Source organism: Polynucleobacter duraquae (assembly GCF_000973625.1).
Taxonomy (GTDB): domain Bacteria; phylum Pseudomonadota; class Gammaproteobacteria; order Burkholderiales; family Burkholderiaceae; genus Polynucleobacter; species Polynucleobacter duraquae.
This window is the reverse complement of sequence record NZ_CP007501.1, coordinates 1,549,791-1,604,255: the sequence shown is the minus strand read 5'-3', so window position 1 is coordinate 1,604,255 and position 54,465 is coordinate 1,549,791. Positions and strand designations below refer to the sequence as shown.

The 54,465-nt window shown below is 46.1% G+C and carries 61 protein-coding genes and 1 other RNA gene (2 of these 62 running past the window's edge); 41 read left to right on the top strand and 21 right to left on the bottom strand.

The window, feature by feature from the left end:
• The 14 genes from CL55_RS08310 to ccmI all read left to right on the top strand — a co-directional run.
• Window positions 1-401 carry the 3' portion of a DUF3833 domain-containing protein gene (locus CL55_RS08310; protein WP_046330667.1) on the top strand. 154 nt of this gene lie to the left of the window's left edge, so 401 of the gene's 555 nt are visible here — the last part of the coding sequence; its start codon lies off the left edge, out of view; the stop codon is at window positions 399-401.
• A 47-nt stretch (window positions 402-448) separates the two neighbouring features.
• A complete protein-coding gene (locus CL55_RS08305; RefSeq protein WP_046330666.1) occupies window positions 449-1,975 on the top strand; it encodes a cryptochrome/photolyase family protein in 1,527 nt (508 codons plus the stop codon).
• Window positions 1,976-2,063: 88 nt separating this feature from the next.
• A complete protein-coding gene (locus tag CL55_RS08300) occupies window positions 2,064-2,516 on the top strand; it encodes a DUF2452 domain-containing protein (RefSeq protein ID WP_046330665.1) in 453 nt (150 codons plus the stop codon).
• A 30-nt stretch (window positions 2,517-2,546) separates the two neighbouring features.
• Window positions 2,547-3,527, top strand: a complete 981-nt coding sequence (locus CL55_RS08295; protein WP_046330664.1) for a quinone oxidoreductase family protein — start codon at window positions 2,547-2,549, stop codon at window positions 3,525-3,527.
• A gap of 108 nt (window positions 3,528-3,635) precedes the next feature.
• Window positions 3,636-4,388 carry a transporter substrate-binding domain-containing protein gene (locus CL55_RS08290; RefSeq protein ID WP_052728810.1) on the top strand — a complete coding sequence of 251 codons (753 nt, stop codon included), beginning with the start codon at window positions 3,636-3,638 and terminating at the stop codon, window positions 4,386-4,388.
• A gap of 161 nt (window positions 4,389-4,549) precedes the next feature.
• Complete coding sequence (gene ccmA, locus CL55_RS08285) at window positions 4,550-5,197, top strand: cytochrome c biogenesis heme-transporting ATPase CcmA (protein ID WP_046330663.1); 648 nt, start codon at window positions 4,550-4,552, stop codon at window positions 5,195-5,197.
• Window positions 5,194-5,859: a heme exporter protein CcmB gene (gene ccmB / locus CL55_RS08280; RefSeq protein ID WP_046330662.1), complete on the top strand. Its 666-nt coding sequence runs from the start codon at window positions 5,194-5,196 to the stop codon at window positions 5,857-5,859. Before ccmA ends, ccmB begins: the two co-directional genes overlap by 4 nt.
• Window positions 5,856-6,626, top strand: coding sequence for a heme ABC transporter permease CcmC (gene ccmC / locus CL55_RS08275; protein WP_205621267.1), 771 nt, complete (start codon window positions 5,856-5,858; stop codon window positions 6,624-6,626). Before ccmB ends, ccmC begins: the two co-directional genes overlap by 4 nt.
• Complete coding sequence (gene ccmD, locus CL55_RS08270) at window positions 6,626-6,814, top strand: heme exporter protein CcmD (protein ID WP_046330661.1); 189 nt, start codon at window positions 6,626-6,628, stop codon at window positions 6,812-6,814. The genes ccmC and ccmD overlap by 1 nt, the downstream gene beginning before the upstream one ends.
• A complete protein-coding gene (gene ccmE / locus CL55_RS08265) occupies window positions 6,811-7,245 on the top strand; it encodes a cytochrome c maturation protein CcmE (RefSeq protein WP_046330660.1) in 435 nt (144 codons plus the stop codon). Before ccmD ends, ccmE begins: the two co-directional genes overlap by 4 nt.
• Window positions 7,242-9,161 (top strand): heme lyase CcmF/NrfE family subunit, encoded by a 1,920-nt coding sequence (locus CL55_RS08260; protein WP_046330659.1) that lies wholly within the window; start codon window positions 7,242-7,244, stop codon window positions 9,159-9,161. The genes ccmE and CL55_RS08260 overlap by 4 nt, the downstream gene beginning before the upstream one ends.
• Window positions 9,158-9,682 carry a DsbE family thiol:disulfide interchange protein gene (locus CL55_RS08255; protein WP_046330658.1) on the top strand — a complete coding sequence of 175 codons (525 nt, stop codon included), beginning with the start codon at window positions 9,158-9,160 and terminating at the stop codon, window positions 9,680-9,682. The genes CL55_RS08260 and CL55_RS08255 overlap by 4 nt, the downstream gene beginning before the upstream one ends.
• A complete protein-coding gene (locus tag CL55_RS08250; RefSeq protein ID WP_046330657.1) occupies window positions 9,682-10,170 on the top strand; it encodes a cytochrome c-type biogenesis protein in 489 nt (162 codons plus the stop codon). The genes CL55_RS08255 and CL55_RS08250 overlap by 1 nt, the downstream gene beginning before the upstream one ends.
• Before the next feature lies 1 nt (window position 10,171).
• Window positions 10,172-11,362 carry a c-type cytochrome biogenesis protein CcmI gene (gene ccmI, locus CL55_RS08245; RefSeq protein ID WP_046330656.1) on the top strand — a complete coding sequence of 397 codons (1,191 nt, stop codon included), beginning with the start codon at window positions 10,172-10,174 and terminating at the stop codon, window positions 11,360-11,362.
• Here the strand turns inward: ccmI and CL55_RS08240 are convergent, their stop codons facing one another.
• Window positions 11,363-12,124 carry an SDR family oxidoreductase gene (locus CL55_RS08240; protein WP_046330655.1) on the bottom strand — a complete coding sequence of 254 codons (762 nt, stop codon included), beginning with the start codon at window positions 12,122-12,124 and terminating at the stop codon, window positions 11,363-11,365.
• A gap of 115 nt (window positions 12,125-12,239) precedes the next feature.
• On the opposite strand from CL55_RS08240, the gene CL55_RS08235 reads away from it, so the two are divergent.
• From CL55_RS08235 to CL55_RS08180, 12 genes are all read left to right on the top strand, one after another.
• On the top strand, window positions 12,240-13,541 hold the full coding sequence (locus CL55_RS08235; RefSeq protein ID WP_046330654.1) for a TAXI family TRAP transporter solute-binding subunit: 1,302 nt from the start codon (window positions 12,240-12,242) through the stop codon (window positions 13,539-13,541).
• Window positions 13,542-13,570: 29 nt separating this feature from the next.
• Entirely contained in the window at window positions 13,571-14,326 is a 756-nt protein-coding gene (locus CL55_RS08230) for a 2OG-Fe dioxygenase family protein (RefSeq protein ID WP_046330653.1), read from the top strand.
• Between the two features lie 3 nt (window positions 14,327-14,329).
• Entirely contained in the window at window positions 14,330-15,574 is a 1,245-nt protein-coding gene (locus CL55_RS08225; RefSeq protein WP_046330652.1) for an MFS transporter, read from the top strand.
• Window positions 15,525-18,020 (top strand): heavy metal translocating P-type ATPase, encoded by a 2,496-nt coding sequence (locus tag CL55_RS08220; RefSeq protein WP_237150488.1) that lies wholly within the window; start codon window positions 15,525-15,527, stop codon window positions 18,018-18,020. Before CL55_RS08225 ends, CL55_RS08220 begins: the two co-directional genes overlap by 50 nt.
• A gap of 9 nt (window positions 18,021-18,029) precedes the next feature.
• Window positions 18,030-18,209 (top strand): cbb3-type cytochrome oxidase assembly protein CcoS, encoded by a 180-nt coding sequence (ccoS, locus tag CL55_RS08215; protein WP_046330651.1) that lies wholly within the window; start codon window positions 18,030-18,032, stop codon window positions 18,207-18,209.
• 170 nt (window positions 18,210-18,379) lie between these two features.
• Window positions 18,380-19,822 (top strand): cytochrome-c oxidase, cbb3-type subunit I, encoded by a 1,443-nt coding sequence (ccoN, locus tag CL55_RS08210; RefSeq protein WP_046330650.1) that lies wholly within the window; start codon window positions 18,380-18,382, stop codon window positions 19,820-19,822.
• 11 nt (window positions 19,823-19,833) lie between these two features.
• Window positions 19,834-20,484: a cytochrome-c oxidase, cbb3-type subunit II gene (gene ccoO / locus CL55_RS08205; protein ID WP_046330649.1), complete on the top strand. Its 651-nt coding sequence runs from the start codon at window positions 19,834-19,836 to the stop codon at window positions 20,482-20,484.
• A gap of 5 nt (window positions 20,485-20,489) precedes the next feature.
• Entirely contained in the window at window positions 20,490-20,657 is a 168-nt protein-coding gene (locus CL55_RS08200; protein WP_046330648.1) for a CcoQ/FixQ family Cbb3-type cytochrome c oxidase assembly chaperone, read from the top strand.
• Complete coding sequence (ccoP, locus tag CL55_RS08195) at window positions 20,654-21,577, top strand: cytochrome-c oxidase, cbb3-type subunit III (RefSeq protein ID WP_046330647.1); 924 nt, start codon at window positions 20,654-20,656, stop codon at window positions 21,575-21,577. Before CL55_RS08200 ends, ccoP begins: the two co-directional genes overlap by 4 nt.
• Window positions 21,578-21,580: 3 nt before the next feature.
• Window positions 21,581-23,038 (top strand): cytochrome c oxidase accessory protein CcoG, encoded by a 1,458-nt coding sequence (gene ccoG / locus CL55_RS08190; protein ID WP_046330646.1) that lies wholly within the window; start codon window positions 21,581-21,583, stop codon window positions 23,036-23,038.
• 32 nt (window positions 23,039-23,070) lie between these two features.
• Entirely contained in the window at window positions 23,071-23,274 is a 204-nt protein-coding gene (locus tag CL55_RS08185) for a FixH family protein (RefSeq protein WP_046330645.1), read from the top strand.
• On the top strand, window positions 23,271-23,528 hold the full coding sequence (locus tag CL55_RS08180) for a hypothetical protein (protein ID WP_046330644.1): 258 nt from the start codon (window positions 23,271-23,273) through the stop codon (window positions 23,526-23,528). The genes CL55_RS08185 and CL55_RS08180 overlap by 4 nt, the downstream gene beginning before the upstream one ends.
• Window positions 23,529-23,531: 3 nt before the next feature.
• On the opposite strand, the gene CL55_RS08175 is transcribed toward CL55_RS08180, so the two are convergent.
• On the bottom strand, window positions 23,532-24,290 hold the full coding sequence (locus CL55_RS08175) for a helix-turn-helix domain-containing protein (RefSeq protein WP_046330643.1): 759 nt from the start codon (window positions 24,288-24,290) through the stop codon (window positions 23,532-23,534).
• A 66-nt stretch (window positions 24,291-24,356) separates the two neighbouring features.
• Here CL55_RS08175 and CL55_RS08170 point away from each other — a divergent pair, with 66 nt between their 5' ends.
• Window positions 24,357-25,088, top strand: a complete 732-nt coding sequence (locus CL55_RS08170) for a sulfite exporter TauE/SafE family protein (RefSeq protein ID WP_052728809.1) — start codon at window positions 24,357-24,359, stop codon at window positions 25,086-25,088.
• A gap of 5 nt (window positions 25,089-25,093) precedes the next feature.
• On the opposite strand, the gene CL55_RS08165 is transcribed toward CL55_RS08170, so the two are convergent.
• The gene (locus tag CL55_RS08165) at window positions 25,094-26,722 is read right to left on the bottom strand and encodes a SulP family inorganic anion transporter (protein ID WP_046330642.1); all 1,629 of its coding nucleotides are present in this window, start codon (window positions 26,720-26,722) and stop codon (window positions 25,094-25,096) included.
• Window positions 26,723-26,735: 13 nt separating this feature from the next.
• A complete protein-coding gene (locus CL55_RS08160) occupies window positions 26,736-27,137 on the bottom strand; it encodes a DUF2177 family protein (protein ID WP_046330641.1) in 402 nt (133 codons plus the stop codon).
• 87 nt (window positions 27,138-27,224) lie between these two features.
• Here CL55_RS08160 and CL55_RS08155 point away from each other — a divergent pair, with 87 nt between their 5' ends.
• Window positions 27,225-27,665, top strand: coding sequence for a universal stress protein (locus tag CL55_RS08155; protein ID WP_046330640.1), 441 nt, complete (start codon window positions 27,225-27,227; stop codon window positions 27,663-27,665).
• Window positions 27,666-27,715: 50 nt separating this feature from the next.
• On the opposite strand, the gene CL55_RS08150 is transcribed toward CL55_RS08155, so the two are convergent.
• Window positions 27,716-29,155, bottom strand: a complete 1,440-nt coding sequence (locus CL55_RS08150) for a M23 family metallopeptidase (RefSeq protein ID WP_046330639.1) — start codon at window positions 29,153-29,155, stop codon at window positions 27,716-27,718.
• A gap of 131 nt (window positions 29,156-29,286) precedes the next feature.
• Between CL55_RS08150 and CL55_RS08145 the strand changes: the two genes are divergently transcribed.
• The gene (locus CL55_RS08145) at window positions 29,287-30,420 is read left to right on the top strand and encodes a mandelate racemase/muconate lactonizing enzyme family protein (RefSeq protein WP_046330638.1); all 1,134 of its coding nucleotides are present in this window, start codon (window positions 29,287-29,289) and stop codon (window positions 30,418-30,420) included.
• A 77-nt stretch (window positions 30,421-30,497) separates the two neighbouring features.
• On the opposite strand, the gene CL55_RS08140 is transcribed toward CL55_RS08145, so the two are convergent.
• From CL55_RS08140 to CL55_RS08125, 4 genes are all read right to left on the bottom strand, one after another.
• The gene (locus CL55_RS08140; protein WP_046330637.1) at window positions 30,498-32,510 is read right to left on the bottom strand and encodes a TRAP transporter permease; all 2,013 of its coding nucleotides are present in this window, start codon (window positions 32,508-32,510) and stop codon (window positions 30,498-30,500) included.
• 76 nt (window positions 32,511-32,586) lie between these two features.
• Window positions 32,587-33,537 carry a TAXI family TRAP transporter solute-binding subunit gene (locus tag CL55_RS08135; protein WP_046330636.1) on the bottom strand — a complete coding sequence of 317 codons (951 nt, stop codon included), beginning with the start codon at window positions 33,535-33,537 and terminating at the stop codon, window positions 32,587-32,589.
• A 28-nt stretch (window positions 33,538-33,565) separates the two neighbouring features.
• Window positions 33,566-34,492 (bottom strand): dihydrodipicolinate synthase family protein, encoded by a 927-nt coding sequence (locus CL55_RS08130; protein WP_046330635.1) that lies wholly within the window; start codon window positions 34,490-34,492, stop codon window positions 33,566-33,568.
• A 12-nt stretch (window positions 34,493-34,504) separates the two neighbouring features.
• Window positions 34,505-35,434: a 2-hydroxyacid dehydrogenase gene (locus tag CL55_RS08125; protein ID WP_046330634.1), complete on the bottom strand. Its 930-nt coding sequence runs from the start codon at window positions 35,432-35,434 to the stop codon at window positions 34,505-34,507.
• An 84-nt stretch (window positions 35,435-35,518) separates the two neighbouring features.
• On the opposite strand from CL55_RS08125, the gene CL55_RS08120 reads away from it, so the two are divergent.
• Together CL55_RS08120 and CL55_RS08115 are read left to right on the top strand one after the other, a co-directional pair.
• Window positions 35,519-36,460, top strand: a complete 942-nt coding sequence (locus tag CL55_RS08120; RefSeq protein ID WP_046330633.1) for a 3-hydroxyacyl-CoA dehydrogenase family protein — start codon at window positions 35,519-35,521, stop codon at window positions 36,458-36,460.
• 39 nt (window positions 36,461-36,499) lie between these two features.
• Window positions 36,500-37,180: a cytochrome b/b6 domain-containing protein gene (locus CL55_RS08115; RefSeq protein WP_046330632.1), complete on the top strand. Its 681-nt coding sequence runs from the start codon at window positions 36,500-36,502 to the stop codon at window positions 37,178-37,180.
• Here CL55_RS08115 and CL55_RS08110 read toward each other — a convergent pair whose 3' ends face one another.
• Both CL55_RS08110 and CL55_RS08105 read right to left on the bottom strand, forming a co-directional pair.
• Window positions 37,181-37,633: a c-type cytochrome gene (locus CL55_RS08110; protein ID WP_046330631.1), complete on the bottom strand. Its 453-nt coding sequence runs from the start codon at window positions 37,631-37,633 to the stop codon at window positions 37,181-37,183.
• A 59-nt stretch (window positions 37,634-37,692) separates the two neighbouring features.
• Window positions 37,693-38,355: a site-2 protease family protein gene (locus tag CL55_RS08105; protein WP_046330630.1), complete on the bottom strand. Its 663-nt coding sequence runs from the start codon at window positions 38,353-38,355 to the stop codon at window positions 37,693-37,695.
• Window positions 38,356-38,383: 28 nt separating this feature from the next.
• Between CL55_RS08105 and CL55_RS10675 the strand changes: the two genes are divergently transcribed.
• From CL55_RS10675 to crcB, 4 genes are read left to right on the top strand one after another with little or no spacing between them, the layout of a single operon-like run.
• Window positions 38,384-38,551, top strand: a complete 168-nt coding sequence (locus CL55_RS10675) for a hypothetical protein (RefSeq protein ID WP_156156292.1) — start codon at window positions 38,384-38,386, stop codon at window positions 38,549-38,551.
• A 44-nt stretch (window positions 38,552-38,595) separates the two neighbouring features.
• Window positions 38,596-38,733 carry a hypothetical protein gene (locus CL55_RS10715; protein WP_170217005.1) on the top strand — a complete coding sequence of 46 codons (138 nt, stop codon included), beginning with the start codon at window positions 38,596-38,598 and terminating at the stop codon, window positions 38,731-38,733.
• A gap of 9 nt (window positions 38,734-38,742) precedes the next feature.
• Entirely contained in the window at window positions 38,743-39,522 is a 780-nt protein-coding gene (ygiD, locus tag CL55_RS08100) for a 4,5-DOPA-extradiol-dioxygenase (RefSeq protein WP_046330629.1), read from the top strand.
• A gap of 9 nt (window positions 39,523-39,531) precedes the next feature.
• Complete coding sequence (gene crcB / locus CL55_RS08095; protein ID WP_046330628.1) at window positions 39,532-39,909, top strand: fluoride efflux transporter CrcB; 378 nt, start codon at window positions 39,532-39,534, stop codon at window positions 39,907-39,909.
• Window positions 39,910-39,924: 15 nt separating this feature from the next.
• Here crcB and CL55_RS08090 read toward each other — a convergent pair whose 3' ends face one another.
• Genes CL55_RS08090 through CL55_RS08075 form a run of 4 tightly spaced genes read right to left on the bottom strand, consistent with a single transcriptional unit; the run spans window position 39,925 to window position 42,936 of the window.
• Complete coding sequence (locus CL55_RS08090) at window positions 39,925-40,893, bottom strand: Bug family tripartite tricarboxylate transporter substrate binding protein (RefSeq protein ID WP_046331263.1); 969 nt, start codon at window positions 40,891-40,893, stop codon at window positions 39,925-39,927.
• Window positions 40,894-40,898: 5 nt separating this feature from the next.
• Window positions 40,899-41,420 carry a chromate transporter gene (locus CL55_RS08085; RefSeq protein ID WP_046330627.1) on the bottom strand — a complete coding sequence of 174 codons (522 nt, stop codon included), beginning with the start codon at window positions 41,418-41,420 and terminating at the stop codon, window positions 40,899-40,901.
• A complete protein-coding gene (locus CL55_RS08080; protein WP_082091916.1) occupies window positions 41,417-41,956 on the bottom strand; it encodes a chromate transporter in 540 nt (179 codons plus the stop codon). The genes CL55_RS08085 and CL55_RS08080 overlap by 4 nt, the downstream gene beginning before the upstream one ends.
• A gap of 5 nt (window positions 41,957-41,961) precedes the next feature.
• The gene (locus CL55_RS08075) at window positions 41,962-42,936 is read right to left on the bottom strand and encodes a D-2-hydroxyacid dehydrogenase family protein (protein ID WP_052728807.1); all 975 of its coding nucleotides are present in this window, start codon (window positions 42,934-42,936) and stop codon (window positions 41,962-41,964) included.
• 75 nt (window positions 42,937-43,011) lie between these two features.
• Between CL55_RS08075 and CL55_RS08070 the strand changes: the two genes are divergently transcribed.
• Window positions 43,012-43,314: an antibiotic biosynthesis monooxygenase family protein gene (locus CL55_RS08070; protein ID WP_046330625.1), complete on the top strand. Its 303-nt coding sequence runs from the start codon at window positions 43,012-43,014 to the stop codon at window positions 43,312-43,314.
• 12 nt (window positions 43,315-43,326) lie between these two features.
• Here the strand turns inward: CL55_RS08070 and CL55_RS08065 are convergent, their stop codons facing one another.
• On the bottom strand, window positions 43,327-44,094 hold the full coding sequence (locus tag CL55_RS08065) for a sulfurtransferase (RefSeq protein WP_046330624.1): 768 nt from the start codon (window positions 44,092-44,094) through the stop codon (window positions 43,327-43,329).
• A gap of 90 nt (window positions 44,095-44,184) precedes the next feature.
• Here CL55_RS08065 and CL55_RS08060 point away from each other — a divergent pair, with 90 nt between their 5' ends.
• Genes CL55_RS08060 through CL55_RS08050 form a run of 3 tightly spaced genes read left to right on the top strand, consistent with a single transcriptional unit; the run spans window position 44,185 to window position 46,938 of the window.
• Complete coding sequence (locus tag CL55_RS08060) at window positions 44,185-45,183, top strand: tripartite tricarboxylate transporter substrate binding protein (RefSeq protein ID WP_046331261.1); 999 nt, start codon at window positions 44,185-44,187, stop codon at window positions 45,181-45,183.
• A gap of 9 nt (window positions 45,184-45,192) precedes the next feature.
• Window positions 45,193-45,744: a carboxymuconolactone decarboxylase family protein gene (locus tag CL55_RS08055; RefSeq protein WP_046330623.1), complete on the top strand. Its 552-nt coding sequence runs from the start codon at window positions 45,193-45,195 to the stop codon at window positions 45,742-45,744.
• Window positions 45,745-45,747: 3 nt separating this feature from the next.
• Entirely contained in the window at window positions 45,748-46,938 is a 1,191-nt protein-coding gene (locus tag CL55_RS08050) for a methyltransferase (protein ID WP_046330622.1), read from the top strand.
• Between the two features lie 19 nt (window positions 46,939-46,957).
• Here the strand turns inward: CL55_RS08050 and CL55_RS08045 are convergent, their stop codons facing one another.
• Window positions 46,958-47,380: a VOC family protein gene (locus tag CL55_RS08045; protein ID WP_046330621.1), complete on the bottom strand. Its 423-nt coding sequence runs from the start codon at window positions 47,378-47,380 to the stop codon at window positions 46,958-46,960.
• Between the two features lie 124 nt (window positions 47,381-47,504).
• On the opposite strand from CL55_RS08045, the gene CL55_RS08040 reads away from it, so the two are divergent.
• Window positions 47,505-49,256, top strand: a complete 1,752-nt coding sequence (locus tag CL55_RS08040; protein WP_046330620.1) for an IlvD/Edd family dehydratase — start codon at window positions 47,505-47,507, stop codon at window positions 49,254-49,256.
• 80 nt (window positions 49,257-49,336) lie between these two features.
• On the opposite strand, the gene ssrA is transcribed toward CL55_RS08040, so the two are convergent.
• The 4 genes from ssrA to ompA form a co-directional block, all read right to left on the bottom strand.
• Window positions 49,337-49,695: a transfer-messenger RNA gene (gene ssrA, locus CL55_RS10515) on the bottom strand.
• Between the two features lie 61 nt (window positions 49,696-49,756).
• On the bottom strand, window positions 49,757-50,443 hold the full coding sequence (locus CL55_RS08035) for an HAD family hydrolase (RefSeq protein ID WP_046330619.1): 687 nt from the start codon (window positions 50,441-50,443) through the stop codon (window positions 49,757-49,759).
• Window positions 50,440-51,129 (bottom strand): bifunctional 2-polyprenyl-6-hydroxyphenol methylase/3-demethylubiquinol 3-O-methyltransferase UbiG, encoded by a 690-nt coding sequence (ubiG, locus tag CL55_RS08030; RefSeq protein ID WP_046330618.1) that lies wholly within the window; start codon window positions 51,127-51,129, stop codon window positions 50,440-50,442. Before ubiG ends, CL55_RS08035 begins: the two co-directional genes overlap by 4 nt.
• A 100-nt stretch (window positions 51,130-51,229) precedes the next feature.
• Window positions 51,230-51,817, bottom strand: coding sequence for an outer membrane protein OmpA (gene ompA, locus CL55_RS08025; RefSeq protein WP_046330617.1), 588 nt, complete (start codon window positions 51,815-51,817; stop codon window positions 51,230-51,232).
• A gap of 159 nt (window positions 51,818-51,976) precedes the next feature.
• Between ompA and gyrA the strand changes: the two genes are divergently transcribed.
• Window positions 51,977-54,465, top strand: the 5' portion of a protein-coding gene (gene gyrA / locus CL55_RS08020; RefSeq protein WP_046330616.1) for a DNA gyrase subunit A. The gene runs 214 nt beyond the window's last position; 2,489 of the gene's 2,703 nt are visible here — the first part of the coding sequence; the start codon lies at window positions 51,977-51,979; its stop codon lies off the right edge, out of view.

Here is a 54,465-nt window from a genome sequence, read left to right as displayed (position 1 = left end):
GCATCTTTACCGATCGTAGTGGTGAGGTTAAAAAACGCTTCACCGTGTTATTGGTTGCTAAATGGTCGGTTGTGAATGGTAAAAAGACGGGCATTTTGGATGAGAGCTTTGAGTACTCCGATGGCACAAAGCAAAAGCGTATCTGGACTTTAGTAGAAACCGCTCCTGGAAAATATACTGGCACTGCGGATGACGTCATCGGTGAAGCCATTGGTGAATCTGCTGGTAATGCCTTGAACTGGTCTTATACATTGGCTCTGCCTGTAGATAAGTCCATCTACCATGTGCAATTTGACGATTGGATGTATCTAGTGAGCCCGAAGGTCATGATTAATAAGGCTCAAATGAGTAAATTCGGTATTAATTTGGGTGAAGTGACTCTTAGTTTTTATAAGCGCTAAGCGCTGACTCCTCTCCTAATATTAAGTGTTTCTTTGAAAGATGTGAATTGAAAAAGCTTGTTCTCATTCTGGGTGACCAACTCGATATCGATAGCCCGATATTAAAAAACCTGAATCCCAAGACTGAGCAAGTCGTCATGATTGAGTCTATCGATGAGGCTCAGTATGTTTGGTCACATAAGGCCAAAATCGTTTTATTCTTATCGGCGATGCGGCATTTTGCTGAGCAACTGGAAGAGCGGGGTTTGCCGCTGATCTATATTAAGCAGTCTCCGCAGTCGATTGGCGATACGCTACGAGATTTGATTCCCAAGAAACAATTTACACACTTGGTATGTCTTGAGCCGGGGGAGTATCGACTCAAGTGCGAAATAGAGAATGTGGCATCTGAATTCAGCATCGATTTAGAAATGCAAGAGGATCCCCATTTCTATTGCTCACGCCATGAGTTTGAAAATTGGGTTGCAGGCAAGAAAGAATTGCGTTTGGAGTATTTCTACCGACTGATGCGTAAGACTCACAATATCTTGGTCGATAAAGAGGGTAATCCGGAGGGCGGTCAGTGGAATTTCGATCGAGATAATCGCAAGCCGTTTCCGAAAAAAGGGCCGGGATTAATTCCGCCGCCGGAGTTGTTTGAGCCGGATGACATTACTCAAGAAGTCATTGCGTTGGTTGAGAAAAAATTTCCCAAACATCCTGGATCTCTGGAGCACTTTCAGTGGCCAGTCACACGCGCACAAGCTTTGCAGGCACTGAAAGGATTTGTGGAGCACCGCTTAGTGACCTTTGGCATTCATGAAGATGCAATGTGGACGGATACGCCTTTTGGTTGGCACTCCTTACTCTCCAGCTCGATGAACTTAAAGTTGCTCAATCCCAGAGAGGTGATTGCGGCCGTCCTCAAAGCATGGAAGAAAGATGATTTAGATCTTGCAACGTTAGAAGGATTTATTCGTCAAATCCTAGGTTGGCGAGAATTTGTACGGGGCATGTACTACCTTGATATGCCCCAAATGGCCTTAGATAATTTTTATGACCATCAGAATGCATTGCCCTCCTGGTATTGGACTGGCAACGCCAAGATGAAGTGTATGCAGCAGGCGATAGGCCAAACGCTGGAGTACGGTTACGCCCACCATATTCAACGTCTGATGGTGACTGGCAACTTTGCATTGCTTGCAGAAATCTTGCCAAAAGAGGTTTGTGATTGGTATTTGGCAGTGTATGTTGATGCGATTGAATGGGTGGAGTTACCTAATACAGCGGGCATGGCCTTATTTGCGAGTGGCGGCCGTTTTACCAGCAAACCTTATATTGCGAGTGGCGCCTACATTAAAAGAATGAGTAATTATTGCGGCTCCTGCCAATACAAGCCCGATGTTCGATTTGGGGAAGGCGCCTGCCCAATGACCACCCTCTATTGGAACTTCCTCATCAAGCATCGCACCCAATTTGAGGCAAGCCCCCGTACTCGGCTGATGACTGCCAACTTATCCCGTATTAGCGATACAGATCAGCAGGCAATCGTGCTCCATGCCAAAGGCCTTCTAGCGGATTTGAGCTCCCTATAAGAGGCTTGCCTTATTTGTAGCTCCAAAAAACGCATTTTGTGAATTTGTGTCACACTTTCACTATATAAATCAGCAGGTTAAAAAAGTTATGAGAATTGAAGATACTGATCCAGCGCGACACGCTGGCATTGAATATCCCATGGAAGTGGGTGCACCTGTATTTGCGCCGATTAAGGTCTTGGAAGAAAAAGACAAGGCAGTTAATGTCGCACGCCAGAACGCAAAGCTTGAATACGATCGCATCATGGAGCAGGCCGAAGTATTAATGAAGCAGGCGCGGTCTCTTCAGGCTCGTTTGGATGCTACAGAAATGGTCCATAGTGCCAAATTTAGTTTTAATCCCCTGCATGGAAAAACCTACCACCTCTATTTTGATAGTCGCATTGGCACAAATGTACTAATTCAAAATGGCCCGGATCAGTGGAGCTGCGGTATTCCCGATGCCTGGACCTATTCCATGGCCGTCAAAAAACTGGGGGATAGTACCTGGGCTATCGTTGAGGAAGATGAGGTTGCATCATCTTCGCTTGCAGTAAGATAATTTTTTATATAAAAATAATAAAGGTGACTTGTGACAACTGCTCGAATTGTTAGTCTTTCAGAACTCGGCAACGCCGATGTAATTCAGTTAATCGATAAAGAGCTTCCAGCTCCAGGTAAAGGTGAAGTACAACTTCGTCAAACTGCGATTGGTTTTAACTTTATCGATGTGTACCAGCGCTCTGGTGTTTATCCTTTGGAGCTGCCAACGGGCTTGGGTCATGAGGCGGTCGGTGTAGTCGAGGCAGTAGGCGAGGGCGTTACTCGATTCAAGGTGGGCGATCGTGTGGTGTATATGAATGCCGGTATTGGTGCTTATGCCAGTGCGCGCAACGTCGCAGTGGATAAGTTGGTTTCAGTGCCAGATAATGTCTCTGATGAAGTTGCTGCAGCTGTGTTTTTTAAAGCAATGACTGCCCAATATTTAGTTCAAAAAACTTATAAGGTGAAGTCTGGTGACGTTGTCTTAGTTCACGCTGCCGCTGGTGGTGTTGGTCAAATTCTGTCGGGATGGGCAAAATCCTTAGGTGCGTTTGTAGTGGGCACTGTAGGATCTGAGACCAAGTTTGCTGCAGCAAAAGAAGCGGGCTGTGATGCTGTAGTGGACTACTCAAAACCAAATTGGGTCGAAGAGTTTATGAAGGTAACAGGCGGTCGCAAAGCCAATGTGGTCTATGACTCGGTTGCTAAGACTACTTTCTTGGGCTCACTCGATTGTGCTGCACCATTTGGCACAGTAGCTTTATTTGGTGCTGCCTCGGGACCTGCTCCAGAGATTCAGCCAGATATTCTCAATAAGAAGGGTTGTCTTTTCTTAACAAGACCTTCTGTATTTCCGCACAACGCTACTCCTGAGTTACTTCAGGAAAATGCTCGCGCAGTATTTGATGCAATTGCACAAGGCCGCGTGAAAGTACAGATCGGCGCTAGGTTTAAGCTTGAGGAGGCTGCGCAAGCTCACAAAGCCGCAGAAGGAAGAAAAGTTGTGGGCGCGATTGTCATCACACCTTAATTTTTTGGTTTGCTGACTAATCTAGTTTGCTACAGATCCCCGCTGATTTAGTGGGGATTTTTTATGCCCACTTAACATCAAACAGTTAATAGCAATTTGGAGACTCACTTGAATAAGATTTCGCCTAAAGTGTTAGAGCAGCTCGCACCGAACGGTGTTCTGTCTGCTGCGGTGTATTTAGGTAATTTCTTGTTGGTTACTGGTCGATCACCTTCAGGTGAGCCGACTGGTATCTCACCAGAGATTTGTCGATCTGTTGCAAAGCGTTTAGGCGTGGAGTTAAGTCTCATCGGTTTTAATACGCAGGTTGAGGTAGTTGAGGCTGTTGTCAGTGGAGGATGCGGTATCTCCTTGTTAGGCTCTGATCCTGCCCGCGCTCAAAAGATTACTTTCACACCAGCTTATGTTGAGCTCGAGGCTAGCTACTTGGTTTCCGCCAACTCTCCCATAAATGAGTTATCGCAGGTAGATCAGCCAGGAGTGAGGATTGCATCTTTTTACAAAAGTGCTTATGACCTGTGGTTGCAGCGTAATCTCAAACATGCCAGCTTAGTGCATGCTGACAGTGTGAAAGCCAGTATTGAATTATTCGTTAGTGAGAAATTAGATGCTTTGGCAGGTTTACGAACTGGCCTAGTTGACGCTTCTCAAGAAATTCCTGGATCCAGAATTCTGGATGGTCAATTTACTGGAATACAGCAGGCGATTGCCGTACATAAGTCCCACCTAGAGTCGATTGATTTTTTGGATGCTTGTGTAGAAGAATTCATTAGATCTGGCTTGGTAGCTGATCTGATTAGTCAATATCAGGTGCAAGGTGTATCAGTTGCACCACTCTCTCGAATGCCTTCAAAAGACTGATAATTCTAGTATTCCCGTAATCAATGGTATCGAGCTTATAATTATCTAAGTAATTGAATTAAAACAAGTTTCTTATTTAAAGACCGTTTTTAGCTTGTTTGACAGCCCCAAGTGGGTCTTGGACAATGCCTGAGGTGGTTTGATTCAAGCCATTGCTTCCAATGACAACGACCAACTCCTCCTTTCCAGCATCTACAACCGCAGCCCTTGAGGCCCGGAACATCACTTGCGTGCGCGGTGAAAGAACTCTTTTTTCAGGTCTTGATTTGGAGTTATTTGTTGGGCAGTGCCTCCATATTCGTGGCGAGAATGGCGTTGGTAAAACAAGCTTATTACGCTTGCTCACGGGCTTAGCTTCTCCTGATTGTGGAGAGGTGCTTTGGTATGGTCAACCCATCAAAAAACAAGAATCGGAATATCACAGCAAGCTATTATTTTTGGGTCATCGAGATGCGCTGAAAGAGGACCTCAGTGCTATTGAGAATTTGCGTATGTATGCAGCGATTGATGGCATTACGCTCTCCGAGCAAGATGCGTTCGCTAGCTTATGGCGATTTGGTCTAAAAGGGCGCGAAGACCTGCCTGTCAATTGTTTATCGGCCGGACAGAAAAAACGTGTTTTGATGGCGCGCATGTTAACGCGACGAGCACAACTCTGGATTTTGGATGAACCCTTTAATGCCTTAGACACCCATGCCGTGGGCGAGTTGCAAGCTTTGATCGTCGAGCATCTTCAGGGCAATGGTTTGGTCGTATTGACTAGTCATCAGTCCTTAGCTATTTCTGGTCTGCGAGTGCTAGACCTATGAACGCCTTTATCGCCATTGTCCATCGCGACCTGTTACTAGTGATGCGTCGTAAGAGCGAGGTTCTTACCGCATTATTTTTCTTTGTGATTGTGACGAGCTTATTCCCATTGGGGATTGGTGCTGATACCGCCTTATTGAGAAAGATTGCGCCTGGCGTGATTTGGGTTGCGGCCTTGCTCTCGACTTTGCTTGGTTTACAGCGGATGTTTGCGGCTGATTACGCAGACGGCACCCTAGAGCAACTGGTCTTGTCCCCGAATTCATTTACCGCCTTAGTATTGGGCAAGATCGTAGCCCATTGGCTGGTGTGTGGGTTACCTTTGGTTTTATTGGCTCCGGTGATCGGCATTCAGTTTGACCTAGATGCCCAGTCTTTAAAGGTGCTGATGGCAGCCTTATTGCTTGGCACACCTGTTTTATCATTGCTAGGCTCGGTTGGGGCGGCTCTCACTCTTGGGGTGAGGGGTGGTAGCGTATTGATGAGTCTCTTGATTTTGCCGCTCTATATTCCGGTACTAATTTTTGGTGCAGGTGCCGTATATGCTAGCAGTGTAGGACTGGATATCACGGGGCATTTTTCACTGCTAGGCGCTTTATTGATTTTGGCATTAGCATTTGTACCTTGGGTTAGTGCGAGCGCTGTAAAGATTGCTATCGAATGAGTAATGTAAATAATTTATCTTCTAGTCAAGTGACAAACTGGTTCAAATTCTCGAGTCCGAGTGCCTTTTATCCTTTAGCTGGAAAGATGATTCCTTGGTTCTGGGCGCTCACCATGATTTTTGGAGCTGCCGGCTTGTGGGTGAGTTTCTTTGTGGCGCCAGTTGATGCAGTTCAGGGTCAGGGTTACCGTATTATTTTTGTTCATGTACCCGTCTCCTGGATGTCAATGTTCATCTATGTAGTGATGGCTGTATGGGCTGGACTGGGTCTGATATTTAATACTCGCCTATCGGCCATGATGGCTCAGGCTTTAGCCCCGATCGGCGCCTGGATGGCTTTCTTATCTCTGTGGACTGGTGCATTTTGGGGTAAGCCCATGTGGGGCGCTTGGTGGGTATGGGACGCTCGCTTAACTTCGGAATTAATCCTACTCTTTTTGTATCTCGGTTTTATCGCTTTACAGGCATCTATTGATAATGTCCGCCGTGCCGATAAAGCGGGTGCAATCTTGGCCCTGGTAGGTGTGGTCAATGTACCGATTATTTATTTCTCAGTGAAATGGTGGAATACCTTGCACCAAGGCGCCTCTGTTTCGCTCACTAAGGCACCAGCCATGGCCCAGACCATGCTTTGGGGGATGCTACTGATGGCTTTATGCTTATGGATGTACTCAATTGCAGTAGGGTTAATGCGTGTGCGCGCCATCATTTTGGAGCGTGAGGCTCATACTGATTGGGTTAGGCAATTAAATGAGGTGAAGCGTTAATGTGGAATAGTTCGGCTGAATTCTTTGCCATGGGTGGTTATGCCCTATATGTATGGTGCAGCTTTGGTGCCTGTGCTTTGGTGTTCTTATTAGAGCCCCTGGCTGTTCGCGCGCGGCATCAGGCAATCGTACGCAGACTGCAACGTGAAGTTTTGGCTGAGCAGTTTGATCAAAAGGGTGGCCAGTGAAACCAAGATATAAGCGAGCTGCCATTATTGTTGGTGCACTGATTGTTATTAGCATCGCGGCAGTACTGATTTTGAATGCGCTCAACAGCAATATTGCGCTGTATGTCACCCCGAGTGAGGTGGCTGCGGGTAAGTCACCGGCAGGTCAAGTCTTTCGTATTGGTGGCATGGTCAAGGATGGATCGGTTAAGCGAGATGGTTTAACGGTGCACTTTGTGATTACCGATATGGCGAAAGATATTCCGGTGGCATACACGGGCATTCTTCCGGACTTGTTTAAAGAGGGTAAGGGCGCAGTGATTCAGGGGCGTCTCGATTCAAATGGACAATTTGTTGCGAGTGAAGTGTTGGCTAAGCACGATGAGAACTATATGCCTCCAGAGGCGAAGCATGCATTGGAGCAGGCTCAAAAAAATGGAAATAAACAATGATTCCTGAATTTGGGCATTACGCACTAATACTGGCCTTTTGTATCGCCATCATTCAAGGAACGCTTCCGCTGGTAGGCGCACATCAAAGTCGCCGTGAATGGATTTTGTTAGCGAGGCCGGCCGCACACGCTGTTTTCTTATTGCTAGCTATTGCATTTGTGATTTTGGCCTGGAGCTTTTACTCAAATGATTTTTCTGTTCTTTATGTAGCTGAGCATTCAAATTCACAAATGCCGGTCATGTACCGCTTGGGTGCAGTGTGGGGCGGTCATGAAGGCTCTCTGCTACTCTGGGTTTTCTTGCTCTCCACTTGGACATTTTTAGTGGCTCAGCTTTCGAAGGCGCTAGATGAATTTATGGTGGCGCGTGTAATCGGTGTATTGGGTTTAGTCACCACCGGTCTACTATTGTTCGTGATCGCAACCTCCAATCCTTTTGAGAGGCTGCTACCAGCTGCTCAGGACGGACGATCTCTCAATCCACTCCTGCAAGATCCAGGCTTGGTGTTTCATCCGCCGATGTTGTACATGGGGTATGTTGGCTTCTCCGTAGCATTTGCATTCGCAATTGCATCTTTATTGTCCGGCCGTTTAGATGCTGCTTGGGCGCGCTGGTCGCGTCCGTGGACAACGGCCGCTTGGGTGTTTCTGACTTTAGGTATTGCGCTGGGTTCTTGGTGGGCTTATTACGAACTCGGTTGGGGTGGTTGGTGGTTCTGGGATCCCGTAGAGAATGCATCATTCATCCCTTGGCTGGTTGGTACCGCTTTGCTACATTCGCTTGCGGTTACTGAGAAGCGGGGCGGCTTTAAGAGTTGGACTGTGCTGTTGGCAATTACTGCTTTCTCACTATCGCTTTTAGGAACCTTCTTGGTTCGATCTGGAGTACTGACTTCAGTGCATGCATTTGCAACTGACCCTACACGGGGCGTCTTTATTTTGATTTTCTTGGTACTAGTGGTGGGTTCTTCTTTGACGCTTTACGCTTGGCGTGCTCCCAAAAGTACTCTTGGCGGTAAGTTCAGCTTAACGTCGCGCGAAACATTTATCTTGCTTGGTAACGTTTTCTTAGTGGTGTCCGCCGCATCAGTACTCCTGGGCACTCTCTATCCTTTATTAATTGATGCCTTGCATCTAGGAAAAATCTCAGTAGGGCCTCCATATTTCAATAGTGTTTTCGTTCCCATCATGATCCCATTGTTAGTACTGATGGGAATTGGACCTTGGACAAGCTGGAAGAACTCTAATCTCTTAGATGTGATCAAGCGCTTATGGATTGCAGCTCTAGTCGCAGTGATTGCGGCAGCTTTAATTCCGTTTGCTATGGGCGAATTTACTTGGCTCAGCAGCCTTGGTTTCTTATTAGCCTTCTGGGTGATCTCTTCTGGGGTGCTGCAAATTATTCGCCAAGCAAAGGCTGGCAAGCCGACCCGTTCATTTATTGGTATGCAGGTAGCGCATTTAGGGATAGCAGTCTTTACGATTGGCGTCACTATGGTGGGCACCTATCAAGAGGAAAAAGATGTACGTATGCTCGCCGGTGAAAGCGTTAGTGTCGGTGGTTATGACATTCAGCTTCAGGGTGTGAGCCCTGTTCCTGGACCAAACTACAAAGCGATGCAAGGCACCTTCCTATTAACACGCAATGGGAAGGTGGAAGCAACCATGTACCCAGAAAAGCGCAGTTATTTTTCATCAACAATGCCTATGACCGAGGCGGCGATTGATGCGAGTCTTACCAGAGATATCTATGTTTCATTGGGTGAAGAGTTAGATGACAAAGCATGGGCAGTTCGGGTCTATTACAAGCCTTTTGTTGATTGGATTTGGGGTGGTTGTGTATTGATGGCTTTAGGTGGTTTGCTGGCGATGTCCGATAAGCGCTATCGCATGAAGTTGAAGAAGGCAGCAGCATGAAAGCCAAGTTTTTAATTCCACTGATTTTGTTTGTCATTTTGGTTGGATTTTTAGCAGTAGGCTTAAATCGTGATCCACAAGAAATACCTTCTCCACTGATTGGTAAGCAGGCGCCTGCTTTTGAGTTACCTCAACTGGCAGATCCTGGAAAAACCTTTTCACCAGAGAGTATGAAAGGCAAGCCTTGGATTTTGAATGTCTGGGCCTCTTGGTGTGTTGCTTGCCGTGAGGAGCACCCCGTTCTCGTTGAGCTAGGTAAATTGCAGGTAGCCCCAATTATTGGATTGGATTACAAAGATAAGCGTGACGACGCGATGGCCATGCTGGCTCGTCAAGGTGACCCGTACTTATTGTCAGCTTTTGATGCCAAAGGCCGAGTGGGGATTGACTATGGTGTCTATGGCGTTCCAGAGACCTATGTGATTGACAAGACAGGCGTCATTCGGTTCAAACATATTGGACCGATCACGATGGAATTACTTCGTAACAAGATCATTCCTTTGTTAGATGAGCTTAAATAATGTTGAGAAAGACGCTTTCATCACTCTTACTCACTTTTGTCCTACTGTGTTCTATCAGCACGTCTGCTAAGGATGCAGTGCCTTTGGCTGATGACCCAGTAATAGAGCAGCGTCTGATTGTGATTTCGGAAGAAATGCGCTGCTTGGTTTGTCAGAATGAATCCCTTGCCGGCTCACGCTCTGATTTAGCAAATGACTTGCGCCGAGAAATTCGTATCCTCATTACTGAGGGCAAGACGGATGAGCAGATTCGGAATTTTATGGTGGAGCGTTACGGCGACTTCGTTTTATATCGCCCGCCTGTAAAGCCGATCACCTGGCTCCTATGGATAGGCCCTTTTGTAATTTTGCTTGCAGGAATTATTGGCTTGATGGTGTATCTGCGTCGCAGAAATCAGGCTGTGCCCAGTACCACGCTATCTGAAGCAGATAATCGTCGTATTGATACACTACTTCAGGATGCCAAGTCCAGTTCAATAGAAAAATAATATGACTAGTTTTGTAATATCCGCTCTTTTTTTATTGATCCTAGTCTTGGTGCTGCTCTTGCGCCCACTGTTTTTCCCTGCAAAAGAATCCGCGACCTCGCGTCGTCAGATGAATGCGGCCATCTATCGGGAAGAGCTTGATAAGCTGGAGGCCGATCGTTTGGTAGGTACTGTAGATAGCCATAGCTATGAGCAGACTCATGCAGAAATGCGTCAGCGGCTTTTTCAGGATACGGATGAGGCGGATGATCTTGCGGTGCTGGGCTCGCCTAAGAAAACCATCATTGGGATTTGTCTTTTTGTAGCAATCCTTTCAGCGGGTTTCTATTTCTACCTTGGTGATGCCGCTCAGATTGCCGAGCAGAGCACTGAGAAACCGATGACTCAAGAGTCAGTTGAAAAGATGGTTGAAGAGTTTGCGGCTAAGATGGATAAGGAGCCTGACAATCTCAAGGGTTGGGCTATGCTAGCTCGCTCCTATCGGATTTTGGGTCGTAATACTGAAGCTGCAAATGCCTATGCTCGCGCAGGTTCTTTTGTTGATTCGGACCCGCAATTATTAGCTGACTATGCTGATGTATTGGCAGCTAATGCAAATGGTAATTTTGCTGGTAAGCCACAGCAACTCATTAACAAGGCATTATCCCAGGACCCAAATAATTTATTGGCTCTTTGGCTTTCTGGAACTGCCGCTTTTAATGCGCAGAACTATAAAGCTGCAGTGCAGTCTTGGGAGAAGTTAGCAAAGCAATTACCCCCAGAGACAGATGAGGCGCGTGCAATTGCTTCTTCAATTGCTGAGGCACGGAGCAAGGGTGGCCTTGCGCCAGCTAGTACGCCAGTAATTAGTAATCAAGGTGTGAGTGGCCAGGTAGAAATTGTGCCAGAACTGAAGTCTAAAATTAAAGCAGGCGATGTTTTGATGGTGATCGCTCGTAAACCAGGTGAGCGTATGCCAGTGACCGTTCTCAAAACTGCAGTTACTGCATTCCCAATGAGTTTTGTTTTAAATGATGCTTTGGCAATGAGTCCCAATGCGTTAATTTCTCAAATGCCAGAAGTCTCGGTTGAGGTACGTATTTCAAAAACTGGAATGGCAATGCCAGAACCCGGTGACTTGATATCTACGCCGCAAACGATCAAGGTGGGCACGACCAATGCTCGCCTCGTCATTGAACAGATTAGGCCTTAATTAGCCTCGACCAACAAATGGCATGTTGCTTGCCATGATGGTCATTGACAGGATATTGCTCTCTAAAGGTAGCTGAGCCATATGCAGGACAGCTTGCCCAACATGTTCTACATCCATGAGTGGCTCAACCTTTTTTGAGCCATCTGGCTGCAAAATGCCGGCAGCCATAGGGATGGTCATTTCAGTGCCAGCATTACCTATATCGATCTGACCGCAGGTAATATTAAATGGACGACCATCCAACGCAATCGATTTGGTTAATCCAGTCATGGCATGTTTAGTGGCGGTGTATGGGGCAGACATTGGACGGGGTGCATGCGCAGAGATCGAGCCATTATTAATAATTCGACCACCTTGCGGAGTCTGAGCTTTCATCATGCGGATAGCCTCTTGTGAGCATAGGAAAGCTCCACAGAGATTCGCATTAACAACATTCATCCATTGTTCGTAGCTCAGTTCTTCCATAGGGATTGCGGGCGCTCCCATGCCTGCATTATTAAAGAGCACGTCGATCCGGCCAAACTGTTGTTGGATTTCTGAAAACAGCTTTTTTACTTGCTCTGGTTTGCCGACATCGCAGCTTACTGCGAGGCAGTTTTGATTGCTCCCACCAATATTTTGAATGGCTAAATTGAGCTTCTCCAGATTTCTACCAGTGAGAACGACTCTAAATCCACCCTGCAACAGTGCTTTTGCTGCAGCTTTTCCGATACCTGTTCCAGCTCCTGTGACCAGGGCTACTTTGTTGGCAGCTGAATTCATTATTGTCCTAATGGCTCTTTAAAACCCCTATCTTATCCCGAAATAATTCGAATCAATTCATTACCCTCTAGATCCTTGGGCTCGGGGCATAATGGCAAAAACAAGCAGAATTCTTATGAACTTCATACGCAAAAATATTTATAACCCTGTGGCAGTATCCATCGCCTTTTTGATTTTGGTTGCCATGCTGTTTGCCACGCTCTGGGTATTGGTGCCGCCTCCGCCCAGATCAATTGAGCTGGCAACGGGTTTCCCAACCGGTCTTTATCAGCAGTTTGGTGAAAAGCTCCAAAGTGAGCTTGCTGAGCAAGGCGTATCTATGAAATTACGTACGACCGGCGGAACGGGTGACAACTTAGCCTTACTAAGTGACCAGTACTCTGGAGTAGATTTTGCAATGGTGCAGGGTGGCGTAGCGGACTTATCCAAGTACCCTGATTTTATTTCTATCGCCGGTGTGTTTTATGAGCCGGTATGGGTTTGGTACAGAGAGTCTAGCTTTCCAACTGAATCGGGGCGATTGGGTTTATTGAGTCAGTTAAAAGGTAAGCGAGTATCTATCGGAAATGAAGGTAGCGGCACCTTGTCCCTGACTTCTCAATTGCTTGCAGCAAGCGGACTGAGTCTGAGCGATATTCGTGCTGAAAAATTAAAGCCACTGGATGCATTAGAGAAGTTCAAAAAGGGTGAGTTAGATGCTGTATTTTTGGTAAGTGCTGCGGAGGCTCCTTTAGTCAAAAAATTTTATGAAACTCCCGGCATTCGCTTAATGAACTTTGAGCAGGCTGAAGCTTATGTGCACTTGTTTCCTTTCCTCTCAAAAGTAACAGTACCGCGTGGTGTCGTGAGCATCGCCTATGATCTGCCGCGTCAAGATATTCAGGTGCTTGCTGCAACTGCAACCTTAGTAGGTAAGAGTGATATTAGTCCTGCATTGGTAACACTGTTACTTGGGGCTACCTACGATGTATTAAAAACTTATTCCTATTTACAAAAGCCGGGAGAGTTTCCATCTGGTTCTGGTCTTGATTTTCCTTTGCATGTTGATGCTGAAATCTACTTAAAGGATGGACCGTCTTTCTTGCATCGCCATTTACCTTTCTGGACGGCGGTGTGGATTGGACGCTTTGCAAAAATTGTAATTCCACTTCTAGTGATTTTGATTCCCTTATTTACTTACATCCCCGCAGCTAAGAATTTACTCTTGCGCCTCAAGCTATCTCAAGTGTATGAGGAGCTTAAGGTGATTGAAAGACATGCCTCTAATCCTGATTTAAAAGAAAAGAACTTGAAGGATTTGGAGAATATTGAGCGAAGGGTAGGTAACATTAAAGTATCCATGTTGGATGCAAAAGAGTTGTATGACTTAAAAGGTCATGTGGGGGACGTTCGCAACCGTTTGAACCTGTATTCCTAAATTGATTGGTATGCGCCTAAAATATACCTATGACTCTTTCCAGCCTTTTACCCCCATTAACGCCCGCTAGGGAGTTGGTTCAATCTTTACAAGATGATGGCTTTGCAGTTGTCTCTGCTCAGGATGTAGCGCAGATTGCACATGTGGATCTTAATCAGCTACTCAATCTCACTCAATTCTGGGAAGGCTTGCCTAGAGACCCGTATCTTAAGGATGGTGGGCGGTATCGTTTTCGCCGTCATTCAAGCTTTGAGGTTAAGGGACAATCTTTGGCTAAGGTGCCGCATCGTGCACACTGGCAGTCTGTCGATTACAACGCGCTGCATGGCGGTATAGAACGTTGGTTTGAACCTTCGCAAGCTGAGCTCACTAGTAACCCTACCTGGCATGCTCTTTTGTTGGGACTGACTCATATTCTGGATGGCGTTAAGCAAGTTAATACATGGTTTATTGAGGCCCACCAATTTCGGATTGATACGACAGATGGCATTGGGCGACCAACGCCTGAGGGGGCGCATCGTGACGGCGTTGATTTTGTAGCTGTCTTTTTAATCAATCGAGTCGATGTCAAGGGTGGCGAGACCCGAATTTTTAGTGCCACCGGTTCTACTGGTTTGCGATTTACTCTCACTGAGCCTTGGTCTTTATTGCTGATGAATGATGAAAAAATGATTCATGAATCGACTCCGATTCAGCCCTTGGGACAGTACGGCTATAGGGATACTTTGGTACTCACGTTCCGCTCAAACGGCTTCCAGGATTCTCCAAATAGCAGTCAGCAGTAATTTATGCGTTTGAAACCCTCTGGTTACACACCCTTGATGCTGATGGCACAAACTTGTGCGCTATTAGGTTTTGCCTGTTACGCAGTGGTGTTAACAACATTACAAGATGAATGGCATCTCAGTAATTTACAGTCTGGACTGATTGCTAGCGCCTTTTTCTTTGGTTACATGCTGATGGTCCCATTGGCAACCGCTCTCACCGATCGCATTGATGCAAAAAAAGTCTATCTCGTAGGTGGTCTTTCAGCGACCTGTGGATTGCTCGGCATGGGCCTCTTTGCCTATAACTTCTGGACTGCCTTGATATTTATGGCACTCAATGGAGTTGGTTTAGCGGGCACTTATATGCCTGGCTTAAAAATTCTGTCAGATCGTATTAAAACCGGTGAGCTGACCCGTCACATCGCCTTCTACACCGCATTCTTTGGTATTGGTACTGGCTTCTCTTATCTTTGTTCTGGTTGGATCTTAGATAGCTTAGGCTGGCGCTACGTTTTTGGAATCATTGCCTTAGGCCCATTTACTGCACTGTTGATTGTGCTCTTATTCATACCAGCACTTACCCATGAAAAGTGGCATGGTCCAATACGCATTCGCTTACACGATATTTTTCCAGTTGATAAGTGGCGCCTAGTCTTGCAAGACAAAACAGCCTCTGGATTTATTTTTGGTTATACCGTCCACTCAATCGAGTTATTTGCTTCCCGCAGTTGGATCGTAGCCTTTTTTGGTTTCTGTGCCATCGTGACAGGTGACCCCTTTTTATTAACCGCAACTACTCTTGCGGGTCTGATTAATTTCTTTGGCGTTCCTGCATCCATTATCGGAAACGAGATTGCCTTAAGAATAGGGCGTCAAAAATGGATTTTCTTTGTCATGCTATCTAGTGCGGCATTTGGTGTGGCACTCGCTTTATCAACAGGACAATCTTGGTGGTTGATTATTGCCTTGGCAGTAGGGCATGCAATTTTCATCATGGCCGATTCTTCCACCTTAACTGCGGGCTTAGTCATTAGCGCTAAAGACAATATTAAAGGTGCTGCAATGGGACTCCATTCCCTGATGGGCTTTGGAGGCGGGTTGTTAGGCCCAGCTATTTTTGGTTTTGTGCTGGATTTAACTGGCTCACGTGCCTCGCAAATATCCTGGGTCTGGGCATATGCTGCAGTGGTAGTTTGGGGTGTTCTGTTTATATTTTATGAGCGTCGTAACGGCTGGTTTAGTGGGTCCATTACCAGCAAATCATGATTCATTTATGAGCTCTAGCTTGCCAAGCAATAGCTGTTATCACTGTGGCAGCTTTATTCTTCCGAATGACTCTTACGAGCTTGAGCTCGATAGTGTTAATAGAAAATTCTGTTGTGCCGGTTGTATGGCAATTGCACAAACAATTCATGGAGAAGGCTTAGAGGTATTCTATATACGCCGTGCACAGTCAAGCGATAAGCCTGCAGCTTACCTTGCTTCAAGTGAAATTCCTCCCAGCTTAACCCCCTATGATGATCCTTCTTTGCTCAGTAGATACACTCGGCCGAGTAGTGATGCAGCTGATTTGGAGACTACGCTTCGACTGGAGAAGATCCGCTGTGCCGCTTGTGTTTGGTTATGTGAGCAACACCTACGACGTATCCCTGGCGTTAAAGATGTGCAGATTAATTATGTCAGTCAAAAGGCTAAGGTGGAGTTTTCCCCTGAAAAAACTAGTCTTGCTCGTTTACTCTTTGAGATAGAGCGCATTGGTTACGAGGCATGGCCTTTTGAGCCCTCACTCTCTATTGAGAAGTCCAAAAAAGAACGTCGTCAATTGCTTACTAGACTAGGGGTTGCATTGCTCGGCATGATGCAAGTCATGATGTATGCCTGGCCAATGTATGTGGGTGACAGCGATATTACGGTGGAGTATGACCTGCTATTGGGCTGGACCAGTTGGGCTCTCACGGTTCCAGTAATGACGTATTCAGCAGGCCCCATTTTCCGAGCAGCTTGGCGGAGCATTACTTCATTTCAGCAAACGCATATGTTGGGTATGGATGTGCCGATTGCTCTAGCTCTAGCCCTAGCATTTAGTGCTGGCACCGTAAATCTTGTGACAGGCTCAGGTCAGGGCTATTTTGATTCCATCACCATGTTTGTTGCCTTTATTTTGGCGGCACGCTATGTAGAGCTATTAGCTCGACAAGATGCACAGGGTGGAGCAGAGGCGCTGGCAAAGCAATTACCGGCTACGTGTGAGAGAGTGCCGAACTATCCCCAGTCTGAGCAAGTGGAAATTGTGCCGGTAGTGAACTGCAATCCTGGTGAAGTTCTGCGCGTTCCTCCGGGGGATGTCATTCCGGCTGACGGCATTTTGATTGAGTATGAGAGCACTTTAGATGAGTCACTACTGACCGGCGAATCTAAGCCGATTGATAAGAAGATGGGTGATCGAGTATATGCAGGTACGCACAATATTCTCAATCCGATATTGATGAGAATCGATGCTGTAGGTCAATCTACTCGTATTGCAGGTATCGCTTCATTACTAGATCAAGCATTGCAAGCCAAACCTGTCATGGTCAGTCTCGCAGAAAAGTGGGCTGGATATTTTGTAGGCTTTCTGTTGATGGTTGCTTTCTTATCTTCAGCAATTTGGTATTACGTTGACCCCAGTAGGGCTTGGACTGTTTTAGTCTCGGTGCTGGTTGCCAGCTGTCCTTGCGCCCTATCTCTTGCCGTACCAACGGCGATGGCTGCAGCTCAGGGGGCTGTGACAAAGCTAGGTTTGTTGATTGTGCGTGGTCATGTGCTAGAGGGTTTAGTCAAGGCGACAGACTTGGTGCTGGATAAGACAGGCACTCTCACTATGGGTCAACCAGAATTAAAAGAAGTCTTAGTTGCTCGTCCAGAATTTTCTCGAGCAGATGTATTAAGAATTGCTGCGTCCATGGAGATGGGTCAAAAACATCCTCTTGCGCTATCACTGTTGCGTGCTGCAGAAGCGGATAATCTTTCGCTAAGCACCTTGCCTGAGGCAGTTATTAATCAATTGGGCAAAGGCCTGAGCTCGGGTGTTTATCGACTGGGAAGTGCTGCTTGGGTTGGTGCTCAGCAGATTGCACAAGAGGGTCAGTATGGACAAGTGCATCTAGGGGATAACAAAGGCTTGATTGCGAGCTTTCTATTTTTAGATACTCCAAGAGTGGGACTAGAGAGGCTCTTAACTGCTGCAAAGTCTCGCAAGATTACTGTCCATTTAGTTTCTGGAGATGATCCTGCAACAGTTGCGTGGTGGGCAAATCATGTTGGGATCGATCACTTCAAAGGCGCCTGTTCGCCAGAGGATAAATATCACTACATTGAGCGCTTGCAAAAAGAGGGCCACTTTGTTTGGGCTATTGGCGATGGCATTAACGATGCACCTCTACTAGCAAGAGCAGATGTCTCCATAGCCGTTGGGGCGGGCGCACCGCTTGCTACCGCGGGTGCAGATGCGATTTTGACGGCGAGTTCCTTGGCCCCGCTAGCTAAGTCTCTATTGTTGGCAGATAAAACTCAAATGATTATTAAAGAAAACTTGATTTGGGCTCTGGTTTACAACCTCTTGGCCATTCCGGCTGCCATGATGGGGTGGGTGGATCCTTGGGTTGCTGGTATTGGTATGTCCCTTTCCTCGCTGGCGGTTACATTAAACGCCTGGCGCCTCAGAAAGGCCTAGACTAGAGGAATGGAAAGTCTATTTCTTTTAATTCCTATTTCACTGATCTTAATTGGTCTTTTGGCCTGGATTTTCTTTTGGTCTGTGAAAGCCGGTCAATTTGATGATCTAGAGGGTCCAGGGGAGGCTATTTTGATGGATGACGACACGCCTCAATCTAAAAGTATGAATGATGCTTATAAAAAATAACTCTATTTTTTTAAGTAGTTAGGTAATTTAAGCAAGTTAATCCAGTTGCAAAAAGTGTAAATGCACGCATCCTTTTTGATATAGATCAAAACGACCCATGAAGCTTACTTTGATAATAAGTTCAGTCTATTTGGATTATGTCGCTGTTAGGTCACAAAAAAGGAGAAACCATGGGACTTACCGTGGGGAGCAATCAAGATACCTTCAATTACAAGGTTGTCAGTCAATTTGCCATCGTTACAGTGCTTTGGGGAATTGTGGGTATGCTCGTGGGAGTGGTTCTTGCAGCACAGCTGATTTGGCCTGACATCACCTTTAATATTCCTTGGTTAAGTTATGGTCGCTTACGTCCCTTGCATACCAATGCGGTCATTTTTGCATTCGGTGGATCGGCCTTATTTGCGACATCCTATTACATCGTGCAGCGCACATGCCAGGCAAGACTTTTTTGTGACAAGCTAGCCGCTTTTACTTTCTGGGGTTGGCAGTTGGTGATTGTGTTGGCTGCAATTACTTTGCCTCTGGGTATATCAAGCTCCAAGGAATACGCAGAACTAGAGTGGCCCATTGATATCCTAATCACGGTGGTTTGGGTTGCCTATGCGGTCGTGTTTTTTGGCACCATCATGAAACGTAAAACAAAGCATATTTATGTTTCTAATTGGTTCTTTGGTGCGTATATCCTGACGATTGCCATTCTGCATATTTTTAACAATTTAGAAATGCCAGCAAGTATGTGGAAATCCTATTCCGCCTATGCTGGTGTGCAAGATGCGATGGTGCAGTGGTGGTATGGTCACAATGCAGTTGGCTTCTTCTTAACCACCAGTTTCTTAGGCATGATGTATTACTTCATTCCCAAGCAAGCAGAACGTCCAATTTATTCATATCGCTTGTCTATCGTCCACTTTTGGGCATTGAACTTCACCTACATGTGGGCGGGCCCTCATCATTTACAACACACGTCTTTACCTGACTGGACTCAGTCGCTTGGAACTGTGTTCTCAATTATCTTGTTAGCTCCATCATGGGGCGGCATGATCAACGGTATCATGACTTTGTCTGGTGCTTGGTTTAAATTGCGCACCGATCCTATCTTGAAATTCTTGGTAGTGGCATTGTCTTTCTACGGCATGTCTACATTCGAGGGTTCAATGATGTCTATCAAGACTGTAAATAGCCTGTCACATTACACCGACTGGACTATTGGCCACGTTCATTCAGGGGCCCTTGGGTGGGTTGCCATGATTACGATTGGCTCTCTGTACTACCTCATCCCTCGTTTAGTTGGGCAGAAAGATATGTACAGTACTCGCTTGATTGAGGTGCATTTTTGGATCGCTACGTTCGGCGTGGTGCTTTACATTGCTGCAATGTGGATTGCTGGAGTAATGCAGGGCTTGATGTGGAGAGCATTTGAACCAGACGGTACATTGACTTATAGCTTTGTTGAGTCTGTAAAAGCAACCTATCCTTTCTATGTGATTCGTTTATTAGGAGGCCTCTGTTACTTGAGCGGCATGTTCTTGATGGCATATAACGTTTACAAGACAGTGATTGGTAAAACATTTGTCAATGCCCCGATTCCGCAAACATCTGCAGCTGCTCACTAAGGGGAAGAAAAATGTCTAGCGAAAATAAATTCTTTTCCCATGGAACGCTTGAGAAAAATGTTGGCTGGTTAATTGTTGCCACCATTATTGTGGTGTCGATTGCTGGTTTAGTTCAAATCGTCCCTCTATTTTTTCAGCACACTACAACTGAACCGAGCCCCGGTGTAGTGCCATATACCGCATTGCGTTTAGCTGGCCGCGATATCTACCAGCGCGAAGGTTGCGTTGGCTGTCACTCGCAGCAGATTCGTACCTTGCGTTCTGAGGTTGAGCGTTACGGTCCATACTCTTTGGCTGGCGAGTCAGTATTTGATCGTCCTTTCCTCTGGGGTAGTAAGCGTACTGGCCCTGATTTAGCTCGGGTTGGTGCTCGTTACTCGGATGATTGGCATCGTATCCACTTGCGTAACCCGCGTGATGTAGTGCCTGAGTCCAATATGCCTGGCTACCCTTGGCTGCAGAAGAGCGCTGCCAACGCTTCCTCGATTCAGTCTCATATGATGGCAATGCGTCGTTTGGGAGTTCCTTACACTGATGAAATGATTGCTGAGGCACCTAAGGAGTTGGAAGGCAAGACTGAAGAGGATGCCTTGATTGCCTATCTGCAGGGTTTAGGTGTCAATCGTCGCTACATCATGGTTGATGAAGTTGTTGTGAAATAAATCAAATGGAACAGATCACAGCCTATCTCTCCGCTTTTTCGACCGTCATTGGACTCGCCTTTTTTGTAGGGATTGTTTGGTGGGCTTGGTCTCCAGGTAGAAAGTCTGCCAATGAAGAATCAGCCGAACTGCCATTTGATCTTCCGGATGAATTTAGTAAGGACAAATCATGAGTGACTTTTTTAATAGCGGTTGGAGCAATTACATCGCCTTAGTGTCATTAGTCGGTATTGTTTGGTGTATCTGGCTTCTGGCCTCACAACGTAAGGCCAAGGTAATCCATACAGCAGATGGTGCAGTAGCAGATACAGGTCATGTTTGGGATGGCGATTTGCGCGAACTCAATAATCCATTACCGCGCTGGTGGGCCTGGATGTTCTTGTTATCTTGCATCTTTGCTTTGGCCTACTTAGTTTTATTTCCGGGTTTGGGTTCATTTCCGGGGGTGGCTGGCTATACCACTGACGGCGCTCTGATGAGCTCAATGACAGAAGCTAATGATGAGTTAAAGCCCGTCTACGCTAAGTATGTGAAGATGGACATTGAGGAAGTTGCTGCAGATCCTAAGGCGCGTGAAATGGGTCAACGCTTGTTCTTAAACTCCTGTGCACAGTGCCATGGTTCAGATGCGGGTGGTGCAAAAGGCTTTCCAAATTTAACCGATGGCGACTGGCTCTATGGCGGATCTCCTGAAAATATTAAGACAACCCTCATTAATGGTCGCAATGGAGTGATGCCTGCATATGGACATCTCGAAACTGCTCAGATTGTAGATTTGGCTAACTATGTTCGTAGTTTGTCTGGCTTGCCTGCTGATGATGCAAAAGTCGCTCGTGGCGCAGAATTATTTAAATCGAATTGCGTGGCTTGTCATGGTGTAGACGGTAAAGGCAACATTGCCATGGGCGCACCCAATCTGACTGATAAGACTTGGCTATATGGTGGATCAGAGGCAACTGTTGTGGAGACTCTCACTAAAGGCAGGATAGCCATGATGCCGTCTCAAGATAAGGTATTGAGCCCTGAAAAGATTCATCTTTTGACGGCTTATGTTTGGGGTTTGTCTAACAACAAGACGGCTGCAGCCAAGTAATCAGTGTCAAATCATTCACCCATAGGGAAGCCTATTCCTATAGATGTCATTGAGGAATCTCTTTATGAGATCCGGCGAAAGATTTACCCACGATCTGTTAGCGGCTTATTTGCTCGTTGGCGCCTCATCTTGGTATTTGCAACGCAATTATTATTTTATGGCCTGCCTTGGATTAGTTGGAATGATCGTCAAGCGGTACTCTTTGATTTAATTCAGCGTAAGTTTTATATCTTCGGCCTCGTACTATGGCCGCAGGATGTAATCTATCTCACACTCCTATTAATTCTCTCTGCTTTAGCCCTCTTTTTATTTACCGCTATAGCGGGTCGATTATTTTGTGGCTACGCTTGCCCCCAAACGGTCTATACCGAAATTTTTATGTGGATCGAGCGTAAGGTTGAGGGCGATCGTTTTGCGCGGATTCGCTTAGATGGTGAGGAGTGGCCTTGGGGTATTCATAAATGGCGCCTCAAAATTACGAAGCATTTTCTGTGGCTCTTAATTGCTTTTTGGACCGGTTTTACTTTCATTGGCTATTTCACCCCAATTGAAACGCTCGGTGCTGCAATCTTGCATCTATCTTTAGGGCCGTGGCAAACCTTTTGGTTGTGTTTCTATAGCTTTGCAACCTGGGGCAATGCAGGTTTCATGCGCGAGCAAGTCTGTAAATATATGTGCCCTTATGCACGCTTCCAAAGTGTGATGGTTGATAAAGATACTTTCTTGGTTACCTACGATAAGGTCCGTGGCGAGCCACGCGGGAGTCGTAACAAGTCAGCCGATCATACAACTCTCGGTCTTGGCGATTGCGTAGATTGCAGTATTTGTGTGCAAGTTTGTCCAACCGGCATTGATATTCGTGATGGTCTGCAATATATGTGTATTGGATGTGGTGCCTGTATTGATGCTTGCGATCAAGTGATGGAAAAGGTCGACTATCCAAAAGGCTTGATTCGCTATACAACCGAGCGAGCCATTGAAGAAAAAGAAACTAATCAAAGTGCCATACGCCATATCTTACGTCCACGGGTTTTAATCTACATTGCCTTTATCACTGTTCTTACCAGTGCTTTCTTAATCTCATTAGTTACTCGTAACCCTTTAAGAGTGGATGTGATGCGTGATCGAGGCGCATTGGCTCGCGAAGTAGATGGCGTACGTATTGAAAATATTTATCGCATTCAGATCATGAATGCATCAGAAAATAATATGAATGTACAGCTCAAGGCGAGTGGCTTATCTGATTTAAGAATACTGAATTCTCAAGGAGAATTGGTGACGGAGATTGCAGTGGGTCCAGCTAGCAATCTATTGATTCCCGTAAAATTAAGTACTACTGTAGGTGCCCATGAGCCTGGTAATTACCCAATTCACTTTGATGTGATTGGTAAGGAGGTATCTGGTAGCGAGTTAATTATTAGGACTCGTGATGAAAAATCGAGTTTTATTATTCCCCGCTAAGCTATACAGCGAAAGATAGAGAGAGGATAAATATGTCAGAACATGAATCTAATAAGCCTTGGTTTAAACAGCTCTGGCCTTGGCTACTGATTAGTGGCCCAGCACTTGCTGCTATTGGTTGTGTGATTACTATTTATTTGGCAGTTAATCTTTATTCAGATAAGCCAGTGCGAGATGGCGTAGTGAAGCGTGGACTCAAAGTAGAGCAGCTTAAAGTAGAGCAGGATCGCAAATGAAGTACCGCTTATTCATCTGGATTATGTGGCCTTCATTCTTGGTCTCCATCTTGGCTGAAGGTCTACTCTTTAGTATTGTGCATCCTGCCGAGCTATTATTTTTTGGTCATCACCCTAATATCTCTGACGAAGGTATTTACACCATTGGATTTTTTGTTATCTGGATTTTTTGCTCATTTTCGAGCGCGCTTACAGCCTATATTCTTCCGGGGATTAATGCTGACGCTAAGAACTCAGATAAAAGCTTAATTTAGGCTTTAGCTAACACAGGGTTTGATCTGAACTGTGCGTTCAGGGTTTTGGATACCGGCCAATTGATATAGTCCGTCCACGTCAATCAGCTTAATATGACGCTGTTTAATTTGAATGAGTCCTGATTCAGCAAAGCGTGAGAGCATCCGACTCACAGTTTCAATCTGAATACCGAGATAGCTACCAATTTCTACTCGGCTCATACGCAAATCAAATTCATTATTGAGATATCCTCGTGCAGCTAGGCGCTGAGAAAGATTCAATAGGAAGCTTGCTAAACGCTCCTCTGCACGCAAACTACCGAGTGAGAGTAGGTGACGTTGATCTTGTGTGAGTTCACGACTCAGAATGCGGTGAAATTGCTTTTGCAACTCTGGAATTTGGCGTGCTAAGTCCTCAAATGCCTCGTAGCGAATAATGCAAACTTCGCTCTCTTCTAGAGCAATTGCCTCAGATTGATAGCTACCGTCTCCGATACCATCAAGCCCTAAGATCTCACCAGGTAAATGAAAGCCGATGACTTGTTGGCGTCCATCCTCTAAACCATACTCAGTCTTGAGGGTGCCAAAACGAATGCTGTAGACCGCAGAAAGTGGGTCACCGTGGCGGTAGAGGCTTTCACCTTTTTGTAAGTGAACCCGCTCTTTTACGAGAGTGTCAATCTTGGCAATGTCAGATGGGCTAATGCCCACGGGCAAGCAAAACTGGCCAAGTACACAGACTGAGCATTTGCCACTAGGGACATCTGAGTTGGTGTAATTCATATTAGATCAAGTTATCAGATCAGTTTATTCTACTCGGATAATGTGCCATTTTAATATTTCCCTGCAATGCTGACCGCCAGTCTCGTGTTGGCTGTCTTCTTGGGCGCTCTAGTCAGTGGGTGGCATTGCGCTTTGATGTGTGGCGGTATTGCTGCTGCAGTTGAGCGTCAAGGTAACTCTAGTGGAGTGACTTATGCTCCATTGCAAAGTAAGTCTGAGCTGTTTTATCTTCAGCTCATCATGCACGCTGGGCGTTTGATGACCTATGTTTTGCTCGGCGCCTTGGCTGCTTGGGCTGGTGCAGCTCTTTGGCAGCAAAATATAGTGCCTATTCAGCGCCCTTTGTTTGCCATGACATCACTCCTTTTATTGCTAATGAGTTTACGTCTTTTGCGCCCCAGATCTAATGCTTCTCCATTGCTTGGGAAGTGGCTAGGGGCACGCATGGCTACTTATTGGGCTCAATATTTAGGAAGTTTCACAGGCCCTTCATCCCGCTGGTTTAGTGGAATGGTATGGGGTCTTGTTCCTTGTGGTTTGGTCTACAGTGTTTTACCGCTCGCCTTTTTATCGGGGGATGTCTTAACAGGTGCAGCGCTAATGCTGGCGTTTGGTTTAGGCACCTTACCTAATCTATTACTGATTTCAAAGTTTTCAGCAGCTTTGGCGCAACTGAGTCAATATGCTGTCGTGAGATACATTGCTTCAGGCCTTTTGTTATCAGCTGCACTATTTGGTCTTTATCGCGCTTGGTATTTGCCAGAAGCTTTGCTTAAAGGCGGTTTCTGTATCAGCTAATGAGATTAACTGATTGCCCGAGCAATGCCTTGCTGCAGATCTGGGTGAATGCAATCGATAGGCAGGCGCTCCAATAGACCTCCTCTTGAGGCCATCTCGTAGGGTTGATGAGCTAGTCCACAAATCATGAGCTTAATATTCCGATTTTTGCAAACCGCTTCGAGTTCAAGTACAGCATCCATTCCGGAGACGTCGATGTAGATCACATTCTTAAGATCAAGTATCAATACTTTTGAGGGTAGTTCATTTTCAATATTTTCCAGAATTTTGACTGCACCGAAAAAGATGGCACCATAAATTCTGAAAGCAGAAATAGTCCCCTGATACTGCTTGAGCTCTGGAAAATCAATCAGATTGACTGGCTCATAGCGTGACAAACTTGAGATACGGTAGATGAAAGTAATAAATGCCAGCAATAAGCCCACTTGTATTGCGACAGTGAGGTCTAACACGATCGTCAGAAAAAATACACTCAACATAGTTAAGCGATAAGGTAGGCGAAATTGCTTGAGGTCTGCAAACTTTTTCCATTCACCCATATTCCAAGCAACAAACATCAGGATCGCAGCTAGGCTAGCTAGAGGAATATTTTTCGCTAGCGGAGCTCCAAATAGAATAATCACCAGCAAGGTTGCCGAGTGAACGACCCCGGCAATTGGGGTGCTTCCTCCGCTTTGTATATTGGTCACCGTTCTAGCAATGGTTCCTGTGGCTGGCATGCCACCAAAGAACGGGGTAACTACATTGGCAACACCCTGAGCCATCAGCTCTTGATTGGACTCATGACGATCATGAATCAGTCCATCAGCAATTCGGGCGCATAGTAGTGACTCAATCGCCCCAAGTAGGGCGAGAGTAATGGCAGGTGCAATGACAAATTGAGCGGTACTCCAGCTAATGGGGATCCATTCAAAGCTGGGTAGACCTGAAGGGATGCCGCCAAAACGACTGCCGATGGTATCTACTGGAAGATTAAATGCACTCGTCACGATCGTGGCCATAGCCATGGCGATGACTGTTCCCGGAAGGTAGCTAAGATAACCAAGCTGTTTTTGAAAGATCCGCCAAGTAATTAGCAGGGTGAGCGTTCCGATCGATAAAATGAGGGCGATAGGGTTAACAGTGTCGGCAGCAGCATATAGAGTTTGAACTGCTTGAAAAAACTCAGCAGGCATTTTGGTAATTTGAAGACCAAAAAATTCTTTTACTTGAGACATTCCAATCAGCACGGCGATACCGTTGGTAAAACCAATAATGACTGCTATTGGTATAAAACGAATTAATGTCCCCAGCCGAAAGAGCCCCATTAGAAATAAAAATACTCCAGACATGACAGTTGCTAGAAGTAAATTAGCAAGGCCATAGTTCTCAACAATGCCGTAAACGATGACGATGAATGCACCAGCTGGCCCACCAATTTGCACACGACTGCCGCCCAAGATAGAAATTAAGCCACCAGCAATGATGGCGGTAAAAATACCTGCTTCTGGTTTAAGTCCACTAGCAATCGCAAATGCCATAGCTAAAGGTAGTGCGACTACCCCAACCGTAATGCCTGCCAATATATCTTTACTGAAAAGAGTGCCGTTATAGCTCTTAAGAGAGTCGAGTAGTTTGGGGTGGAAAAAATGCATGTGCGAAAAACTGTTAAGCGATCCGATTGCCAACCCAGTAGGCGATGGTCGCGGATAGTGCGGTAACAGCAGATCCCCAGACAATGTCTACAAATGCCAAGCGCATGGGAAAGTCGCGAATCACTGCAAGATTGGTTAGGTCGTAAGTCATATAACAAAAGAACCCAAACAGGGCACCATACTGCGCTGCGTAAATCCAGGACTGTTTTGAAATTGCTGGGAAAATGACGAAGATAGATGCCCCAAGCGCATATAAGAGATAAAAAGCTAGCCCTGCCCACAATTTTGGCTCACTAGCCATGAGTGAACCCATTTCATCGCGATAGAGATTCCTGGCAATACCCAGAAGCCAAATTAAATCAATGATGATTAGTGTGATGAGAAACGAAAAATACACTGCAAAGTACTTGAGCAATTTAGTGTCCTTTTTCTAGTTTTCTAGTTGAATAATAAAGATTATGATGGAATGTAAGGTATTAGGGTTAATTTAACAGGAGTCAATATGTTCAAACATTTATTAGTACCAGTTGATGGTTCAGACGTGAGCAAAAAGTCTTTAAAAAAGGTAGCTGAGCTTGCAAAGGCTGATAAAGCAGTTGTGACATTAGTTTATGTTTCGGATCCTATGCCCCCGATGGTGTATTCCGATAGTTCTATGGGCTATGGAATTTCTCAAAAGGACCACAAGAAGGTCTGCGAAGCTTATGCAACTGATGTCTTGAAAAAGGCTGCTCTTGTATTGGGTGCTAGCGTAAAAGCAAATACGCTTCATATTCCTAATAGCAATTTATCAGAGGGTATTTTAGATGGTGCTAAGAAATCGAAAGCTGATGTGATTGTGATGGCCTCGCATAAGCGTACTGGTATTAAGAGCATCTTATTGGGTAGTGAAACACACGAGGTGATCGTGCATTCTAAGATACCGGTATTAGTATTGGGTTAATGCTTAGCGCATCAAAAATAAAGGGGTCCAATGAGACCCCTTTTCAATTGCTAATTAATTAGCGGCGTACCCAGCAAGAGAATTTCTCGAGTAAGTAATCCACTATCACTATCACGCATATTCCATAAATCTAGCTGAGTTTTTACTGCATAGGGATCAACATAGACCCCATCTTTTCTTAATTCAAAATGGAGGTGAGGACCGGTGGAGCGTCCAGTAGATCCGACATAGCCAATCTCTAGGCCACGCCGAACTTCATTACCCACTTCTAGTTCGGTGTTGTAGCCGCTCAAGTGGGCATAGTAGGTGCGATAGTTTCCAGGATGCTCAAGAATGATCAGGTTACCAAAGGCGCCGCTATAGCCCAAATGTACTACCTTGCCTGTAGCTACGCTAAAGATGGGCGTCCCAGTGGGTGCCGAATAATCAATTCCCATGTGGGTGCGATATCTCTGCTTGGGAGCAGCGACAACAGCGCTACCGTTCTTTGGTGGCGCAGCTCTTTTGCTTGATGCTCTTACACTGCCAACTCCGCGCGAGATGCGTCGATAGCTCAGGGGATTCGTCCAGAAAGTACGCTCAATCGATTCTCCGCTAGAGGTATAAAAGCCTCCAGGGATATCATTTCTTTCAACCCAAAAAGCGCTGGCAAATACTTCACTAGAGGACGGCTCAATGATTTCTACCGCCCAAATTTGAGCCCAACGTTCCTTGTCGCCAAAATCCACAATTAGACGAACAATACTATTGGTATTTTCAAGTGAATTATTTTCCTCGGGATAAATTTGCTTAATGATGGAGTTCAGTTCCCAAACTAATTCAACGGGTAATTTATCGCCCACTTTTTTGGGATCATATAAAACAGCACTCAGAGGTAATTGGATTTCCGTAAAGCGCTTGGATTCATCTCTAAGGTAGTCCTGCTGAATTAAGAAGTTACCCGCTACTGATGGCGTAAAAGTCCAAATCTCAGTCTTGGCATCCTGTATCGGGCCATTCATGACACTCAAGGATTCGAAGCGGTTGCGGCTACCTAGAGCTAATGCATAAGGGATGCAATCACCCCGCATTCGATCAAAGAACCCTTTAGTTTGAGATTTGAAGAAATCATTGAATTCTCGGTTTTCTAAACCTAGATTAGCTGGAAGATTCTCCTCGTTAAAGCTACGACGTAGACAGCCACGCTGGACGCGATAGTCTAGATTTGCACCACTTTCATTGCTCTGCGTGCTCTCAATCCGTTTAAATAACTCAGGATTTAAGTCCATGCTTTTGGTGGAGCGATTGAGTGAATTTTCTTTCAGCTGAATACCAGCCTGCTTATTGCTAGGACTCACCGCTTTCTGTTTTATCTGAGGGGTTTTGCTGGCCTTGGTAGTTTGACTGGCTTGCTGTGCTTGTGCGCTTGAGGCAAGCACTACTAGACAGAGTCCGGCAACCTTGAAGACTTTTCTCAATAAGTAAGGTAAATGGCCGGCTATTTTTTTCACGACTCGATTATCCAATATTGTTACCAAGCCCACTATTTTTTATGTTGTAGTGCAGCAATTTTCTATTGAAGTTGGTCAAGGAAAGTGGCAAAAGTTGTAGATACAATAAATTTTTAGTTAAAGGAATTTTCATGCCGATTATTGAGTCTGTGTCAGTTGCTGCTGTAGCGGTGCCTCTAGATAAGGTCACCTCCTTTTCCACTCGAACGGTTTCAGAGCGGCACTATTGCCTGGTTAAAGTTCGAGGTAAGGATGGCAATGAGGGTATTGGATTTTGCTATGTCGGCAGTGCGGGTGGAGATATTGCCAAGATTGCCGTTGAGCAATTGCTAGCCCCAAAACTGATTGGTCAAAATAGTCATCGCAGCGAAGGTCTGTGGATGGATATGTACAACGAGTCTATTTTGCAAGGGCGCGCCGGTGCAGTGATGCGCGGTATCTCAATCCTCGATACTGCCCTTTGGGACTTAAATGCCCGTGCTGCTAAATTGCCTCTCCACCAATACTTAGGATCAGTCGTAGATGATCGCGTTCCAGCTTATGCCAGCGGTGGCTACTACCTTGATGGTAAAACACCCGCCATGTTGGGTAAGGAAATGGAGTCCTACGTAAAGCAGGGCTTTAAGGCCGTCAAAATGAAAGTGGGGCGACTATCCCCAAGAGAAGAAGAGGCGAGGGTTAAGGCTGCTCGTAAGGCTGTAGGTGACGATGTTTTGCTGACCCTAGATGCTAACAATGCCTGGCGCGATCTGCCGACTGCCCTTGAGTATGTTCGTCGCTTTGAGGCTTACAACCCCTATTGGATCGAAGAGCCATTTTCTCCGGATGCTATCGATCTGCATGCGGCCCTAGCTCGTCAGACCAAGATCAACGTTGCTACAGGTGAGATGGAGGCTGGACGCTGGCGTTTTAGGGAGTTAATTGAAGCTGGTGGTGTCGCTATTTTGCAGTCTGATGCAGCAGTCTGTGGCGGTATCACGGAGTGGCGTCGTATATCTGCTTATGCGGATTTAAAGGGTGTGATTGTTTGCCCACATTGGATGCATGATCTGCATGCCCCCTTAGTGGCAGCAACGCCAAATGCGCGTTTTGTGGAATTCTTCTTGGATGATCAGGTCTTAAACTTCCGTCGATTAATTAATAAGCAGCTCACCTTCAAGAATGGCGATTTAATCTTGCATAAGACACCAGGCTTAGGATTTGAGTTTGATGAAACTGCAATCAAAAAATATGCTGGTAAGACCGCTTGGACGAAGATTGTTTAATGTATTTACATTCTCGGTAATAAAAAATCCCGCTTACGAGGCGGGATTTTTTGTGATCTGAAACTACACAAATATGTTTAGGTAGATTTGGGATTGAGTTTGTAGTGAGTAATGAGTTGGGTAATGAGTACCAAAGCAAACCCAATAAAACCAATGAGATCGGCCTCGGTGGAGGGGTAGGCTAAAGCCACTCCGGAGATCACCATGATGACGCGCTCAAATACTTTGGTTTTTTCAATAAACCAACCCTGCAAGCCGCCGGCCAAACAAATGATGCCAACTACAGCTGTAAATGAAATCCATGCAATTTGCGTCCAGTCGGCCTGCTCTAAAGCGCTGGTAGATCCCATCAGGAGTAAGCTCACACCTGATTTATCGAGGACAAACATAAATGGCACCAAAATGGCTGGGGCAACGTACTTCCAGGTTTGTAAAGTAGTTCTATAAGGATTGCCTTTACAAATTGCGGCTGCAGCAAATGGAGATAAAGCGGTTGGGGGCGACACCTCTGAAAGTACAGCGTAATAGAAGATGAACATGTGCGCGGCAAATGCAGGCACACCTAAGTTAATCAGTGCCGGCGCAGCGATCACAGCGCAAATAATATAAGAGGCAGTTACTGGTACCGCGAGGCCGACGATCCAAACAATTAATGCTGTAAAGATGGCCGTTAGCAGCAATGAGCCTCCCGCATATTGAATCACGATGGAGCTAAATTTGAGACCAAGGCCAGTGAGGGTAACAGTGCCAACGATGAGACCTGCACCCGCGCACGTTGCTGCAATCGCTAATACGCCCGTAGAACCAGAAGAGAGTGCCTTCGATAAACTAGATTTATAAAGACCGGAGAGTATGGGTTGTTTACCTTTAAACCAGGCCCATGGAATGATTGCGGTATCTTCACGCAACATACTAGACAGTGCAGACACAACGGTAGCCCAAAAGACTGACATCACTGGCGAGAAACCAAACATCATAAACACTACGATAGAAATCAAAGAGAAAAAATGAAACCAATATTTTTTAGTTAAACTCCAAGCGCTTTCTGCGGATGGAAAGTGAATATTTTTCATGCCGTACTTACGCACATCGATTTCAACCATGACAAACAAGCCAAGGTAGAACAGAATCGTGGGGATAGTTGCCATGAGCAACACATCTAAGTAGGAGATTTTGAGGAAGTCGGCAATCAGAAAGGCGGCCGCTCCTAATACTGGTGGTGAGATGATCGCGCCAAGTCCACCTGCGGCCAAAAGACCACCCGCAGCATTTTTTTCGTAACCGACTTTTTCAAGCATAGGCGCAGCTACAGAGCCGACCGTAACGGTAGTCGCCACACCGGATCCTGATGGGCCACCCATCAGGAAGGAGGACAAGACAATGGTTCTGCCTACACCAGATGATTTGCCACCCATTGCGGCAAAAGAGAAGTCAATGAAGAATTTTCCTGCGCCAGTAAATTGTAAAAAGGCACCAAAGATAGTGAAAAGAATAATCAGGGTTGCGGAAACGTCGACTGCAGTGCCATAGATACCTTCTAGACTCATGAACATATAACCGACAAGCCGATCTAAGTCATAGCCTTTGTGAGTCCATGGGGCGGGCAGGTAGTTGCCAAAGAAGGCATACAGCAAGAAAAGTACTGTAACGGTGACGAGCACCATGCCATTGGTTCTTCTCACGCCCTCTAGGATAAGTAGGATCAGAGCAATACCAACCATGACGTCAGTAGAATTTGGAGCAGTATTTCTGTCCATGAGTTCATCGCCGCCGGCCAGAATGTAATAGGCGATGGCAACTGAGCCTATGGCAAATAAAACATCCCAAAACATCAACTTATTTTTAAAGCGAGCGGCAATAGGAAAGCTTAAGAACACTAAAAACAAGACTAGGGCAACGTGGACAACTCTGAGCTGATGTGTTGGAACGATCGAGTAGGCAGCATATAAATGAAACAAAGACATACCTATTGCCACCAGCGTAATGAATATGGCCAGCAGACCTTTGTAGTCATTAGAATCACCCTCTTCTTGCTTAATGAAGGCATCTAATTTTTCTTGGGTTTCGTTATCAATTACATTTTGATTCATGTCTTAATCAGTCTATTTTGATATTTATGTACATCATTAAAGCAGAAGGGGTGAGATTAACTCACCCCGATATGGCTTAGTTTACTTTGATACCTTTTTCTTTAAAGTACTTTAAAGCGCCTGGATGATAAGTAATCGGCGAGGCATTTGCTTTTTGGTTCTCTAGCTTGATATTTCTGTACTCAGCATGTGAGCGGACCAGTTCAAGCTGATTATCAAAAATTGCTTTAACAATTTTGTATGCCTCTGCTTCAGACATAGAAGCATTCACAACTAAAAGATTGGCAACTGCTGCAACATTGTTATCTTTTTCCATCCCGCTATAAGTCTGCTTTGTGATTACGGATGGGAAGTACAAATTGCCATATTTTTTATTCATAGCGGGAACTTCAGCAGAAGTGTCTACCATGACAATTTTCATGCTAGGACTGTTTGCCAAATCAGTAACGGCTGCAGTTGGTAATCCGCCTACCCAAAAGAAGGCATCAATCTTGCGGTCTTTTACTGCATTGACAGACTCGGCAACGCTCAAGCGCTCACGCTTGACGTCTTTGTCTTTATCCAGCCCTGCAGCCTCTAACAGGCGAAAAGCCATCACTTCAGTAGCGCTTCCTGGTGAGCCTGTGCTAACGCGCTTACCTTTGAGATCTTTCATGGTCTTAATGCCAGTAGATTCGACGGTAGCAACGTGCATGAGGTTTGGATAGAGTATGAGTAAGTTGCGTAAATCGATTGGCTTGTCCTTGAATTTATCCTCACCATCTTTAGCATCTTTAGCAGCATCAGCCATTGAGAAACCAACATAAGGTTTACCGGTACCAACGAGTTTTAAGTTATCAACCGAGCCACCTGTCACTTCAGCAGTGGCTGACATTCCTGGTACGTGCTTGGATAAGACTGAGGCTAAGCCTCCACCCATTGGATAGTAAACGCCACCAGTGCCGCCGGTTGCGATGGAAATATTTTGTGCTTGTGCAGCACCGAACAACATAGTGATAGATACGGCAATTACTTTGATTAGCTTCATTTTTGTCTCCTGTTTTGCATCTATTAAATTAAAGGCCTGGCATGCTGAAATTCATTTTTTGTAGCTCACTCAATAACTTTGCTTGTTGATCTGCGTTCAGTTGCATGAGTGGTGGACGTACGCGTAACCATTCAGCATCTTTACTGTAGTGTGCAACGGCAGTTTTCATGCCAGCAATCATTTGATAATGAGCAAATACTGAACGTACTTGATCTAGGACATCTTGACGTTGATCTGCATCAGATTCTCTCCAATGCGCGGCTAATTCAGCGATAGCCCTAGGGTTTACGTTAGCCGTTGCGGAGATACAGCCGACCCCACCTGCCCGCAGGGCACGCATGAGAAATACTTCGCTGCCAGCGTATACGCGAAAACCCGATGGTGCCAAGAGCTTAATGACGGATTCTGTATACGCCCAGTCTCCAGAGCTGTCTTTCATGCCAACAACTGTCTTTGGGTACTCCTTATGAAGGCGCTCCAATAAAGAAAGACTCAGATTAATCTTCGTGACGGGTGGAATGTTGTAGATATAAATCTGCAATCCTGTATCACCCACTTTTTGGATTACCTCTGAGAAGTAGGCGAAGAGGCCATCATCAGTAATATCTTTGTAGTAGAACGGTGGCAACATCAACACGCCAGCACACTTGTGTTGCACTGCATGTTTAGTCATATGCACGGTGGCATCAATGGAGGTGGCTCCAGTTCCAGGCATCATGTGCGCTGGGTTCAAGCCGCCTTCAATCAACGCAATTAAGGTGTTCATCTTTTGCGGGTCTGACATCGAATTGGCTTCTGAGTTCGTGCCGAAGATCGCTTGACCGACGCCGTTAGCTTCAAGCCATTGACATTGCTTCAGTAATTTTTGTGCATCTGGACTGCCATCCGCTTTGAATGGAGTCAATACTGGCGAGAGTACTGCAGGCAGCGTTGAAGGGTGTAGGGAAATGGTCATACTTACTCCGGTTTAATTTTGAACTTCGGTGAGAAGTGGCTGTTGATTATAAAAAGCTTCTAAATTATTTATTGCTAAATTTGTCATTAATTGTCGCGTTTCGGAGGTAGCACTGCCAATATGCGGTGTAAGTAGGACATTATCGATATTTAAGAAGCCCCCATTCGGATTGGGCTCATTTTCAAATACATCTAATGCCGCACCGGCAATCCTTTTTTGCTGCAGTGCAACTAAAAGTGCAGCCTCATCGACCACACTTCCCCGGGCAATATTAATCAGGTAGCCCTGAGGTCCTAAAGCATCTAAGACTATAGCGTTGATCATTTTGTCTGTTTCTGGGCTGGCAGGGCAGGTCAGAAATAAGACGTCAGATACCTGTGCCAGAGCAGTGATATCTGGATAGAAATCATAGGGCAAGTCTTTTTGAGTGGGGCCGGTATAGGCTAGCTTGACTTTAAAGGGCTCAAGCCGTTTTGCCAGATCCTGTCCAATTCGCCCCATCCCGGCGATACCAACGCGTTTACCGGCCAAGGTGGTAGTCACTGTAAAAAGACCATTTTTCCAGGCTGCGCTTTGCACAAAAGTATGTGCTTGTGGAATACGGCGCAATAAGCCAAACAACATACCAATGGCCAATTCGCAGACAGCATCATTTAATACCCCTGGGGTATTGCTGGCAGCAATAGCGTGAGTCTTGAGGTAAGCAAGAGGGAGGTTGTCATAGCCAACACCGCAGGTGGCCACCATACGTACTTGAGGCAGCTGCTCTAGTAGCGCAACAGGTAATTTGGTATTGGAGCGAATCAAGATGCTCGTAAACGAGCCTGCCGGTATTGGAGAATTTGGGTCAAGAAGGCGGACAGGTGTGATGCGCTGGTCAATGACTGCTTGCATTACCTCTGGAAATTGCCCGACCTGCAGTACTGAATTGACTGGGATCATGTCTCACTTACTTTTTTATTGGAATAATGACAGCATTGTAAAAGGATTCGTAGTCCTTATCTTGCCACCCAAGGAGAAATTGAGATGTTATTTACCCCATCAGAAACTAAAGTCGTCATCGTTGGGGGCGGCACTATGGGTGCTGATGTAGCAGCGGTTTGTGCACGTGGAGGGTGTGCGGTTCAGGTACTGGAGCCTACAACTGAGCGCCGCGCACTTTTACCGGATTACTTTGCCAACACCATGATCGATCTTGGTTATGAGCACCGCCTACATTTGCTCTCTACTGCAGGCTCTTTAGAGGAAGTGGATTGGTCAGAAGTCGATTTAGTAATCGAGTGTGTTCCTGAGCGTTTAGATATTAAACAAGAGCTATTTGCCAAGTTAGAGAAGTATGCAAAGCCTGAGGCAGTTTTAGCCAGTAATAGCACTAGCTTTCCAATTAGTGATATTTCAGCTGGGTTGAAAACAGCGGCTCGGATGATTGGCTTACATTTCTTCATGCCGGCACACTTAGTGCCTTGTGTAGAGGTGGTCTACGGTACAAAGACTTCGCCGATGGTGGGCGAAAGCCTTTCTCGTCTGATGACGGCTTGCGGCATGGTTCCCGTTACCGTGAAAAAAGATTTACCAGGCTTCTTGGCAAATCGCTTGCAGCATGCCTTGTCCCGCGAAGCCTTCGCGATGGTCGATGCTGGGATTGCTAGCTTAGAAGATATTGATAGGGCTGTACGTTTTGGCTTTGGTTTTCGTTACATTGCTGCAGGACCTGCAATGCAGAGAGACCATGCTGGATTGGATGTACATGGTGCTGGTGGCGCAACGATTTATCCAACTCTCAATAACTCCCCGGATATTGCCAAATGCTTAAGTGATCGCATCGCTAGTGGCAAGCTGGGTATGAAAACTGGCGAGGGCTTTTATGCTTGGACTGCAGAGACTATGAAGGCGGAGCGAGAGCGCTACCAAGAAGCCTTGCGCGAAGGTTTAAAGATTATTCAAAAAGACCTTCCTGAGATCAAATAAATTAGGCGACATAGCCATGCATTGATTTATTCTTGGTAAATGAAAAAAATCATTCGTATCTGGGACTTGCCAATACGTCTGTTCCATTGGTTTTTAGTCCTTGGGATCATACTGAGCTTTGTGACTGTAAAGATTGGCGGTAATGCCATGGAGTGGCATGGGCGAGTTGGTTACTGTGTCCTGACTTTAATTATTTTCAGGATCTGCTGGGGTTTAATGGGTTCATACCATGCGCGTTTCATTCATTTTGTGCCTAGCCCCAGAGGGCTGCTCAGATTTCTATCCGGTAAATCAAGGGCAGGTCTTGGCCATAACCCCTTAGGCGCTTTATCTGTCATCGCTTTAATTACTTCAGTGGGCCTGCAAGCCGTCACTGGACTTTTTGCAAATGACGATGTTGCCTTTGAGGGACCGTTTTCAAAATATGTTTCTAATGAGGCGGTTCAGCTATTGACGTCTATTCATTATTTTAATGAGAACATTCTCATTATTTTGATTGTGCTTCATCTGTGCGCGATTCTGTATTACCAAAAATTTAAAGGTGAGAATTTAATTAAGCCGATGTTGGTGGGCGATAAAGAAATTGACCCAAGCAAAACAGAAATCAATCTCTCTGCAGACTTGGGTCAGGCTTCCAAGGATGGAAGTTTGCAAAGAGGCTTTGCACTATTACTACTGAGCCTCATTGCGGTAACGCTAGGTTACTTCATTACTAGCTGATTACTTTTTCTTAAAGTCATCATGGCAACCTTTGCAAGTAGCGCCTGCTGCACCAAAAGCCTTTTTGATTGCTTCTTGATCGCCTGACTGAGCAGCAGTATTCAAGCTAGCAACAGCCAACTGCATTTTTTCTCCAGCCGCTTTAAATTTAGCGTTATCTGACCATACGCCTGGAAGTGCATTGCCACCTTCTGTGCCAGGCCCAAATGCCTGCCATGGCAAAGTCGAGATCATGGCAACAACGGCCGCATTCTTTGCTACTTCATCTTTATTAAATGGCGCCTCGCCTTTAACAACGGCAGCAATTTTCCCAAAGGAATTGGCCATCACAGTAAAAGCACTTTGACGATATTTAATAGCGTCTTCTGGTTTTTTAAATTGTGCATAAGCAAGGCCTGTTCCGGCGACTAGTGTGGGCGCGATAGCAGCCAAAATTAAATGTTTCAGTTTCATAGTTAAGCTCCAGTGAGATCAGTGAGTTACCGCTGATGAGTTTGAATTTTGAGAATACTTCAGAAAAGCATTTGTAGGGGAAGTGTGACAAAGTAAACAACGCCCTTAAAAAAGGCCGTCAAGGGCTCCATCCAAAAGCTACCAATGAGCCCTGTAAAAACGAGTGCCAGAACGATAAAGAATCCATAGGGCTCTAGTTTCCCGAAGGCGATGGATTGCCGAGCCGGCAATAAGCTCGCCAGAATGCGACCCCCATCTAAGGGTGGCAGGGGGAATAGATTAAACACCAAGAGCACTAAATTCCAAGTAATGCCAGCTTGCGACATTGCCAACAAGAACCGTTCGTCAACTCCAAACCCAATCAGGGTAATCAAGAAAATAGCCCAAATCAGAGCTTGCGCGAAATTTGAGCCTGGTCCTGCTAAGGCGACCCAAATCGAGTCAATTCGAGGGTTGCGTAAGCGCCCAAAGTTGACCGGCACCGGCTTGGCATAGCCGATCAAGAATGGTGAGCTGGCCAAAATCAGCATGAGGGGGATTAGGATAGTTCCCACCGGATCTATATGTTTAATGGGGTTGAGACTGACTCTGCCGAGCATGTAGGCTGTATTGTCACCAAAATAACGGGCTGCATAGCCATGGGCAGCCTCATGAATGGTGATGGCAAAAATCAAAGGAATCGCATTAATGGCGATAGCTTGGATAGAATAGTCAGTAATCATGGCAATATGATATCCATAGGAGCAAAAAGTGACTGACGATAAAAAACCTGAATCAAAAATCCCCGCTAAGCCCGTAGCAGCTAAGCCAGTAGCACGTCCACCAGCCCCAAAAGGCCCATCCGGGCCTGGCGGCAGACCTCAGGCAGGCTTTGGGGGTGGAAAAGCCATAATGCGCAAGGCTGGCCGCGGCCGATAGTGGATAATTGCACTATCAAATAATGTATTTAACTGGGGTTTAGCATGAACGAATGGCATAAAGAGTCAAAAGAAGAAGTGAACAAGAAAATCATCACCTTGATCGTGATGTTGGCAGCTGCTACTAGCTTGGCTATTTTGTTTGCATTGGTTGCGGCTCACACTGGTTACGTATTTGGCTAATCTGCTGTAATGACTAGCCATCGCCAACCTGCAGTATTTGCTGGTCATGGCAGTCCGATGTACGCCATTGAGCCCAATCGCTATACAGCTGCTTGGGCCAATCTTGGCAAATCACTCAAACGCCCAGATGCCATCTTAGTTATCTCGGCCCATTGGGTAACCCGCGGAGTGTGGGTTACAGCAATGCCCAAACCTAAAACTATTCATGACTTTGGCGGATTTCCGCAAGCCCTGTTTGATATTCAATATCCAGCGCTCGGTAGTCCTGCACTGGCAGATCGGGTCAAAGAATTATTGGATGTTCCCGTGGTGCTTGAGGAGAATGAGTGGGGTATTGATCATGGTGCATGGTCTGTTCTGACATACCTCTATCCAAATGCAGATATACCGGTAGTGCAACTGAGCCTAGATGGTTCCATGACTGCGAGTGAGCATTACGAGCTTGCTAAAAAATTACGTCCTTTGCGTGACGAGAATATCTTGATCCTGGCTAGCGGTAATGTTGTGCATAACTTGCGCACGATTCATTGGGAGGAGGGTGCAACACCTTATTCATGGGCTAACGAGTTCAATGAGTTTTTTGTTTCTGAGATGCAGGCAAATCATCATGACAATTTAATTCATTGGGAGCAGTGCGGTGATGCCGCGCATTTATCTATTCCGACCCCTGAGCACTATTGGCCAGCTTTATATGCGCTTGCCCTGCAAGAGCAAGGTGAAACCTCTAAGGTGTTAGTGGATGGAGTAGAAATGAGCTCCATTAGCATGCTTGCTTTTTCAATCCAATAAATACCGAATATGTGGCTATCTTTTCTTGCAATTTTTTGTGGCGCAGGTCTGGGCGCTTTGCTTAGGGCAGGCTTTAATCTCGTCACAGTCAGTGTTGCCTCAACTCTTCCATTGGGAACGTTTATTTCTAATATGGTTGGCGGATATTTCATCGGAATTGCCGTAGCCTTTTTTGGTAATAATCAAAGCCTCTCCCCTGAATGGAAGCTATTCGTCATTACGGGTTTTTTAGGTGGCCTCACTACCTTCTCCAGCTTCTCTGCTGAAGTGGTCGGTTTTATGCAGCGTGGCGAAGTGAGTTGGGCACTGGGCACTGCGCTCTTACATTTAGCTGGCTCACTCTGCTTAACCTTTTTAGGTATTCTGACTTACCAAGCGTTGAAGTAAGTTTGCGCATCTAGATTACTCGGGCTTGATATTTCCGGCTCTAACCACAGCACTCCATTTTGCAGCCTCTGATTTGATGAGGGCTGCAAAATCAGCAGGACTGCCACCACCAATTTCATTTCCTTGGGAGAGCATTAACTCACGCAGTTGTGGATCTTTAAGCGCCTCATTAGATGCTTTATTTAATGTGTCGATAATGGCCTTAGGTGTGCCAGAAGGCGCAATAAATCCTTGCCAATTGAGTACCTCCACCTTAGGGTAGCTCAGCTCTGCAAAGCTGGGTACATTTGGAAATAGTGGAGATCTCTTTTTACTCGTGATAGCAATAGGGCGCAGTTTATCTGCTCTGATGTTGGGAACTGCAGAGTACATCTGATCAAACATCATATCGACGTTACCTGCCATCAAATCTGTTAAAGCAGCAGAGCCACTCTTGTAGGGCACATGAATCATTTGAATGCCAGCATTTTGCATAAACAGCTCAGCTGAGAGTTGATGGCTGCCGCCAATGCCTCCAGAAGAAAACGTCAGGGTCCCTGGTTTTGCCTTAGCTGCTGTAACAATATCTTGAATGGTTTTGTATGGAGAATTTGGGTTCACTACCAGAATTAGTGGACCCTTTTCTATCAGCATGATGGGGGTAAGATCCATCTCTGGGTCATACCGTAAATTCCCAAAAAGCGTTTTGTTTACCGCCATTGGCGCAAAGTTTCCCATACCAATGGTGTAGCCATCTGGGGCAGATCTTGCAATAAACTCAGTGCCGATATTTCCGCCGGCACCGGGTTTGTTGTCAATGACGAAGGGTTGTTTCAGAATCAAGCTCATTTTTTGCGCTAGCTGCCTACTGCGAGAGTCTGCGCTCCCACCTGCACCGTAAGGCACAACGATGGTAATGGGTTTAGTGGGGTAATTGGTTTGCGCTTGTGGCGTAGCAACAATAAGTAATGTCGCGCCAAATATAAATGTCTTAAGCAGTCTCATCATTTTCAAATTACTCCAATCATTCCTAGGGCTGCCCCTAGCGCAATTAAATATAAAGGATGCCAGCGAGTCAAAACAGTGACTCCGATTGTGACTATCGTAAGTACATATGCAGCATAGCTATGATTGATCTGTAAGGCAATCTGCCATGCGGAGGAAAGAACCAATCCAATCGCAAGTGCCGCAGCTGCATACTGAATCGATTTCTTTTTTTGCACATCTTTCATGCCTAGTATGAGGCGCTGCAAGTGATAAACCAAGATGGATGACGGCCAGGCAATTGCGAAGGTTGCAATCAAAGCCCCAAGCACCCCATAGACATGCCAGCCAATGAGCGTTACCGTCATGAAGTTAGGGCCCGGCGCTGCTTGAGCGATTGCAAAATAATCAGCAAAAGTTTGCAGGTCAATCCATTGCTCTTGGTAAACCGATAGCTTAAGTAAGCTTGGGAGTAAGGCATTTACTCCGCCAAAGGCAATGAGCGAGAAGGCAGAGAGTTTTAAAAATAGACTCAATAAAACACTCATAGTTTGCGAGCCTTTTTTTGTGCCAAGACCCAGGCTAGCGGAGATGCTATTAGGACCACCCAGCCAAGACCTAGCTGGTAGTAGCTGGCTGCAATTACGGTGACAAGTACAACCAGCAGCATTAGTGGAAAGCGTAACTCGTCACGCAACATCTTGATGCCAGTAGAGGCAATTAAGCCAACCCCAACAGCAGAGATACCCCGCAGTATTCCTTGGACAGACTCTAGGTCGCTGTAATGTGTATAGAGGATTGCTAATAGCATCACGATGCAGATCGGCCCCAGCGTTAAGCCTAGGACTGCCGCTAGTGCGCCTCTGGCGCCAGCAAACCGAGAACCTATGCAAACCGCAAGATTCACAATATTGGGGCCTGGAACAATTTGGCAGATACCCAAAATTGCGCTAAATTCTTCCGAACTCAACACCTTGTCCTGCTCAACCAAAGTGCGGCGCGCCCATGGTAGTACACCACCAAAACCAGACATGCCGATCTTACTAAAGCTGATAAATAATTCTGTTGGAGTCAGTGTTTTCAAAAGCGTTAAGGCTGATATGGATGGGGTGCTGGCTTTTGATCCAGCCAGGCCTCCAGAGTTTCAGTAATCCCCTGAGAGAACATTTTAAAGACAGGCTCCGCGATAAAACCTAGGTGGGGAGTGGCTAATAAATTTGGGGTGCTGCGCAAGGGATCATTGGATGGCAATGGTTCAATATCAAATACGTCAACAGCAGCTTGTCCGGGACAGCCTTTTTTGAGGGCAACGCATAAATCAGACATATTGATTAATGCAGAGCGCGAGGTGTTGACCAGAATGGAATCAGGGCGCATTAATGCGAGTTGATCGGCACTGATGAGGCCTTTGGTTCCAGGGCCCGCTACTAAGTGCATAGTGACTATTTTTGATGTGCTTAGTAGCTCATCAAGGCTAACGGAAGTTGCGCCTTCGGTTGCGGCACGTTCCTGCGTCATATTAGGACTCCAAGTGACTATCTCCATGCCGAATGCCTTACCAACACGAGCGACGGCACTGCCGATAGCACCAAGACCAATCACTCCCAAACGCTCACCTGAGAGCATGGGTAGAACCGAGAGTTCATCACGCCAGCCCCCAGAGATCACTAAATGATTTTGGCGAACCAATTGTTTTGAAGCTCCTAAAATTAATGCCCAGGTTAACTCGGTAGTAGTTTCTTTCGAAGGGCCTCCTAGCGTGCAGGCAATCGGAATATGACGAGCAAGGAGGGCAGCGCTATCTAACGTGCCATTTCGCTTTCCTGTGAACATCAATAATTTGAGCTTTGGCAGCCTTGCAATCATGGCTTCATTAAAGGGGGATCGGTCGCGTACGATGGCAATCACATCAGCGTCTTTGACTGCCTCATACAAGGCCTCATCCAGCAACGGCTCATGATGAATGGTGAGGTTTGAATTTTGCTCTATCCGGTCCCATTGAGAGAAGCGACGCAGAGCGCGCTCGTAATCTCCCAGGATGACAATATTAGGTAAATTGGCCATGACTCTCTTTGCTGATTTGTTATTCTGCTTGAGTTTACTATCGATCACTGAGTAATTTTGACAAAGGAAATCCCCATGATTTTGGAGCATTGCGATATCGAAATTGACCCAACCAAGGGTGCTGAATTTGAAGAGGCTATTTTGCGTGGCGTCAATACGGTGATAGCTAAAGCTAAAGGCTTTCAGGGCTTTAAGGTAAACCGCAGTATCGAAAGTCCTGCCCGTTATTTATTATTGATTTACTGGGATACCCTTGAGAACCATACAGTCGACTTTAGGGGGTCAGATGCCTTTGCTGATTGGCGAGCCATTGTTGGACCATTCTTCGTAAAACCCCCTTTTGTTGAGCATATGACTTTAGTGGGTAAATCGAGCTAGTACCTTCAGTAATTACGCGCTTTGTTTTTTTCGGATTGAGCGCTCAAGTGGGATGGTGTCTAGATTAGGTTCTAGCGCTTCCCGCTCATCAAATACAAAACAGCTGCCGGTGTAATGTGCGGAGCCAACTTCTTCAAAGTACTTGAGAATGCCGCCTTCAAGCTGATAACTATGTTGCATGCCAATTTCGCGCATGTAGAGCCCGGATTTTTCACAACGAATTCCGCCGGTACAAAAGCTCACCAAAGTTTTATCAGCTAGCTCGTCTTTATGTGCAGTAATGGCTTCGGGAAATTCTGTAAATTTCTCGATATTGAAATGCAGTGCATTGTCAAAAGTTCCATACTCAACTTCAAAAGCATTGCGTGTGTCTACCATGACGACCGGGCGTCCTAAATCATCTGTTCCACGATCAAGCCACTCTTGTAATTTTTTTGGTGTGATGAAGTTGGCGCGACCCTCTTCCGGACGAATCGCCGGGTGATTCATCCGAATAATTTCATTCTTAATTTTGACCAGCATCTTCTTAAAGGGCTGAGTTTCAGACCAGCTATCTTTGGTTTGCAGGGGTGCAAAGCGCGGATCCTGGCGCAAGTAATTTATAAAGCTGCGTAATTTAGGTTCGCTACCAGCTAGGAACATATTGATACCTTCGCCAGTCAGGAGAATGGTGCCCTTTAACTCGCCAGAATTGCACTCATCTAAGATCTCGGTGCGTAGCTCAGCTAAATTATCCAAACTGACAAATAAGTAGGCGGCTATGTTCAAAATTGGTTTCATAGGTAATCTCATCTTGCTCCGGCATCTATTATCAAACAAGCGGCAAGGATGGGTGGTAATCTTGCAGTCTTAATCGAGGGAGATGATGTCATGACGATTTACTTGAAAATAACTAAAAAAGCGCTTTTATTTAGCCTATTTGCGATGTTTGCTGGTTCTTTTGCCAGCGCTCAAACGGCCGGTGTGGGTACTTGGCCTACCCAAAAACCGATTCGCCTGATTGCTGTTTTCCCGCCAGGTGGCTCTGTGGATCAAGTGGCTCGCACCTTAGCTCCGGCTTTGCAGGCGGAATTAAAGCAAAACGTGATTGTTGAAAATATTGGCGGAGCATCTGGTGTGATCGGAACTGCCGCTATGACAAGGTCAGATCCTGATGGTTATACCTTTGCTGTGGTATTTGACACGCACGGTGTAAATCCGATCCTCAAAGATAAGCTCCCGTATGACACGATTAAAGATATAGCGCCTGTGACCTTAATTGGCACTTCACCGATGGTATTGGTCGCCAGTAAGAATTCTGGCATCACAAGCTTTAAGCAGTTGGTGGACCAGTCTAAGGCTGGCAAACCATTTAGCTATGGATCCATTGGCGTTGGTAGCCTTGGTCACTTAGCTATGGCACGTTTGGCTAAGCAAGCAGGATTTGATTGGAATCACGTGCCTTACCGTGGTGGAGGCCCATTGATGCAAGATGTACTGGGTGGTCAGGTTCCACTGGCTGTTGGCTCAGAATTCTTGGTCAAGCCCCATGTTGATAGTGGCGGTGTCATCCCCTTGGTAATCACTACTGCTAAAAGATCGCCTGAGTTGCCCAATGTGCCAACGATTGCTGAAAGTGGTTTCCCTGGATTTAATGCGCCAGCATGGTGGGCAGTATTGGCCCCAGGCAAAACCCCACCAGCAATTGTGAATGCCATGAATGATGCTGTCACTAAAGCATTAAAAACACCGGCTGTGTCTGAGAAACTGAAGTCTCAAGGGATTCAGATTGTCGCCGGCAACCCAGAAACTTTGCGTGACTTTATCGGTAAGCAAATTGCGATCTGGGGTAAGTTCGTGATTGAAAACAATATCAAAGAAGCGCAATAAGGAATTGATATGAGTGAGCGTTTAATTCCTTATCAGCCGATGGACTTAGCTGAGCCTGCTGAGTTGGTAGCAGCGATTCGTAAAAGACGTGGTGGCCAGTTTATTAATTTGGATCGCATGCTTTTACACAGTACCCCCATTGCCGAGGGCTGGAATCATTTTGTGGGCGAGATTCGCAATAACCTCTCCTTGGATCCAAAGCTGCGCGAGCTTGCAATGTGTGGGGTGGCTGTTCTAAATGGCGCCGAATATGAATTTTTTCACCACGCCCCGCCGTTTATCAAAGCAGGTGGTACTGAAGAGCAAGTTCAAGCACTACGTTTGATTGGTCAACCAAGCTTTCCTAGTACCTTATTCTCTGCTGTTGAAAATGATGCTGCAGAACTCACGTTTCAGATGACTCGCAATATTCAGGTTGATAGCGCCCTGATGAAGCGTTTGCAGGCTACTTTGGGAAATACCCATACTGTTGAACTTGTCACTGTAGTGGCAGCTTACAACATGGTCTCTCGGTTTTTGATCGCCTTGGATGTTAATCCTGAGGAGCATCCTCCTGAGTAATTTATGAATCAGGATAGATCCATTCACTGGGAAGAGAGTGGTCAGAACTGTTCAGCAGTTTGGCATTCTGAAAATGGCATCGCAGCACATAAAAAGGTGGTGACTGCCGACGATACATTAACGGCAGATGATGCCTATCATTTGGCATGTGCAGGTACTGCAATCCTCTGGAAAGGGGATTTTCAAAATGCCCGGCAACTATTGCAGGCCTTGGTTCGACGCATAGATAAGCCATCAAAAAAATCAAAGCGTGCCGGCAAGAGGGTGGATAAGTCTACTGATGCTGCCCCCAAGAAGACGGCAAAAGATATTTTTAATCAACATCGCCTGATTCAATCTCAGCGTGCCCGAGTATTGGGTATGTTGTTAATTCAATGCAATTTGGATCACTCGATTTCTTTGCGCCGAGCACCAGATATTTCCCAAGCATGTGCCGAAGCATATGGTGCCGTTGAGCACTCTTATGTAGTTTCTTTGCGTGAACTTTTGGGCGTGATTAGCGCTCATGAGTGGCGCAAGAATGGACTGCCTATTCTGGCTGATGAAAATGGTGAGCCAGTATTTGTCCATCCCCATTACGGCGTTTTCTCGCCTGTTCGCGGCGAGTACATTGAGTTAGTTTGTGCTGCCCCTTTGCCCAAATCCCTTGATGGCGCATCTACAGCTTTTGATATTGGCGTTGGTACTGGCGTACTGGCTATTATTTTGGCAATGCGGGATGTACAAAAAATTGTTGCCACTGATCAAGATGATCGAGCGCTTACGTGTGCCAAAGAAAATATTGCACTACTAGGTTTGGGTTCACAAATAGAGATTGTGAAAGCCAATTTATTTCCAGCAGGAAAGGCTTCATTAATTATCTGCAACCCACCATGGGTGCCTGCAAGACCTAGCTCTACCCTTGAGCATGCGGTATACGACCCTGATAGTCAGATGCTGAAAGGATATTTGGGTGGATTAAAGGATCATTTACTGCCCCAAGGCGAGGGCTGGTTGATTCTGTCTGATTTGGCCGAACATCTTGAGCTCAGAACTCGAGAAGAACTGCTCTCTTGGATTGAAGATGCTGGACTAGTTGTTCTTGGCCGTATTGATACCAAACCAAAACATTCAAAGGCGTTTGATGAGTCGGACTCTCTTCATTTTGCAAGAGCAGCTGAAACCACTTCACTCTGGCGCTTGGGTATCAAGTAAGTATTGCAAGTGCTTCACTTTACTTGGCGAATAGCTGACTGGGATCTTCGAATGCCTTGAACTCCAAGGCATTGCCAGCAGGATCGAGAAAGAACATCGTGGCTTGCTCACCTACTTTTCCTTTAAAGCGAATCTGTGGCTCGATAATGAATTTCATACCAGTGCTTCTTAATTTATCCGCTAACGCATGCCAATCTGGCATCGTCAACACTACCCCAAAGTGTTTTACGGGAACTTGATGTCCGTCAACCTCATTTGAGGCTGCATGACTGCATTCTTCAGGTGCAAGGTGGGCAACCAATTGGTGTCCAAAGAAGTCAAAATCAATCCATTCATCAGAGCTGCGACCTTCCGCGCAACCTAAGGTGCTACCGTAAAAAGTTCGAGCTGCCTCTAAATTGTCTACTGGAAAGGCAAGGTGAAATGGTTGAATATTAGACATGGCGACCCTTGATGAAATCTTGCTGGTTATAGATACGATAATTTGCAAAGTTTAGTATATTTAGCGAAGAACTACATTGAAATTCAACGGAGACTAAGATCTTGAGCATTCTATTGGGCAAGCTATGAGCAGCAGTTCGGACAAGACCAAAAAACTGGCACCAGAGGGCGGGCTTCGCAAAGGCTTAACCAGTTATGGTGATAAAGGCTTCTCCTTGTTTTTGCGTAAAGCATTTATCAAGGGTGCTGGCTATACCAACAGCGCTCTGGATCGCCCCGTTATTGGCATTATCAATACTGGTAGTGCTTATAACCCCTGTCACGGCAACATGCCGCAATTGATTGAGGCTGTAAAACGCGGCGTGATGTTGGCTGGTGGCTTGCCGATGGATTTTCCAACAATCTCAATCCATGAAAGCTTTGCCGCTCCTACCAGCATGTATTTGCGTAACCTGATGTCAATGGATACGGAGGAGATGTTGCGTGCTCAGCCGATGGATGCGGTAGTGATGATTGGTGGTTGCGATAAAACTGTACCCGCGCAAATGATGGGCGCTGCTTCTGCCGGTCTTCCAGCGATTCAGTTGATTACTGGCTCCATGCTGACTGGCTCCCATCGTAGTGAGCGTGTGGGTGCATGCACTGACTGTCGCCGCTATTGGGGAAAATTCCGTGCTGGCGAAATTGACGAAGCGGAAAAAGATGAAGTGAATGACCAATTGGTAGCTAGTGTAGGCACCTGCTCAGTCATGGGCACTGCTAGTACGATGGCATGTATCTCTGAAGCCCTCGGCATGACTGTGCCTGGCGGAGCAACACCGCCTGCTGTCACTGCCGACCGTATTCGGATTGCAGAAGAAACTGGTACTCGCGCTGTGCAAATGGCAAAAGACGGCTTAATGATTGATAAGGTATTAACAGCAGATGCTTTTGAGAACGCGATGCGTGTTTTATTGGCGATTGGCGGATCGACTAACGGCATCGTGCATTTAGCTGCTATCGCTGGTCGTATGGGGCTAGAGATTGACTTGGATGCACTCGATAAGATGGGTGATGAGACGCCAGTGTTGGTGGATTTGAAGCCCTCTGGTGATCACTACATGGAAAACTTCCATGATGCTGGTGGTATGACTACGCTGCTACGTGAACTGAAGCCTTTGTTAAAACTAGACGCAATGACAGTAACGGGTCGCACCTTAGGTGAAGAGATTGATGCAGCTCCGCCAAGCTTTAAGCAAGATGTAGTGCGCAAGTTCGATAACCCGATTTATCCACGTGGCAGCATTGCAGTTTTGCATGGCAATTTAGCACCCGGTGGCGCCATCATTAAACAATCCGCTGCCAATGAAAAGCTCATGGAGCATGAGGGGCGCGCTGTTGTTTTTGAAAACAGTGAAGATCTAGCCAATCGTATTGATAGTCCAGACTTAGATGTAATGGCGGATGATATTTTGGTGCTGAAGAATATTGGCCCTAAAGGCGCACCTGGTATGCCTGAAGCGGGGTATATTCCGATTCCGATGAAGCTTGCACGTGCTGGTGTAAAAGATATTGTGCGAATTTCTGATGGGCGCATGAGTGGTACTGCGTTCGGAACCATCGTGTTGCACGTGACTCCAGAGGCTGCAGTAGGTGGGCCACTCGCATTTGTAAATAATGGAGACCGCATTCGCTTGAGCGTGAAGAATCGTGAGATTAGTTTGTTGGTCTCAGATGAAGAGTTAGCTAAGCGTGCAAAAGACAATCCAGTAATAGAGCCCACTGCAGAGCGGGGCTATCTCAAACTATTCTTAGATACAGTTACGCAAGCAGACAAGGGCGTTGATTTTGATTTCTTGAGAGCAGTGAAGATGGTGGGTAAGACGCCAAAACGTTGAGCCAATCAATACTATAAAAAATAGAAGTAAAGAAAAACGCCACCCTGTTGGGTGGCGTTTGACTATTACAGACTTCAAAATGGTGGAGTCGGCGGGAATCGAACCCGCGTCCGCAAATCCTCTACAACAAGTTCTACATACTTAGTCATATCATTTAATTTAGCTAGCTAGTCACAGACTGACATGTTCCACGCTGGCGATTCACTAAGTTTTCGAATCATTCCCCGTGACATGAAATGATCTTATCTCTTGTAAATGACCCTGATCTAGCTTGCGCTAGCTGACCCAAGAGAGAATCAGTTCAGGGGCAACCGCAATTAAGCGGCTAGTGCGAAACGTTCGTCGTTTGCAGTTATTACATTCCCATTGATTTACGAGATAACGGGTCCTCGGTATGCCCTTGATGCTTTGTAATCCACGTCGAAACCATGTCGACCCCGGAGTTCATGCATTGGAAATTCTATTTTAAGGCGCTTACCCCTAAATTGCTTGTTATCTTTTTATCTCCCTACTGTGGGGAAGATGATTGCTAACAATTCTTTTGGGTGGTGCACAAGATAATCCGCTCCCCAAGCCTCTGGAGGCTCCTCACAGCCACAATAGCCATAGGCTGCTGCGATTGTCTGCATGCCCGCTGCTTTACCAGCCACGATGTCTCTGATGTCATCACCTACATATACTGATTTGGTCGGGTCAACGTTGGCAAGTCTTGCTGCGTGCAAAATGGGCTCAGGATGGGGTTTTGAATGGGGGGTGGTGTCACCAGAAACTGTTGATACTGCCCTTTGACGCAAGCCCATTAATTCAGTTAAGGGATTGGTGAAGCGCTCGCTTTTATTCGTGACAATCCCCCAAGGTAGCTTTGCACCATCTAATTGATCTAGCAGATGATCAACCCCATCAAAAATCACGCTGTTTACTAACAGCGCCTTTTCATAGTTTGAGAAGAATTCATCTCGAAGTGGAATGAAATCAGGGTGATCGGTGTCGATCCCAAATGCCCCTTTAATCAATCCACGAGCCCCTGCTGAAGCGCGGGGACGTAATACCTCATATTGCATGGGTGGAAGATTGCGAGCAATGAGGAGTTGGTTGGCGGCTGCAACAAGGTCTGGAGCTGTGTCAGCAAGAGTGCCATCTAGGTCAAAAAATATGCCATTGTAAGGACTTACTAACCCGCCACTCATTTGCGCACAACAATCATGTAGTTCACATCCACATCTTCCCCTAATTTGTAGACTTGCGTGATGGGGTTGTAAGTCATCCCCTTCATGCCGAGCATTTCTAATCCAGCGTGACGGGTAAATGCGACTAATTCGGAGGGTTTAATGAATTTGGCGTATTCATGGGTACCCTTGGGGAGCAGTCGCAAGATGTATTCAGCGCCAATAATGGCAAATAAGTAGGACTTGGGATTGCGGTTCAGGGTGCTAAAAAAGAGGGTGCCGCCTGGCTTGCAGAGGTTTGCACAAGCTTGAACCACAGAGGCTGGATCCGGAACATGCTCGAGCATCTCCATGCAGGTTATGACGTCATACTGCCCGGGCTCTTCATCGGCTAGTGCTTCAGCTGAAATTGAGCGGTATTTGAGGGTTGCACCCACTTCAAGTGCATGTAACTCGGCGACTTTCAGGGCCTTTTCGGATAGGTCGATACCGCAGGTATCGGCACCTGACTGCGCAATCGACTCTGCCAGAATTCCGCCGCCACAACCAACATCTAAAACTTTCTTGCCTTGGAGATCAACATAAGACTTTATCCAATTAAGGCGCAAGGGGTTAATGGCATGCAAGGGCTTGAATTCACTCTGGGGATCCCACCAGCGATGGGCTAGAGCGCTAAATTTAGCGATTTCAGATTGATCGACGTTCATAAGAGTAAAGACGCATTAAGCGCGTTGAAATAGGTGAATCACGAATATAGCGGAAATAAAAAAGCCCGGCAGAACCGGGCTTTTTTACAAGTAAAAAGAATTACTTAACTGCAGCTGTACCAACAACTTCGATGTCGGTGCGGCGGTTCTTAGCGCGACCTTCGGCAGTTGCATTGCTTGCAACTGGATTGCTCTTGCCTTTAGATTCTGTGTAAATACGGCTACCGTCAACACCTTTGCTTACTAGGTAAGCTTTAACTGACTGAGCGCGACGCTGGCCGAGAGCCATGTTGTAGGCATCAGTACCAACGCTATCAGTGTTACCAACAGCAATAATTACTTCTAATTTGATTTTGCTTAAGTCTTTAGCGATTTTGTCTAAAGTTGCTTGACCTTCTGCCTTCAATGTTGCTTTATCGAAGTCATAGAGTGTGTCAGCTTGCAAAGTGATTTTGCTTTGTGTAACGCTTGATTTAGCAGCAGCAGCAGCTTTAGGAGCCAAGAAACCATCGCAACCCTTTGCAGCAGTCGCAGGTGTCCAGCTAGCATCACGCCAGCATAATGTGCCGTCGCCGTTTTTCCAAGAAATGCCGGTGGCGTTGGCCCAGTTGTCAACGTTTTGGGCGGAAGTAGCAGTCGCAGCAACAGTGATAACGCCAGCAAATACTAGTTTTAGGGTTTTGTTCATTTTTAGTCCTCAAAAATCTCTTTTTTAATTAAAGTCAAACTTAAATGTAATTCGCCCTACTTTGAAGCAAAAACCGCAAAGCGACACATCTCAATTTCGTACAAACTGTCAGAATATTAGCATAGGGGCTATCAGTCATCAAAATGATATTATTTCTAAATGGAACAAGCCGCTAAAGAAACACTACCAATATCCCTAGAAGACGAAATGCGGCGGTCCTATTTGGACTACGCAATGAGCGTCATTGTCGGCAGAGCCCTGCCAGACGTACGTGACGGCCTCAAACCGGTTCATCGCCGGGTCTTATTCGCGATGTATGAATTAAACAACGATTGGAACCGCGCTTACAAAAAATCTGCCCGTATAGTTGGCGATGTGATCGGTAAATACCATCCACATGGCGATTCTGCGGTGTATGACACCATTGTTCGCATGGCCCAGGACTTCTCTCTGCGCTATATGCTGGTTGACGGGCAGGGCAACTTTGGCTCCGTAGACGGTGACAACGCTGCTGCAATGCGCTATACCGAGATCCGCCTTCGTAAGATTGCCCATGAGTTATTGGCTGATTTAGACAAGGAAACCGTAGATTTTGGGCCAAATTACGACGGTAGCGAGAAAGAGCCCCTGATTCTTCCTGCAAAAGTGCCTAATTTGCTGATTAACGGTAGCTCAGGCATTGCCGTGGGTATGGCGACCAATATCCCTCCCCATAACCTGGATGAGGTGGTTACGGCCTGTTTACACGTCTTGCACAACCCAGAATGCACGATCGACGAGTTAATTGAGATCATCCCAGCGCCGGATTTTCCGACCGCCGGCATTATTTATGGTGTTCAAGGGGTTCGTGAGGGCTATCGCACCGGCCGCGGCCGCGTAGTGATGCGTGCAAAGACCCATTTTGAAGACCTTGACAAGGGTGCTCGTCAGGCGATCATAGTTGATGAGTTGCCTTATCAGGTAAACAAAAAGAACTTGCTCGAGCGGATTGCCGAGTTAGTCAATGAGAAAAAAGTAGAAGGCATCTCTGATCTGCGTGATGAGTCTGATAAGTCAGGTATGCGCGTAGTCATCGAGCTCAAGCGCGGTGAAGTACCTGAAGTGGTTCTTAATAATTTATATAAGAGCACTCAACTGCAAGATAACTTCGGTATGAACATGGTGGCCCTAGTAGACAACCAGCCACGTCTGTTGAATCTGAAGCAAATGCTGGAGTACTTCTTGCAACACCGTCGCGAAGTGGTGACACGTCGTACGATTTTTGAATTACGCAAAGCACGCGAGCGTGGCCATGTCTTAGAAGGTTTGGCAGTTGCGTTGGCAAATATTGATGAATTTATTGCCATTATTAAAGCTGCAGCAAACCCCGTAGTTGCTAAGCAAGAATTGATGAGTAAGGCTTGGGACTCTTCCATGGTGCGCGAGATGTTGGCTCGTGCCGAGACTGATACTCCAGGCGGTCGCAATGCTTACCGTCCCGAAGGTTTGTTGCCAGAGTACGGTATGCAAACTACTGGTCTCTATCGTTTGTCTGATAGTCAAGCACAAGAAATTTTGCAGATGCGTTTGCAGCGCTTGACTGGTCTTGAGCAAGACAAGATCGTCAATGAGTACAAAGATGTAATGGCAGAGATTTCGGATTTGCTCGACTTACTCGCCAAGCCAGAGCGTGTCACTCAAGTCATTGAGTCTGAATTGAAAGAAGTTCAAGCGGAATTTGGTATTGCTGGTGGTGACTCTGGACGTCGTTCATTTATTGAAATGAATGCAACCGAGTTGTTTACAGAAGATCTGATCACTCCACAAGATATGGTGGTTACGCTCTCGAACACGGGCTACATGAAGAGTCAGCCTCTAAGTGAATACCGTGCCCAAAAACGAGGTGGTCGTGGCAAACAAGCTGCAGCTACCAAGAATGAAGACTGGATTGAGACACTTTTCGTTGCCAACACACATGACATCATCCTGTGCTTCTCTGATCGTGGACGTATGTACTGGCTCAAAGTGTGGGAAGTTCCACAAGGTAGCCGAAATTCACGCGGTAAGCCAATCGTGAATATGTTCCCGCTGATTGAGGGCGAAAAGATTACTGTGATTCTCCCGATCAAGGGATATCAAGATGATCATTACGTCTTTATGGCGACGAGCTTGGGTACAGTGAAGAAGACGCGTTTGTCTGACTTCTCTAATCCGCGTAAGGCCGGAATTATTGCTGTCGACTTAAATGAAAACGACTTCTTGGTTGGTGCAGCAATTACGGATGGTCAGCATGATGTGATGCTGTTCTCCGACGCTGGCAAAGCTGTACGCTTTGATGAGAACGACGTGCGTCCAATGGGTCGTACAGCGCGCGGTGTGCGTGGCATGAACTTAGGTGAAGGTCATCAAGTAATTGCCATGCTGGTTGCCCCAGCTGAAGCTGCTGAAGGCGCTGAAGCAGCTGTCGTTGATCCAAATGGTCTCGCAATTCCTAATAGCGTATTAACTGCAACAGAAAATGGTTTTGGTAAGCGTACTCCGATTGGTGAATATACCCGTCATGGTCGTGGCACTAAAGGCATGATTGCAATTCAAACAACTGAGCGAAACGGAAAAGTAGTTGCCGCTGCTTTGGTATCTCCAGAAGATCAAATTATGTTGATTACTAC

What these genes read in the sequence shown, in the direction of transcription:
- CL55_RS08300 (WP_046330665.1), top strand. Translation starts at nt 2,064, where the DNA reads ATGAGAATTGAAGATACTGATCCAGCGCGACACGCTGGCATTGAATAT.
- ccmA (WP_046330663.1), top strand. Translation starts at nt 4,550, where the DNA reads ATGACAACGACCAACTCCTCCTTTCCAGCATCTACAACCGCAGCCCTT.
- ccmB (WP_046330662.1), top strand. Translation starts at nt 5,194, where the DNA reads ATGAACGCCTTTATCGCCATTGTCCATCGCGACCTGTTACTAGTGATG.
- ccmC (WP_205621267.1), top strand. Translation starts at nt 5,856, where the DNA reads ATGAGTAATGTAAATAATTTATCTTCTAGTCAAGTGACAAACTGGTTC.
- ccmD (WP_046330661.1), top strand. Translation starts at nt 6,626, where the DNA reads ATGTGGAATAGTTCGGCTGAATTCTTTGCCATGGGTGGTTATGCCCTA.
- CL55_RS08260 (WP_046330659.1), top strand. Translation starts at nt 7,242, where the DNA reads ATGATTCCTGAATTTGGGCATTACGCACTAATACTGGCCTTTTGTATC.
- CL55_RS08255 (WP_046330658.1), top strand. Translation starts at nt 9,158, where the DNA reads ATGAAAGCCAAGTTTTTAATTCCACTGATTTTGTTTGTCATTTTGGTT.
- CL55_RS08250 (WP_046330657.1), top strand. Translation starts at nt 9,682, where the DNA reads ATGTTGAGAAAGACGCTTTCATCACTCTTACTCACTTTTGTCCTACTG.
- ccmI (WP_046330656.1), top strand. Translation starts at nt 10,172, where the DNA reads ATGACTAGTTTTGTAATATCCGCTCTTTTTTTATTGATCCTAGTCTTG.
- CL55_RS08240 (WP_046330655.1), bottom strand. Translation starts at nt 12,124, where the DNA reads ATGAATTCAGCTGCCAACAAAGTAGCCCTGGTCACAGGAGCTGGAACA.
- CL55_RS08235 (WP_046330654.1), top strand. Translation starts at nt 12,240, where the DNA reads ATGAACTTCATACGCAAAAATATTTATAACCCTGTGGCAGTATCCATC.
- CL55_RS08230 (WP_046330653.1), top strand. Translation starts at nt 13,571, where the DNA reads ATGACTCTTTCCAGCCTTTTACCCCCATTAACGCCCGCTAGGGAGTTG.
- CL55_RS08225 (WP_046330652.1), top strand. Translation starts at nt 14,330, where the DNA reads ATGCGTTTGAAACCCTCTGGTTACACACCCTTGATGCTGATGGCACAA.
- CL55_RS08220 (WP_237150488.1), top strand. Translation starts at nt 15,525, where the DNA reads ATGAGCGTCGTAACGGCTGGTTTAGTGGGTCCATTACCAGCAAATCAT.
- ccoS (WP_046330651.1), top strand. Translation starts at nt 18,030, where the DNA reads ATGGAAAGTCTATTTCTTTTAATTCCTATTTCACTGATCTTAATTGGT.
- ccoN (WP_046330650.1), top strand. Translation starts at nt 18,380, where the DNA reads ATGGGACTTACCGTGGGGAGCAATCAAGATACCTTCAATTACAAGGTT.
- ccoO (WP_046330649.1), top strand. Translation starts at nt 19,834, where the DNA reads ATGTCTAGCGAAAATAAATTCTTTTCCCATGGAACGCTTGAGAAAAAT.
- CL55_RS08200 (WP_046330648.1), top strand. Translation starts at nt 20,490, where the DNA reads ATGGAACAGATCACAGCCTATCTCTCCGCTTTTTCGACCGTCATTGGA.
- ccoP (WP_046330647.1), top strand. Translation starts at nt 20,654, where the DNA reads ATGAGTGACTTTTTTAATAGCGGTTGGAGCAATTACATCGCCTTAGTG.
- CL55_RS08185 (WP_046330645.1), top strand. Translation starts at nt 23,071, where the DNA reads ATGTCAGAACATGAATCTAATAAGCCTTGGTTTAAACAGCTCTGGCCT.
- CL55_RS08180 (WP_046330644.1), top strand. Translation starts at nt 23,271, where the DNA reads ATGAAGTACCGCTTATTCATCTGGATTATGTGGCCTTCATTCTTGGTC.
- CL55_RS08175 (WP_046330643.1), bottom strand. Translation starts at nt 24,290, where the DNA reads ATGAATTACACCAACTCAGATGTCCCTAGTGGCAAATGCTCAGTCTGT.
- CL55_RS08170 (WP_052728809.1), top strand. Translation starts at nt 24,357, where the DNA reads ATGCTGACCGCCAGTCTCGTGTTGGCTGTCTTCTTGGGCGCTCTAGTC.
- CL55_RS08165 (WP_046330642.1), bottom strand. Translation starts at nt 26,722, where the DNA reads ATGCATTTTTTCCACCCCAAACTACTCGACTCTCTTAAGAGCTATAAC.
- CL55_RS08155 (WP_046330640.1), top strand. Translation starts at nt 27,225, where the DNA reads ATGTTCAAACATTTATTAGTACCAGTTGATGGTTCAGACGTGAGCAAA.
- CL55_RS08145 (WP_046330638.1), top strand. Translation starts at nt 29,287, where the DNA reads ATGCCGATTATTGAGTCTGTGTCAGTTGCTGCTGTAGCGGTGCCTCTA.
- CL55_RS08140 (WP_046330637.1), bottom strand. Translation starts at nt 32,510, where the DNA reads ATGAATCAAAATGTAATTGATAACGAAACCCAAGAAAAATTAGATGCC.
- CL55_RS08135 (WP_046330636.1), bottom strand. Translation starts at nt 33,537, where the DNA reads ATGAAGCTAATCAAAGTAATTGCCGTATCTATCACTATGTTGTTCGGT.
- CL55_RS08130 (WP_046330635.1), bottom strand. Translation starts at nt 34,492, where the DNA reads ATGACCATTTCCCTACACCCTTCAACGCTGCCTGCAGTACTCTCGCCA.
- CL55_RS08125 (WP_046330634.1), bottom strand. Translation starts at nt 35,434, where the DNA reads ATGATCCCAGTCAATTCAGTACTGCAGGTCGGGCAATTTCCAGAGGTA.
- CL55_RS08120 (WP_046330633.1), top strand. Translation starts at nt 35,519, where the DNA reads ATGTTATTTACCCCATCAGAAACTAAAGTCGTCATCGTTGGGGGCGGC.
- CL55_RS08115 (WP_046330632.1), top strand. Translation starts at nt 36,500, where the DNA reads ATGAAAAAAATCATTCGTATCTGGGACTTGCCAATACGTCTGTTCCAT.
- CL55_RS08110 (WP_046330631.1), bottom strand. Translation starts at nt 37,633, where the DNA reads ATGAAACTGAAACATTTAATTTTGGCTGCTATCGCGCCCACACTAGTC.
- CL55_RS08105 (WP_046330630.1), bottom strand. Translation starts at nt 38,355, where the DNA reads ATGATTACTGACTATTCTATCCAAGCTATCGCCATTAATGCGATTCCT.
- CL55_RS10715 (WP_170217005.1), top strand. Translation starts at nt 38,596, where the DNA reads ATGAACGAATGGCATAAAGAGTCAAAAGAAGAAGTGAACAAGAAAATC.
- ygiD (WP_046330629.1), top strand. Translation starts at nt 38,743, where the DNA reads ATGACTAGCCATCGCCAACCTGCAGTATTTGCTGGTCATGGCAGTCCG.
- crcB (WP_046330628.1), top strand. Translation starts at nt 39,532, where the DNA reads ATGTGGCTATCTTTTCTTGCAATTTTTTGTGGCGCAGGTCTGGGCGCT.
- CL55_RS08090 (WP_046331263.1), bottom strand. Translation starts at nt 40,893, where the DNA reads ATGAGACTGCTTAAGACATTTATATTTGGCGCGACATTACTTATTGTT.
- CL55_RS08085 (WP_046330627.1), bottom strand. Translation starts at nt 41,420, where the DNA reads ATGAGTGTTTTATTGAGTCTATTTTTAAAACTCTCTGCCTTCTCGCTC.
- CL55_RS08075 (WP_052728807.1), bottom strand. Translation starts at nt 42,936, where the DNA reads ATGGCCAATTTACCTAATATTGTCATCCTGGGAGATTACGAGCGCGCT.
- CL55_RS08070 (WP_046330625.1), top strand. Translation starts at nt 43,012, where the DNA reads ATGATTTTGGAGCATTGCGATATCGAAATTGACCCAACCAAGGGTGCT.
- CL55_RS08065 (WP_046330624.1), bottom strand. Translation starts at nt 44,094, where the DNA reads ATGAAACCAATTTTGAACATAGCCGCCTACTTATTTGTCAGTTTGGAT.
- CL55_RS08060 (WP_046331261.1), top strand. Translation starts at nt 44,185, where the DNA reads ATGACGATTTACTTGAAAATAACTAAAAAAGCGCTTTTATTTAGCCTA.
- CL55_RS08055 (WP_046330623.1), top strand. Translation starts at nt 45,193, where the DNA reads ATGAGTGAGCGTTTAATTCCTTATCAGCCGATGGACTTAGCTGAGCCT.
- CL55_RS08050 (WP_046330622.1), top strand. Translation starts at nt 45,748, where the DNA reads ATGAATCAGGATAGATCCATTCACTGGGAAGAGAGTGGTCAGAACTGT.
- CL55_RS08045 (WP_046330621.1), bottom strand. Translation starts at nt 47,380, where the DNA reads ATGTCTAATATTCAACCATTTCACCTTGCCTTTCCAGTAGACAATTTA.
- CL55_RS08040 (WP_046330620.1), top strand. Translation starts at nt 47,505, where the DNA reads ATGAGCAGCAGTTCGGACAAGACCAAAAAACTGGCACCAGAGGGCGGG.
- CL55_RS08035 (WP_046330619.1), bottom strand. Translation starts at nt 50,443, where the DNA reads ATGAGTGGCGGGTTAGTAAGTCCTTACAATGGCATATTTTTTGACCTA.
- ubiG (WP_046330618.1), bottom strand. Translation starts at nt 51,129, where the DNA reads ATGAACGTCGATCAATCTGAAATCGCTAAATTTAGCGCTCTAGCCCAT.
- ompA (WP_046330617.1), bottom strand. Translation starts at nt 51,817, where the DNA reads ATGAACAAAACCCTAAAACTAGTATTTGCTGGCGTTATCACTGTTGCT.